The organism is Streptomyces sp. NPDC014864, assembly GCF_043081525.1.
Lineage (GTDB): Bacteria > Actinomycetota > Actinomycetes > Streptomycetales > Streptomycetaceae > Streptomyces.
Genome location: NZ_JBIBWT010000029.1, coordinates 1 through 49,859 on the forward strand (window position 1 = coordinate 1; position 49,859 = coordinate 49,859).

The 49,859-nt window shown below is 73.9% G+C and carries 41 protein-coding genes and 2 tRNA genes; 21 read left to right on the top strand and 22 right to left on the bottom strand.

The genetic code is table 11. From position 1 onward, the window contains the following. Positions 1–90 precede the first annotated feature (90 nt). Positions 91–2,049 carry an ABC transporter ATP-binding protein gene (locus ACF1A5_RS32270; RefSeq protein ID WP_392196455.1) on the bottom strand — a complete coding sequence of 653 codons (1,959 nt, stop codon included), beginning with the start codon at positions 2,047–2,049 and terminating at the stop codon, positions 91–93. A gap of 162 nt (positions 2,050–2,211) precedes the next feature. Between ACF1A5_RS32270 and ACF1A5_RS32275 the strand changes: the two genes are divergently transcribed. The 4 genes from ACF1A5_RS32275 to ACF1A5_RS32290 all read left to right on the top strand — a co-directional run bounded on the left by ACF1A5_RS32275 (position 2,212) and on the right by ACF1A5_RS32290 (position 6,854). Further along, complete coding sequence (locus tag ACF1A5_RS32275) at positions 2,212–3,186, top strand: YbhN family protein (RefSeq protein ID WP_392196419.1); 975 nt, start codon at positions 2,212–2,214, stop codon at positions 3,184–3,186. A 115-nt stretch (positions 3,187–3,301) separates the two neighbouring features. Then, positions 3,302–3,667: a trypco2 family protein gene (locus ACF1A5_RS32280; RefSeq protein WP_392196420.1), complete on the top strand. Its 366-nt coding sequence runs from the start codon at positions 3,302–3,304 to the stop codon at positions 3,665–3,667. Positions 3,668–3,676: 9 nt separating this feature from the next. After that, on the top strand, positions 3,677–6,007 hold the full coding sequence (locus ACF1A5_RS32285; protein ID WP_392196421.1) for a trypsin-like peptidase domain-containing protein: 2,331 nt from the start codon (positions 3,677–3,679) through the stop codon (positions 6,005–6,007). A gap of 82 nt (positions 6,008–6,089) precedes the next feature. After that, positions 6,090–6,854, top strand: coding sequence for a crotonase/enoyl-CoA hydratase family protein (locus ACF1A5_RS32290; RefSeq protein WP_392196422.1), 765 nt, complete (start codon positions 6,090–6,092; stop codon positions 6,852–6,854). Positions 6,855–6,882: 28 nt separating this feature from the next. Here the strand turns inward: ACF1A5_RS32290 and ACF1A5_RS32295 are convergent, their stop codons facing one another. Genes ACF1A5_RS32295 through ACF1A5_RS32305 form a run of 3 tightly spaced genes read right to left on the bottom strand, consistent with a single transcriptional unit; the run spans position 6,883 to position 11,005 of the window. Further along, positions 6,883–8,121, bottom strand: coding sequence for an NAD(P)/FAD-dependent oxidoreductase (locus tag ACF1A5_RS32295; RefSeq protein WP_392196423.1), 1,239 nt, complete (start codon positions 8,119–8,121; stop codon positions 6,883–6,885). After that, a complete protein-coding gene (locus ACF1A5_RS32300; protein ID WP_392196424.1) occupies positions 8,118–9,578 on the bottom strand; it encodes an FAD-dependent oxidoreductase in 1,461 nt (486 codons plus the stop codon). Before ACF1A5_RS32300 ends, ACF1A5_RS32295 begins: the two co-directional genes overlap by 4 nt. After that, positions 9,575–11,005, bottom strand: coding sequence for an FGGY family carbohydrate kinase (locus ACF1A5_RS32305; protein WP_392196425.1), 1,431 nt, complete (start codon positions 11,003–11,005; stop codon positions 9,575–9,577). Before ACF1A5_RS32305 ends, ACF1A5_RS32300 begins: the two co-directional genes overlap by 4 nt. Before the next feature lie 254 nt (positions 11,006–11,259). Between ACF1A5_RS32305 and ACF1A5_RS32310 the strand changes: the two genes are divergently transcribed. The 6 genes from ACF1A5_RS32310 (at position 11,260) to ACF1A5_RS32335 (ending at position 20,073) form a co-directional block, all read left to right on the top strand. Then, the gene (locus tag ACF1A5_RS32310) at positions 11,260–12,267 is read left to right on the top strand and encodes a hypothetical protein (RefSeq protein WP_392196426.1); all 1,008 of its coding nucleotides are present in this window, start codon (positions 11,260–11,262) and stop codon (positions 12,265–12,267) included. A 62-nt stretch (positions 12,268–12,329) separates the two neighbouring features. Beyond that, positions 12,330–13,862 (top strand): amino acid permease, encoded by a 1,533-nt coding sequence (locus ACF1A5_RS32315; RefSeq protein ID WP_392196456.1) that lies wholly within the window; start codon positions 12,330–12,332, stop codon positions 13,860–13,862. 209 nt (positions 13,863–14,071) lie between these two features. Further along, positions 14,072–15,169 (top strand): mechanosensitive ion channel family protein, encoded by a 1,098-nt coding sequence (locus tag ACF1A5_RS32320; RefSeq protein ID WP_392196427.1) that lies wholly within the window; start codon positions 14,072–14,074, stop codon positions 15,167–15,169. A gap of 382 nt (positions 15,170–15,551) precedes the next feature. After that, positions 15,552–17,771, top strand: a complete 2,220-nt coding sequence (locus ACF1A5_RS32325; RefSeq protein ID WP_392196428.1) for an NADP-dependent isocitrate dehydrogenase — start codon at positions 15,552–15,554, stop codon at positions 17,769–17,771. Between the two features lie 220 nt (positions 17,772–17,991). Beyond that, a complete protein-coding gene (locus ACF1A5_RS32330; protein WP_392196429.1) occupies positions 17,992–18,783 on the top strand; it encodes an N-formylglutamate amidohydrolase in 792 nt (263 codons plus the stop codon). Between the two features lie 63 nt (positions 18,784–18,846). Then, positions 18,847–20,073 carry a cytochrome P450 gene (locus ACF1A5_RS32335; RefSeq protein ID WP_392196430.1) on the top strand — a complete coding sequence of 409 codons (1,227 nt, stop codon included), beginning with the start codon at positions 18,847–18,849 and terminating at the stop codon, positions 20,071–20,073. 30 nt (positions 20,074–20,103) lie between these two features. Here the strand turns inward: ACF1A5_RS32335 and ACF1A5_RS32340 are convergent, their stop codons facing one another. The 4 genes from ACF1A5_RS32340 to ACF1A5_RS32355 all read right to left on the bottom strand — a co-directional run bounded on the left by ACF1A5_RS32340 (position 20,104) and on the right by ACF1A5_RS32355 (position 22,955). After that, entirely contained in the window at positions 20,104–20,328 is a 225-nt protein-coding gene (locus ACF1A5_RS32340) for a hypothetical protein (RefSeq protein WP_392196431.1), read from the bottom strand. A 79-nt stretch (positions 20,329–20,407) separates the two neighbouring features. Next, positions 20,408–20,887, bottom strand: coding sequence for a hypothetical protein (locus ACF1A5_RS32345; protein WP_392196432.1), 480 nt, complete (start codon positions 20,885–20,887; stop codon positions 20,408–20,410). After that, a complete protein-coding gene (locus tag ACF1A5_RS32350; RefSeq protein WP_392196433.1) occupies positions 20,884–21,459 on the bottom strand; it encodes an RNA polymerase sigma factor in 576 nt (191 codons plus the stop codon). The genes ACF1A5_RS32345 and ACF1A5_RS32350 overlap by 4 nt, the downstream gene beginning before the upstream one ends. A 59-nt stretch (positions 21,460–21,518) precedes the next feature. Beyond that, complete coding sequence (locus ACF1A5_RS32355) at positions 21,519–22,955, bottom strand: S8/S53 family peptidase (protein WP_392196434.1); 1,437 nt, start codon at positions 22,953–22,955, stop codon at positions 21,519–21,521. Positions 22,956–23,104: 149 nt separating this feature from the next. On the opposite strand from ACF1A5_RS32355, the gene ACF1A5_RS32360 reads away from it, so the two are divergent. Continuing rightward, positions 23,105–25,669, top strand: a complete 2,565-nt coding sequence (locus tag ACF1A5_RS32360) for a CHAT domain-containing protein (protein WP_392196457.1) — start codon at positions 23,105–23,107, stop codon at positions 25,667–25,669. A 145-nt stretch (positions 25,670–25,814) separates the two neighbouring features. On the opposite strand, the gene ACF1A5_RS32365 is transcribed toward ACF1A5_RS32360, so the two are convergent. The 3 genes from ACF1A5_RS32365 to ACF1A5_RS32375 form a co-directional block, all read right to left on the bottom strand. Continuing rightward, positions 25,815–25,888 (bottom strand) — tRNA-Pro (locus ACF1A5_RS32365). A gap of 389 nt (positions 25,889–26,277) precedes the next feature. Further along, a complete protein-coding gene (locus tag ACF1A5_RS32370; RefSeq protein ID WP_392196435.1) occupies positions 26,278–26,577 on the bottom strand; it encodes a hypothetical protein in 300 nt (99 codons plus the stop codon). 22 nt (positions 26,578–26,599) lie between these two features. Further along, a complete protein-coding gene (locus ACF1A5_RS32375) occupies positions 26,600–27,634 on the bottom strand; it encodes a LacI family DNA-binding transcriptional regulator (RefSeq protein ID WP_392196436.1) in 1,035 nt (344 codons plus the stop codon). A 263-nt stretch (positions 27,635–27,897) separates the two neighbouring features. Between ACF1A5_RS32375 and ACF1A5_RS32380 the strand changes: the two genes are divergently transcribed. Next, on the top strand, positions 27,898–28,902 hold the full coding sequence (locus ACF1A5_RS32380; RefSeq protein WP_392196437.1) for a Gfo/Idh/MocA family oxidoreductase: 1,005 nt from the start codon (positions 27,898–27,900) through the stop codon (positions 28,900–28,902). 30 nt (positions 28,903–28,932) lie between these two features. On the opposite strand, the gene ACF1A5_RS32385 is transcribed toward ACF1A5_RS32380, so the two are convergent. From ACF1A5_RS32385 to ACF1A5_RS32410, 6 genes are all read right to left on the bottom strand, one after another. Beyond that, entirely contained in the window at positions 28,933–30,186 is a 1,254-nt protein-coding gene (locus tag ACF1A5_RS32385; RefSeq protein WP_392196438.1) for a serine hydrolase domain-containing protein, read from the bottom strand. Between the two features lie 267 nt (positions 30,187–30,453). Then, on the bottom strand, positions 30,454–31,062 hold the full coding sequence (locus tag ACF1A5_RS32390) for a GPP34 family phosphoprotein (protein ID WP_392196439.1): 609 nt from the start codon (positions 31,060–31,062) through the stop codon (positions 30,454–30,456). Between the two features lie 363 nt (positions 31,063–31,425). Continuing rightward, entirely contained in the window at positions 31,426–32,328 is a 903-nt protein-coding gene (locus tag ACF1A5_RS32395; protein ID WP_392196440.1) for a sugar phosphate isomerase/epimerase family protein, read from the bottom strand. Position 32,329: 1 nt separating this feature from the next. Beyond that, the gene (locus ACF1A5_RS32400; protein WP_392196441.1) at positions 32,330–33,247 is read right to left on the bottom strand and encodes an ATP-binding cassette domain-containing protein; all 918 of its coding nucleotides are present in this window, start codon (positions 33,245–33,247) and stop codon (positions 32,330–32,332) included. Positions 33,248–33,252: 5 nt separating this feature from the next. Beyond that, positions 33,253–34,329: an ABC transporter permease gene (locus ACF1A5_RS32405; protein WP_392196458.1), complete on the bottom strand. Its 1,077-nt coding sequence runs from the start codon at positions 34,327–34,329 to the stop codon at positions 33,253–33,255. Next, positions 34,329–35,342 carry a sugar ABC transporter substrate-binding protein gene (locus ACF1A5_RS32410; protein WP_392196442.1) on the bottom strand — a complete coding sequence of 338 codons (1,014 nt, stop codon included), beginning with the start codon at positions 35,340–35,342 and terminating at the stop codon, positions 34,329–34,331. The genes ACF1A5_RS32405 and ACF1A5_RS32410 overlap by 1 nt, the downstream gene beginning before the upstream one ends. Positions 35,343–35,657: 315 nt before the next feature. Between ACF1A5_RS32410 and iolC the strand changes: the two genes are divergently transcribed. From iolC to ACF1A5_RS32440, 6 genes are all read left to right on the top strand, one after another. After that, a complete protein-coding gene (gene iolC / locus ACF1A5_RS32415) occupies positions 35,658–36,620 on the top strand; it encodes a 5-dehydro-2-deoxygluconokinase (RefSeq protein ID WP_392196443.1) in 963 nt (320 codons plus the stop codon). Between the two features lie 13 nt (positions 36,621–36,633). Then, positions 36,634–37,512, top strand: coding sequence for a deoxyribose-phosphate aldolase (locus ACF1A5_RS32420; protein WP_392196444.1), 879 nt, complete (start codon positions 36,634–36,636; stop codon positions 37,510–37,512). Between the two features lie 29 nt (positions 37,513–37,541). Continuing rightward, positions 37,542–38,492, top strand: a complete 951-nt coding sequence (gene iolB, locus ACF1A5_RS32425) for a 5-deoxy-glucuronate isomerase (protein ID WP_392196445.1) — start codon at positions 37,542–37,544, stop codon at positions 38,490–38,492. Between the two features lie 8 nt (positions 38,493–38,500). Beyond that, on the top strand, positions 38,501–40,402 hold the full coding sequence (iolD, locus tag ACF1A5_RS32430; RefSeq protein ID WP_392196446.1) for a 3D-(3,5/4)-trihydroxycyclohexane-1,2-dione acylhydrolase (decyclizing): 1,902 nt from the start codon (positions 38,501–38,503) through the stop codon (positions 40,400–40,402). A gap of 141 nt (positions 40,403–40,543) precedes the next feature. Beyond that, positions 40,544–41,836, top strand: coding sequence for an alkaline phosphatase family protein (locus ACF1A5_RS32435; protein WP_392196447.1), 1,293 nt, complete (start codon positions 40,544–40,546; stop codon positions 41,834–41,836). Then, positions 41,833–42,954, top strand: a complete 1,122-nt coding sequence (locus ACF1A5_RS32440) for an alkaline phosphatase family protein (protein WP_392196448.1) — start codon at positions 41,833–41,835, stop codon at positions 42,952–42,954. The genes ACF1A5_RS32435 and ACF1A5_RS32440 overlap by 4 nt, the downstream gene beginning before the upstream one ends. A 91-nt stretch (positions 42,955–43,045) precedes the next feature. Here the strand turns inward: ACF1A5_RS32440 and ACF1A5_RS32445 are convergent, their stop codons facing one another. Further along, a complete protein-coding gene (locus tag ACF1A5_RS32445) occupies positions 43,046–43,255 on the bottom strand; it encodes a CU044_2847 family protein (RefSeq protein ID WP_392196459.1) in 210 nt (69 codons plus the stop codon). A gap of 6 nt (positions 43,256–43,261) precedes the next feature. Next, positions 43,262–44,365 carry a hypothetical protein gene (locus ACF1A5_RS32450; RefSeq protein ID WP_392196449.1) on the bottom strand — a complete coding sequence of 368 codons (1,104 nt, stop codon included), beginning with the start codon at positions 44,363–44,365 and terminating at the stop codon, positions 43,262–43,264. Positions 44,366–44,824: 459 nt separating this feature from the next. Between ACF1A5_RS32450 and ftsH the strand changes: the two genes are divergently transcribed. Beyond that, positions 44,825–46,672 carry an ATP-dependent zinc metalloprotease FtsH gene (gene ftsH, locus ACF1A5_RS32455; RefSeq protein ID WP_392196450.1) on the top strand — a complete coding sequence of 616 codons (1,848 nt, stop codon included), beginning with the start codon at positions 44,825–44,827 and terminating at the stop codon, positions 46,670–46,672. A 55-nt stretch (positions 46,673–46,727) separates the two neighbouring features. Here the strand turns inward: ftsH and ACF1A5_RS32460 are convergent. Continuing rightward, positions 46,728–46,801: transfer RNA gene (locus ACF1A5_RS32460), tRNA-Pro, on the bottom strand. 127 nt (positions 46,802–46,928) lie between these two features. Between ACF1A5_RS32460 and ACF1A5_RS32465 the strand changes: the two genes are divergently transcribed. Beyond that, the gene (locus ACF1A5_RS32465; protein ID WP_392196451.1) at positions 46,929–47,483 is read left to right on the top strand and encodes a DUF309 domain-containing protein; all 555 of its coding nucleotides are present in this window, start codon (positions 46,929–46,931) and stop codon (positions 47,481–47,483) included. 67 nt (positions 47,484–47,550) lie between these two features. Beyond that, entirely contained in the window at positions 47,551–48,324 is a 774-nt protein-coding gene (gene cobF, locus ACF1A5_RS32470) for a precorrin-6A synthase (deacetylating) (protein WP_392196452.1), read from the top strand. A gap of 4 nt (positions 48,325–48,328) precedes the next feature. Here the strand turns inward: cobF and ACF1A5_RS32475 are convergent, their stop codons facing one another. Continuing rightward, positions 48,329–49,075, bottom strand: a complete 747-nt coding sequence (locus ACF1A5_RS32475) for a cobalt-precorrin-6A reductase (RefSeq protein WP_392196453.1) — start codon at positions 49,073–49,075, stop codon at positions 48,329–48,331. Positions 49,076–49,138: 63 nt separating this feature from the next. Continuing rightward, positions 49,139–49,597, bottom strand: a complete 459-nt coding sequence (locus ACF1A5_RS32480; protein ID WP_392196454.1) for an RpiB/LacA/LacB family sugar-phosphate isomerase — start codon at positions 49,595–49,597, stop codon at positions 49,139–49,141. Positions 49,598–49,859 lie beyond the last annotated feature (262 nt).

Here is a 49,859-nt window from a genome sequence, read left to right on the forward strand (position 1 = left end):
GCTGCACACCTACAATCACCACCGCGGACACACCGCGCTCAAGGGCCAACCACCCGCCAGCCGCGTCCCCAACCTCACAGGGCAATACACCTAGGTCAGCGCCTTCCGCGCCACCGCCGCGCCCTGGGCCACCGCCTCCCCGGCCACGGCGACATCCGCCTCCCCGGCCACGCTGACGCCCGCCGCCCCGTCCGGGTGCTGCTCGAACTGCGTGCGGTACAGCTCCGCGTACCGGCCGGCCGCCGCCAGGAGTTCCTCGTGCGTGCCACGCTCGACGATCCGTCCGGCCTCGACCACCAGGATCAGGTCCGCGGCCCGCACGGTGGACAGCCGGTGCGCGATGACCACCGCGGTGCGGTCGGCCAGCGCCTCGGCGAGGGCCTCCTGCACCGCCGCCTCCGAGGTGTTGTCCAGGTGCGCGGTCGCCTCGTCGAGGATCACCACCCGCTGCCGGGCGAGCAGCAGCCGGGCGATGGTCATCCGCTGCCGTTCACCGCCGGACAGCCGGTAGCCCCGCTCGCCGACGACGGTGTCCAGGCCGTCCGGCAGGGAGTGGACGAGGTCGTCGAGGCGGGAGCGGCGCAGGGCGTCCCACAGTTCCCCGTCGGTCGCCGAGGGGCGGGCCAGCAGCAGGTTGGCGCGCACGGAGTCGTGAAAGAGGTGGCCGTCCTGGGTGACCATGCCGAGGGTCGCCCGCAGGGAGGCCGCGCTCAGGTCGCGCACGTCGACGCCGCCGATGCGCACGGCGCCCTCGTCGACGTCGTAGAGCCGGGGCAGCAGTTGCGCGATCGTCGACTTGCCGGCGCCGGAGGAGCCCACGAGGGCGACCGTCTGCCCGGGTTCGGCGCGGAAGGACAGGCCGTGCAGGACCTCGGCTCCGCTGCGGCCGTCCAGGCTCGCCACCTCCTCCAGGGAGGCCAGTGAGACCTTGTCGGCGGACGGGTAGCCGAAGCGGACGTCGTCGAACTCGACCGCCACCGGGCCGTCCGGCACCGTGCGGGCGTCCGGCCGCTCCTCGATGAGCGGCTTCAGGTCGAGCACCTCGAAGACCCGCTCGAAGCTCACCAGGGCGCTCATCACCTCCACGCGCGCTCCGGCGAGCGCGGTCAGCGGCGCGTACAGCCGGGTCAGCAGCAGCGCCAGGGACACCACGGCGCCCGGCTCCAGGGTGCCGCGCAGCGCGAACCAGCCGCCGAGGCCGTAGACGAGGGCCAGCGCCAGGGAGGACACCAGGGTGAGCGCGGTGATGAACGCCGACTGGGCGGTGGCCGTGCGGATGCCGATGTCCCGCACCCTGCGGGCGCGGGCGGCGAACTCCGCCGACTCCTCCTCGGGACGGCCGAAGAGCTTGACCAGGGTGGCGCCGGGGGCGGAGAAACGCTCGGTCATCCGGGTGCCCATCGCCGCGTTGAGGGTGGCCGCCTCCCGCTGCATCCGCGCCATCCGGCTGCCCATCCGCCGGGCCGGCACCACGAACACCGGCAGCAGCACCAGCGCGAGCAGGGTGATCTGCCAGGACAGGGTGAGCATGACGGCGAGGGTGAGCAGCAGCGTGACCACGTTGCTCACCACGCCGGACAGGGTGTTGCTGAACGCGCGCTGGGCGCCGATGACGTCGTTGTTGAGCCGGGAGACGAGCGCTCCCGTACGAGTGCGTGTGAAGAACGCGACCGGCATGCGCTGCACGTGATCGAAGACAGCCGTCCGCAGATCGAGGATGAGCCCCTCCCCGAGCGTCGCCGACAGGCGTCTGCCGAGGATGCCGAGCGCGGCCTCCGCCACCGCGATCAGCGCGATGAGCAGCGCCAGGCGTACGACCGTACCGCGGTCGCCCCCCGACACGATCGCGTCGACGACGCGGCCGGCGAGCACGGGGGTCGCCACGGCGAGCAGCGCGGTCACCACCCCGAGGAGGACGAAGTGGGCGATCCGGCGGCGGTGCGGGCGGGCGAACGCGCCGATACGGCGCAGCGTCGCGCGGGCGAGGGGGCGACGTTCCTGCTGGGCGGTCATGACGCTGTGCAGCTGCGTCCATGCGGTGGTTTCCATGCTCATGGGAGAGAACCTAGGACCTCAAGCTTCGTTGAGGTCAATGTGTGTGCCGCGAAGGACCACCCGATGCCCCCGCTTTCCCATCCGCTGTCCGCCGGTAAACCGCCGTCCGCGCCCCCGCCACCCGCCGTTGGCGCGACCCGGAGAACCTCTGCGGACGTGACAGCGCTCCAGCTCCCCGAACTCCCGCCGGGACGCGCGCCCCGGCGCCTCCCCGTCCGCCAGGTCCTGTGCCTGGTCCCGCTCCTGCTCGTGCTGCTGGTCGCGGTGCGGCACCGCTCCGTCCTCGCCGAGGGCTTCGTCCACCTGAGGAGCGCCGAGTGGCCGTGGCTGCTGGCCGCGGCCGGTGCCACCTGCCTGACCTGGGTCGCCGCCGCGTTCACCCGGCAGGGCGCCGTCGTCGAACGGCTGCCCAGACGTCGGCTGCTCGCCACCCAGTTCGCCGCGGGAGCCGCCAACCACCTGCTGCCCACCGGCCTGGGCGCGAGCGCGGTGAACCTGCGCTTCCTGGCGGTGTGCGGGGTGCCGCTCGCCCGCTCCTCCGCCGCGCTGGCCCTGTACCTGCTCGCGGAGACCATCGGCCGGCTGACCCTGCTGGCCGTCCTGTTCGCGGTCTTCCCGGACGCGTTGCGGCTCGGCTCGCTGCTGCCGACGGGCGCGAGGGGTCCGCTGCTGCTCACCGCGGGCGCGGTCCTGCCGGCCGTGTCCGGCGCGCTGGTCTGCGTACGGCGGCTGCGCGGGGCGGTGTCCGGGTTCCTGCGCACCGCGCTGGGCGAGGCCCGCTCGGTGCACGCCCGGCCGGCCCGCGCGCTGGCCCTGTGGGGCGGCTCGTTCGCCTTTCCGGCGTTGCAGGCGGCCGGACTGGCCCTGGTGGGGCGGGCGTTGGGGCTGCCGGTACCGCCCGCGCACATGGCGCTGGCGTACCTGGCGGCGACGGTGGCCGTCGCGCTGGTACCCACGCCGGGCGGCCTCGGCTCGGTCGATGCCGCCCTGGTCGTGGCCCTGGTGGCCGCGGGCGGACCGGCCGCGCTCGCCACGGCGGTCGTCCTGGCCTTCCGCCTCATCACCGTCTGGCTGCCGCTGCTGCCGGGGGCCCTGACACTCGGGGCACTGGTGCGACTGAAAGTCATTTGACCGACTCATCCGGCTGGTCCGACTCATCCGGAATGGCGGGTTTCGCCCTCTGGTGGCCTTGTCCCGTTTCCCCACAATGGGGCGCAGGGGCAGGGCAGTTCACGAGGGGGGCGGCATGGAACCGGAGGGCACGGAACTGTCGGAGGCGATAGCGGCGGTGCGCGCGGGGCTCGTCGCCGCGCGGAGCACGGGCGCAGGCAGCGACGTCAGGTTCGTCCCGGACGAGGTGGTGCTCGACTTCACCGTCGAGTTGCGCCGCAGCAGGAAGCGCGGGGGCGCGGTGAAGGCCTACGTGCTGTCCGGCGAGGCCGGGGGCGAGTCGGCGGGCACCGTCGCCCAGCACGTCACCATCCGGTTCCGGGTGACGGACGAGGCGGGGCGGGAACTGCCGGTGGCCGATCGCCTGCCCCCCGGCCGGCCGGGGCGGCCTGGCGGGGGTGAGGCCGCGGAGGACGCGGCCCGTGGGCGGAACGAGGCCTAGGGGGACGTCGTGACGTTCGACGCGACCTGCGTCGTGGAGGTCTGGAGCGAGACGGGTGAGGGCGGGGGGTCCTACGGTTCGGGGTACGAGATCGCCGCGGGGCTGGTGCTCACCGCGGGGCACGTCCTGGCGGACTACGACAGAGGCGGTGTGCCGTCCTCGGTCGCGGTCCGATACATCTGGGGGGCCGCCGACTGGGTCACGGCTCGCGTGATCTGGTACGACGACGACCTGGACACCGCGTTGCTGGCCGTGGCCGGAGACCTCCCGCCGAGCGGCCCGGTCCGCTTCGGGGAACTCACCGGCGCCGATCCGCAACACCCCGTCCGGTGCGGGATGCTGGGCTTCCCCCAGGTGCAGGCGACACCGCGCGGCCGGGACCCGATGGGCGTGGCCGGGACCGTCGACGCCTCCACCCTGAAGTTCAGCCGCCGGTACCAGATCGACCTGATGTCGCTGGAACGCCCCCAGGACTGGAGAGGTATGTCCGGCGCGGCCGTGTTCTGCGGACCGCTCCTCATCGCCGTCGTGCGCAGCGTTCCGGACGGCTTCCACGCCTCGCGGGTCAACGCCGTACCGGTCTGCCTGCTGCTGCGGGACCCGTGTTTCCGGGATGCGCTGCGCACCGCCGCAGGGACGGTGCCCGAACTCGAGTCGGTCGAGCTCGCAGCGCTGGTGGAGGCCCCGCCGTGTCCCGCGCCGCACTCTCTCACGAGGGCGAACGACAACGCGCCGTCGGTCTCCTACCTCCTCCACCCGCGTACCCGCACGGTGCCGTTCCGGGGGCGTGAGGCAGCCCGCGAACGGCTCACCGGCTGGGCCACTTCGGACTACGCCGTCGACGTCATGATGGTCACGGGCCCGATGGGCGCCGGAAAGACGCGGCTCGCGGTCGAGCTCGGGCGGCACTTGGACGACAGGTGGGTGACGGCGTTCCTGCGGACCGAACCCCCGGACGCCTCGCCGGCACCGGCCCTGCACCCGCTCACCACCAGCGCCCGCCGTCTCCTGCTCGTCGTCGACTACGCGGAGACGCGCCCATCCTGGCTGAAGCTGGTCCTGGAGGAACTGGCGGGCTACCGCCGCCGGGTCCGGGTCCGGGTCCTCCTGCTCTCCCGGAACGGGGCCGTTTGGCGGGAGGAGGTGGTCGGTCGGTGCCGCGACAGAGGTCTCCTGTCGAACGAGGACAACGTGCTCGCCCTCGGGGAACTGGAGCCGGGCGGCGCCGAGCCGGAGGGCGGTCTCCTGAGGGAGGCGACCCACGCCTTTGCGAAACGCCTGTACGGCCGCAGCGCGTTCGACGGCCTGACCGACCCGTCCCTGGATGCGTTGCCGCCCGCCGGGGACCGGAACCCGTTCTCCCTCGGTCTGACGGCGTGCGCGGCCGCGATCAGCGCGTTCGAGAGAAGCGACGAGCAGCGTGCGACCCGGCCGTACGAAGTGGTCCTGGACCGTGAGGCCCGCTACTGGATGCGTGGCGCGCAGGTGTTCGGGCTGCCGGGCACTCCCGAGACCCGCCGGCTCGTCCGGTCGCTCGTCGTCACGCAGGCGCTGGTCGGCGGTCAGGACGTCCGGGAGGCCGCGGCCGCGGTCGCGGCGGGGCGGCAGGCGCACTACCGGTACTGGGGGACGGACCAGGCGGACCCCGAGCGGCTGAGCCTGCTGCACCATCTGCTGAAGAGCCTGTACCCCTCCCACGACGCCGAGTGGGGCCGCCTCGGCCCCCACGCGCTGTCAGCCCATCTGATCGGAACCGCCGAAGACAAGGACGGGGGCCTGACCCAGTCGGTCCTCACCGCCACGGAGCTGAGCCTCCATCAGCGCAGGCACGGTCTGGAGACGCTGCTGCTGGGCGCCTCCCGCCGACCCGATCTGGCCGATGTCGCGAGGGACGCAGTGGCGAGCGCACCTCACGTTCTGGGCTTCGCCGCCGCGTTGGCGGCCCGCGCGGCCGAAGATCCGTTCGCGTGGCTGGGGGAGGTCCGGGACGCGATTCGCGAGGCGGGGCCGTCCCTGTCGCCGGAGGAGCGGGCCACTTCGCGGCAGGTGGCGGACCATCTGGACGACCTGCTGTGGAACTGGCCACCGCCGGACGAACCGGAGCCGCCGGATGTCTCGGATGGCCCCGGCGGCCCGGACGACTCGCTCTCGCCCGGAGGGAGGCCGGCCGGCCCGGACCCAGGCGGTGCTTTGCCGCCCGCTGCTCGTCAGGAACTCGACGAGTTCGAGGACGACGCCCTCGACGGCTCTTGGCCCGACCCCGACCCCGAGCCCCGCCTCGACCCCGATCCCACCAGGCCGAAGGACGACCCCGGGCTCCACGACCTGGGCGGTTTCTGAGCCCGCACGCGGGGGCCGGCGCAGGGAGTCACGGCGGCACGGGAGTAGCGTGCTCCCCCCACCCGACGAAAGGGACTCCCCCATGCCGGTGCGCATCGAGCGTCAGGGCCCTGTCACCACGGTCGTCCTCTCCCGGCCCGGCGCCCGTAACGCCGTGGACGGACCGACCGCCGCCGCACTCGCCGACGCCTTCAGGGCGTTCGAGGCCGACGCCGAGGCCCGGGTGGCGGTGCTGTGGGGCGAGGGGGGCACGTTCTGCGCGGGGGCGGACCTGAAGGCGATCGGGACCGAGCGGGGCAACCGGGTCGCGGAGGACGGGGACGGACCGATGGGGCCGACGCGGATGCGGCTGTCGAAGCCGGTGATCGCGGCGGTGGCGGGGCACGCCGTGGCCGGGGGGCTGGAGCTGGCGCTCTGGTGCGATCTGCGGGTCGCGGAGGAGGACGCCGTGTTCGGCGTGTTCTGCCGCCGCTGGGGCGTGCCCCTGATCGACGGCGGCACGGTACGGCTGCCCCGCCTGATCGGCACGAGCCGCGCCCTGGACATGATCCTCACCGGACGGCCGGTCCCGGCCCGCGAGGCCCACGAGATGGGACTGGCCAACCGCGTCGTGCCCACCGGGCGCGCCCGCGCCGAGGCCGAGGAACTGGCCGCCGCCATCGCCCGGTTCCCGCAGGACTGCCTGCGCTCCGACCGCGCCTCGGTGCTGGAGCAGGAGGGCCGGGACGAGTCCGGGGCGCTGCAGGGCGAGCTGCGCCACGGCAGGGGCGTACTGGACCGGAGCCTGGAGGGGGCCGCCCGGTTCGCCGCGGGGGCGGGGCGGCACGGCTCGTTCACCGACCACTGAGACCAGGCGGCCGGCCCGCGCGCCGTCCTCAGCCGGCCGTGACCCGCACCGGCCCGCCCCCGGGATCGACCCGGTGGGTCCAGTGCGCGGACAGCGTGAGGTCCGGGGCCCAGGCGCGGTGCCGGGCGTTTGGGAGCAGGGCCGGGCGGGCCCGGTGCAGGAGGCGGCCGTCCTGGGTGACGAGCAGCACCGGACGGGTCGGCGGGAGGGCACCGCGCAGCACGTACCCGCCGTGACGGTCGCCGGGGGCGACCCGGTGCGGGGCGATCCAGCGCAGGGGTCCCTCCGCCACCAGCGGGACGGAGTCCGGCCAGCGGCCGTCGGCGAGCCAGGCGCGCACGGCGCCGGCCGCGTGCGCGCCCTCGCGGGCCGCCGTCGCCGCGCTCTCCGCGGGGTGCAGCACGCTGCCCACGGCGAACACCCCGGGGCGCGAGGTGCGCAGGCCCCCGTCGACGGCGGGGCCGCCGGTGCCGGGGTCGGGCAACAGGGTCCCGGTGCGGGCGAGTTCGTGGTCGGGCACGAAGTCACCGGTGAACACGACGGTGTCGCAGGGCAGGACGGCGGTACGGCCGTCCCGGTGGCGCACCCGGACGCCGGACAGCCGTCCGTGGCCGAGGAGTTCGGCGACCGTGCCGCCGGTCAGCAGCGGGATGCGGTGGCGCAGCCGGGCGTCCAGGGCGCGGGCCGGTGACGTGGCGGCGCGGGGCAGCTCGGTGACCATGGCCACGACGTCGGCTCCCGAGGCGCGTACGGTGTCGGCGGCCGCGTACGAGACGTCCTCGGCGCCGACCACCACCGCCCGGGTGCCGACACGCTGCCCGTACAGGTGTACGGCCTGCTGGAGTTCCCCGGTCGTGTACACCCCGGCGGGGCGGGTGCCGGGCACCAGGCGGGCCGCGCGGGGGCGTTCCCGGGCGCCGGTGGCCAGCACGACCGCCCCGGCCTCGACCGTCTCCGGGCCGCCCGGCCCGGCGGTCGTCAGCGTCAGCGGTCCCGCCCAGTCGAGGGCGGCCACCCCGGTGCGTACGACCGCCCCGGCCCGCACCGCGGCCCGGATGAGCAGGCGCGCGTACGCCGGGCCGGTCAGCGGGTGCAGCCAGGTGCCGAAGCCGCCGTGCGCGCAGCTCCGCGGCGCTCCCCCGGCCCGCTGGTCCCGGTCCAGCACCTCCACGCGGCCCGCGCCGGACGCGGCCAGGCGGGCGGCGGCGGCGAGTCCGGCGGGGCCGGCGCCGACGACCAGGACCTCGACGCGCCGAACGCCGTTCATCTCTCCGCCTCTTCGCTCATACCGCCCATACCGCCCATACCGCTCACACCCGAGTCTCCCGTCAGCCGCTCGAACAGGGCCCGTACCGCCGCTCCGCAGTACGCCCCCTGGCAGCGGCCGGCCCGGGCCCGGGTGCGGCGGCGCAGTCCGTCGAGGCCGCGCGGCGGGATCGTACTGGCGAGCGCGTCGCGGATCTCGCCGCGGGAGACGCGCTCGCAGTGGCAGACGAGCACGCCGTACTCCGGGTCGGCGGCGACGCGTTCGGCCCGTTGGCAGGGGCGCGGGACGGACGCCCCGAGGTTCGGCATCCGTACCGGCTCCAGGTCCCGGGCCGGGCCGGGGTCGAGTCCGGCCCCGGTCAGCAGCCCGGCGACGTGCGCGGCGATGGCGAGGGAGGCGGTCAGGCCGGTGGAGCGGATGCCGCCGACGGTGACGTACGCCTGGCCGGGACGCGCGGCGATGCGGTAGTCGTCGTGCTCGGTGGCGGCGCGCAGCCCGGCGTAGACGGCGGTGACCTCCTCCTGGACAAGCGCGGGCAGGATGCGCCGGCCCTGGTCGCGCAACGCGGCCAGGCCCTCCGCGGTCGAGCCGGTGGCCCGCCTGTCGTCGAGGTCCTCGGCGGTGGGGCCGAGCAGCACGTTGCCGTGGACGGTGGGGGCGACCAGGACGCCCTTGCCGAGGGCGGTGGGGACGGGCAGCAGGATGTGCCGGACCAACGGCCGGGCCAGCCGGTCGAACACGATGAGCTGGCCGCGGCGCGGGGTGACGGTGAAGTCGCGGTGGCCGAGCTCCGCGTCGAGCGTGTCGGCGTGGAGTCCGGCCGCGTTGACGAGGAAACGGGCACGCAGGGTGCCCCGGACGGTGGCGAGCAGGTGCACCCCGTCCCGGCGCCGCGCGCGCTGCACACGGCAGCCGAGGTGCAGGTGCACTCCGTTGCGGACCGCCTGGGTGGCGTAGGCCAGGGTCGTCGTCCACGGGCAGACGATCGCCTCGCCGGGCACGTGCAGGGCGCCGAGCGCGCCGGGGCCGAGGTGCGGCTCGCGGGCGTACAGCTCCTCGGGTCCGAGGAGGCGGGTGTCGCGGCGGTGGTTGCGCGCGGCCTTCTCCGCGAGGCGGGGCAGCGCCGCGAGCTGGTCCGCGGTCCAGGCGACGAGCAGTGCGCCGACCGGTTCGACGGGGATGCCGGACTCGGCGGCGTAGGCGGCGAGCAGCCGGGAGCCCTCGCGGACCAGGCGGGCCTCCAGGGAACCGGGTACCGCGTCGAACCCGGTGTGCAGGATTGCGGTGTTGGCCTTGGAGGTGCCCTCGCCGACGTCGCCGCGGGCCTCGACGAGGGCGACGCGCAGGCCCGGGTGGCGGGCCAGTTCGCGGGCGATCGCGCAGCCGACGACCCCGGCTCCGACGACGGCGACGTCGTACGGGGTGGCGGGCAGCGCTCCCCGGGTGGTGACCGTCATGGCCCGAGCAGGGCGGCCACGGCCGTGCGGAAGGCGCCGCGGCGCTCGGCGGCCTCGCCGGGGGTGACGCGGGGCTCGTACACGGCGGCCGGTTTCCCCTCCGGCAGGGCGGCCTCGACGCTCAGGCCGGGGTCGGCGCCGAGCCGGGCGAGCGTGGCGGCGCCGAGGGCGGTCGCGTCGGGCAGCGCGGACACCTCGACCGGCCGTTGCAGCAGGTCGGCCTGGGTCTGCAGGAGCAGCGCCGAGCGGGTCAGCCCGCCGTCGACGCGCAGGAGGTCCAGCGGGGAGCCGAGGTCGGCGGCCGCCGCGTCGGCGAGTTCGGCGACCTGGGCGGCCAGTCCCTCGCACAGCGCCCGCACCAGATGCCCCGGGGTGGTGTCCAGGCCCAGCCCGGTCAGGGAGCCGCGCGCGTCGCCGCGCCACCAGGGGGCGGCGAGCCCGGCCAGCGCCGGGACGAAGGTGACGCCGCCGCTGTCGGGCACGGCACCACCGACCGGGTCGAGGTCCGCGGCGCCGGTGATGACACCGAGGTCGGTGAGCCAGCGCACCGCGGAGGCGGCGGTGAGGACCTGCCCGTCCAGGCAGTAGCTGGTGTGTCCGGCGAGCCGCCAGGCGACACAGCTGACCAGGCCCGAAGTGCCGCGCCGGGGCGCGTCGCCGGTGTGCGCGAGCAGGAACGCGCCGGTGCCGTAGGTGCACTTGGCACCGCCCGGCCGGGTGACGCGCTGGGCGAGCAGGGCGGCCTGCTGGTCGACGGCGAGGCCGGTGAGCGGGATCGGCGGCCCGAACGCCGTGGTGGTGCCGACGGGTGCGGCGCAGTCGACGATCTCGGGCAGCCGCTCCGCGGACAGCCCGTGGATCTCCAGGGCCCGCGGCGACCACGCGGTGCGGTCGAGGTCGAGCAGTTGGGTACGGCCGGCCGTGGCGGCGTCGGTGACGAAGGCGCCGGTGAGCCGGTGGACCAGCCAGGTGTCGGAGGTGGTGACCACGCCGTCGCGGGTGAGGTGCCGGCGGATCCAGGCCATCTTGGGCGCCGCGAAGTAGGGATCGAGGGGCAGGCCGGTCAGCGCCCGTAACTCCTCGTCGTGGGCGGCGAGTCGGGTGCACAGGCTCTCGGCGCGCCGATCCTGCCAGACGAGGGCGTCGGTCAGCGGGCGGCCGGTGTCCGGGTCCCAGGCGAGCACCGTCTCGCCCTGGTTGGCCAGTCCCGTCGCCACGACGGGCTCGCCCGCCTCGTCCAGCGCGCGGCGCCCGGCGTCGAGCACCGAGGCGTACAGCTCGGCGGGGTCCACCTCCACCAGGCCGCCGGGCAGATGGCGGGGCCGTACGGCGGCGAAACCGGCGCCGAGGACGCCGCGTTCGGGGCAGACGACGAGGGCCTTGGTGCCGGACGTGCCCTGGTCCACGGCGAGCACCGGACCCGTCATGCCACCCCCTTCGCCGATCACTGCGCGACAGCCTGCCGTCGCCCGCGGCAGCCCGTCAAGCGGCCCTTTTCCGCTACCAACTCTTCGATTCCGTAACGGAGTTCACCTCCGCCGCTCAACACGGACGAGATGCGGAACGCACGCCTCTATAGTGACCGCCGACCGGCACCTGCTCCGCGACCGCCGCCCTGGGGAGGGCTGTTGTTACTCCACCCTGCCGTCCTGACCCGACCGAGGACCGGAGCGGACGGCTGATGGCCAGGGACGGAGCGCGCCCCGTCTACGACCCCGCCGGCCACGACGCGGACCTGCGCACGGCCCTGCAGGATCTGCGGACCGGGCGCTGGATGGCGATGCGGGACCTGCTCGCGCGGACCACCGCCTGGGGGCAGTGGACGCAGCGCACCCAGGTCCTGGCGGCGGCGGCCGCGGGCACGGACGTGGTGCGTGCCTGGCGGGCGGAGGAGCCGGAGAGCGTGCCGGCCGCGGTGATGCACGCCCGGGTCGCGGTGGAGCGGGCGCTGCGGGCGCGGCGGGAGGGTCACCGCCGTACCCACGAGTTGTGGATCGAGGCCTGGGACGCCGGCCACACGGCCACCCGGATCGCCGCCCAGGACCCGGTGCCGTGGGTGTGCCTGCTGGCGCTGGCCCAGTTGGACCGCGAGGTGCGCTGGGAGGAGCACCGGGTGACGCCGCCGGAGCCGGCGCTGCCTCCGGGGCCGTGGGGGCTGCTCGCCGAGGCGGAGAAGCGGGACCCGCACAACCGTGAGGCCCACCACCGGATGCTGCAGTTCCTCTACGTGCGCGCGTCCTCCGGCCGGCTGGCGGAGGCGGCCGGTTACGCCCAGTGGGCCGCCTCGTCCGCGCCGCCCGGCGCGGCGTCGCACATGCTGCCGCTGTACGTGCGGGTCGAGCGCTACCGGCGGGGCGCCGGGCCCGGTGCCGCGCTGGACCTGCACTGGGTGGCGGAGGACGCCACCCGCGAGGCCGGCCATGCGCTGGACGCCTGGTTCGCGCACACGGCCCCCGCCGAGCGCTCCCCGCAGGACCTCAACCACCTGGCCCACGCCCTGTGGGGTGCCCTGCGGTTCCGGGACGCGGCCCGGGTGTTCGACGCCCTCGGCCCGTACTGGACGCCCCTGCCGTGGGCCTACCGCACCCCTGATCCGAGCGACCGGGCGCGGGCGGTGGATGTCTTCCGCCAGGCCCGGGCCCGCTGCCGGGCGGCCGCGGACGAGCACGACCGCCACGGCGACCCCTAGACGCCCGCCATGTCCCCCGTCCCGGAGGTTTCCGCATGTCCCGCATGTTCCGCATGTCCCGCATGTCCCGCACCTCTGAACCGTCCCCGCCGCCCGGGCTGCCGCAGCACGACGAGGAGCAGCGGCTGCGCGAGCTGGGCTACCGCCCGGTGCTGGCGCGCCGCATGGGCGGCTTCGGCAACTTCGCGATCAGCTTCTCGGTGATCTCGGTCCTGTCCGGCTGCATGACCCTGTACGGCTTCGGCCTGGGCACCGGCGGCCCCGCCGTGATGCTGTGGGGCTGGGTGGGCGTCGGCCTGTTCGTGCTGTGCGTCGGGCTCGCGCTGGCGGAGGTCACCAGCGCGTACCCGACGTCCGGCGCCCTGTACTACATGGCCGACCGGCTCGGCGGCCGCCGCTGGGGCTGGTACACGGGCTGGCTGAACCTGCTCGGCCTGCTGGGCGCGATCGCCGGCATCGACTACGGCGCCGCCCTGTTCACCGGCGCGTTCGCCAACCTCCGCTGGGGCTTCGTACCCACGCCCGGGAGGACGATGCTGATCTTCGTCTCGATCCTGCTGCTGCACGCCGTGCTGAACCTGTTCGGCGTGCGGCTGGTCAGCGTGCTCAACTCGGTCTCGGTGTGGTGGCACCTGGCCGGCGTGGCGCTGATCGTGGGCGCGCTGGCGATCGTGCCGGACCACCACCGTTCGCCCGCCTTCGTGTTCACCGGGTTCGTCAACGACACGGGCTGGGCCAGCCCCCTGTACGTGGCGGCGATCGGCCTGCTGCTCGCGCAGTACACCTTCTCCGGCTACGACGCCTCCGCCCATCTGTCCGAGGAGACCTCCCACGCCTCGGTGTCCGCGGCGCGCGGCATCGTCCGCTCCATCTGGGTGTCGTGGATCGCGGGTTTCGTGCTGCTGGCGGGCCTGACCTTCGCCATCCAGGACTACGACGCCACCCGGAACAGCGCGACGGGGGTGCCGCCCGCCCAGATCCTGCTCGACGGCCTGGGCACGGACGGCGCGAGCGTGCTGCTCCTGGTCGTGATCGTCGCCCAGTTGTTCTGCGGCAACGCCGAGGTGGCCGCCGCCAGCCGCATGGTGTTCGCGTTCAGCCGGGACAGGGCCCTGCCGGGCTCGGCGCTCTGGCGGCGGGTCAGCGGCCGTACCCAGACCCCGGTCGCCGCGGTGTGGCTGTCGGTGACCGTCGCCGGTGTGCTGGCGCTGCCGTCGCTGTACTCGGCGACGGCGTACGGCGCGGTCACCGCCATCAACGTCATCGGCATCACCCCCGCGTACGCCATCCCGGTGCTGCTGCGGCTGCGCGCGGGCGACCGCTTCCGGCCCGGACCGTGGCACCTGGGCCGGTGGAGCAGGCCGGTCGGCTGGACCGCGGTGGCATGGGTGGCGTTGGTCACCGTGCTGTTCTGCCTGCCGCAGTCCTCGCCGGTGACCGTCGACACGATGAACTACGCGTCCGTCGCCCTCGCCGTCGTACTGGTCCTCGCCAGTGTGTGGTGGTACGTCGCCCGCCGTTCGTACGGAACGCCCGCCGCGGCCGCCTACGGCAGCGACCGGGACCAGGCCGAACTGGCCGAGGGAATCGTCTGACCGGCCCTCACCCCGTGCCGGTCCCGGTACGAACTGCCGTGCCGGATACGGCAGGATGAACGATCGCGCCGGCCGTCGGCCCTCCTCGCGGGGGCCTGGCGGCCACGCGTTCGCACATCCCGCAATCGAGCAGGTGACAACGTGACGCAATCTCACATCCGGCCGTCGGCGGCCCCGTGCGCCGCAGATCGTCCCACCGGAGGTGACCGGTGAACCGCACGCTGACCCTGGACGACCTCATCCTGGCCGGCATCGCCCTGGCCGCGGGTCTGGTGGCGGCGTTCCTGTCGCGCGCCGTGCTGCGCTGGCTCGGCAAGCACGCCAAGCGCACCCGGTGGAGCGGCGACGACGTCATCGTGGACGCGCTGCGCACGGTGGTGCCGTGGGCGGCGATCGCGGGCGGCGCGGCGTCCGCCGCCGCCGTGCTGCCGCTGACGCGGACGGTCCAGCACCACACCAACCAGATCCTCACCGTGCTGCTCATCTTCGTGGTGACGCTCTCGGCGGCCCGCGTGGTCGCCGGCCTGGTGCGGACGGTCACCGTGTCCCGCTCCGGCGTCGCCGGGTCGGCCACGATCTTCGTCAACATCACCCGGATCCTGGTCCTGGCGATCGGATTCCTGGTGGTCCTGCAGACCCTGGGCATCTCCATCGCGCCGCTGCTCACCGCCCTGGGCGTGGGCGGTCTGGCGGTCGCGCTCGCCCTTCAGGACACCCTCGCGAACCTCTTCGCGGGTGTCCACATCCTCGCCTCCAAGACCGTCCAGCCCGGCGACTACATCCGGCTGAGCACGGGCGAGGAGGGCTACGTCGAGGACATCAACTGGCGCCAGACGACGGTCCGCCAGCTCTCCAACAACCTGGTGGTCATCCCCAACGGGCAGCTGGCCAAGACGAACATGACCAACTTCACCCGGCCCGAGCAGCAGCTGACGGTCCTGGTGCAGGTGGGGGTCGGCTACGAGAGCGACCTGGAGCAGGTGGAGCGGGTGACCACGGAGGTGGTCGCCGAGGTGATGACCGAGATCACCGGTGCCGTGCCCGAGCACGAGCCGGCCGTCCGGTTCCACACCTTCGGCGACTCCCGCATCGGCTTCACGGTCATCCTGGGCGTCGGCGAGTTCAGCGACCAGTACCGGATCAAGCACGAGTTCATCAAGCGCCTGCACCGGCGCTACCGCGAGGAGGGCATCCGCATCCCGGCTCCCACGCGGACGGTGGCGCTGCAGCAGGGCGCGGCCCAGGCCGTCATCCCGCAGCAGCGCAGCGGCGAGGACGCGGCGACGGGGTCGCCCGTCGTCGGCTGACGCGTCGGGGCCGGTGCGCCCGTGCGCCCGGGAGGCCTGGGACGCCCGGTGCGCCGGGCAGGCCCGGTGCGCCCGACAGGCCCGGGTGCGCCCGGTGCGGTGCCGGCGGCCCCGGCCACCGCGCCGGGGCCGCCGGCCGCAGCACGGCGCGGCTCGGGCCGCGACTGCGACTGCGACTGCGACTGCGACTGCGACCGACGGTCCCCGCGCGACGAGGGGTCGGGGCGTCCTGGTGGCGGCCGTTTCCGCCGGCGTGCGGGGCGGCGCGGGTGATCCACCGGGGGCCCCGGGGCCGGGTCCGGCGCGGACCCCTGTCGAGCCGGGGTCGGTCACGAGATATCTTGATGTCGAGCAATGTTGCAGACGTGGAGCGGAGCACCCGGTGACTGACTCGACCATCATCTACACACACACTGACGAGGCCCCGGCCCTGGCGACGTATTCCTTCCTGCCGGTGGTCCAGGCGTACGCCTCGCAGGCCGGTGTCGCCGTCGAGACCCGTGACATCTCGCTGGCCGGGCGCATCATCGCGCTGTTCCCGGAGTACCTGAACGAGGACCAGCGGATCCCCGACGCGCTGTCCGAGCTGGGCGAGCTCGCCAAGACGCCCGAGGCCAACATCATCAAGCTGCCGAACATCTCGGCCTCGATCCCGCAGCTGAAGGCCGCGATCGCCGAGCTGCAGGGCCAGGGCTACGCGCTGCCGGGCTACCCGGACGACCCGAAGAGCGACGAGGAGCGCGAGATCCGCGCCCGCTACGACAAGGTCAAGGGCTCCGCGGTGAACCCGGTCCTGCGTGAGGGCAACTCCGACCGCCGCGCCCCCGCGTCGGTCAAGAACTACGCCAAGACCCACCCGCACCGCATGGGCGCGTGGACCACCGAGTCCAAGACCAATGTGGCGACCATGGGCCAGAACGACTTCCGCTCCACCGAGAAGTCCGTCGTCATCGCCGAGGACGGCGCCCTGCGCATCGAGCTGGTCGGCGACGACGGCTCCACCACCGTCCTGCGCGAGTCCGTGCCCGTCCGCGCGGGCGAGGTCGTCGACGCCTCCGTCATGCGCGTCGCCGCGCTGCGCGAGTTCCTCACCGAGCAGGTCGCCCGCGCCAAGCAGGAGGGCGTGCTCTTCTCCGTGCACCTGAAGGCCACGATGATGAAGGTCTCCGACCCGATCGTCTTCGGCCACGTGGTGCGCGCCTTCTTCCCGAAGACCTTCGCGCAGTACGGCGAGGTGCTCGCCAAGGCCGGCCTCACCCCGAACGACGGCCTGGGCGGCATCTACAAGGGCCTGGAGAACCTGCCCGAGGGCGCCGCGATCAAGGCCTCCTTCGACGCCGAGCTGGCCGAGGGCCCGGAGCTGGCCATGGTCGACTCCGACAAGGGCATCACCAACCTGCACGTCCCCTCCGACGTGATCGTCGACGCCTCCATGCCGGCCATGATCCGCACCTCCGGCCACATGTGGGGCCCGGACGGCCAGGAGCACGACACCCTCGCGGTGCTGCCGGACTCCAGCTACGCGGGCGTCTACCAGGCCGTGATCGACGACTGCCGCGCCCACGGCGCCTACGACCCGTCCACCATGGGCTCGGTCCCGAACGTCGGCCTCATGGCGCAGAAGGCCGAGGAGTACGGCAGCCACGACAAGACCTTCGAGATCCCGGTCACCGGCACGGTCCGCCTGGTCGACCAGGCCGGCGACGCCGTGATCGAGCAGACCGTCTCGGCCGGCGACATCTTCCGCGCCTGCCAGACCAAGGACGACCCGATCCGCGACTGGGTCAAGCTCGCCGTCACCCGCGCCCGCGCCACCGGCGACCCGGCGGTCTTCTGGCTGGACGAGACCCGCGCCCACGACGCCAACCTGATCGCCAAGGTCCACGCGTACCTGCCGGAGCACGACACCGAGGGCCTGGACATCCGCGTCCTGTCCCCGGTGGAGGCCACCAAGCTGTCCGTGGAGCGCATCCGCCGCGGCGAGAACACCATCTCCGTCACCGGCAATGTGCTGCGCGACTACCTGACCGACCTGTTCCCGATCCTGGAGCTGGGCACCAGCGCCAAGATGCTGTCGGTCGTCCCGCTGATGGCGGGCGGCGGCCTGTTCGAGACGGGCGCCGGCGGCTCCGCGCCGAAGCACGTCCAGCAGCTGGTCAAGGAGAACTACCTGCGCTGGGACTCCCTGGGCGAGTTCTTCGCCCTGGTGCCGTCCTTCGAGCAGTACGCCGAGGCCACCGGCAACAGCCGCGCCAAGGTCCTCGCCGACACCCTCGACAAGGCCACGGCGACCTTCCTCAACGAGGACAAGTCCCCGACCCGTCGCGTCGGCGGCATCGACAACCGCGGCAGCCACTTCTACCTGTCCCTGTACTGGGCGCAGGAGCTGGCCGCGCAGACCGACGACGCCGACCTGGCCAAGGCGTTCGCCCCGCTCGCCGAGACCCTCGCCGCCAACGAGCAGCGGATCGTCGACGAGCTGATCGCCGTCCAGGGCGAGCCGGCCGACATCGGCGGCTACTACCAGCCCGACCCGGCCAAGGCCGCCGCGGTCATGCGCCCCTCGGCCACCTGGAACGAGGCGCTGGCGTCCCTGAGCTGACGCACCCCGCCCACCGGGCCCGACGGCCCGAGCGGCACGCCTCCGCCCCGACCGGCACCTCGCCGGCCGGGGCGGAGCTGTTCGGTGACGGCGGTGTGTCGCGGTGGGTACCGCTGGAAGCGGGGCGCGGGGCCCGTCCTTGTCAGTGGTGTGCGTCAAGATCAAGGCGCCATGGAAACGAGATCCCCGTGGAGACACGGGGAGTGACAGGAGCAGCCCCGTGTCCGGTGCCACACCGTCCTTCGCCCTGCTGCGCGGTGCCGCCGAGTCGCCGGTCGTCCTGCACGTTCCGCACTCGGCGCGGGAGATCCCCGCCGCGGTGCGCGCCGGCATCGCGCTGGACGACGGGGCGCTGGCGCGGGAGCTCGACCACATCACCGACGCGCACACCGCCGAACTCGCCGAAGCCGCCGCGGACCTGTCCGCCGTGACCCCCTGGCGGTTCGTGAACCGGCTGTCGCGGCTGGTCGTCGACCCGGAGCGGTTCCCCGACGAGCGGGAGGAGATGCTCGCGGCCGGCATGGGCGCGGTGTACACACGGACCACGCACGGCGCCGTCCTGCGCCCCGGCGACACCGACGTCGAGCCGCTGGTGGAGCGCTACTTCCGCCCGTACGCGCGGGCGATGACGCAGGCGGTGGCCGGCCGGCTGGCCGCCACCGGGCGCGCCGTCGTGATCGACGTCCACTCCTACCCCACGGCCGCCCTGCCCTACGAGCTGCACGGTGCGGGTCCCCGGCCGCCGATCTGCCTGGGCACCGACACCTTCCACACGCCGCCCGGGCTGACGGAGCTGGCCCGCAAGGCCTTCGCGCGGTGCGGGGAGACGGGGCTGGACAGCCCGTTCGCCGGTGCCTACGTCCCGCTGGAATTCCACGGCGGCGACGCCCGGGTCGGCGCGCTGATGGTGGAGATCCGGCGGGACATGTACATGACGGAGCCGGGCGGTCCGGCGGGACCGGGGCTGTCCCGGCTGGCGGCGGCACTGGCCGAGCTGGTCGACGGCGTCTGAGGCCGCCTTCCGGCTGGAGCACTCCGGCGCGACAACCGGACCGGGCGAGGGGAGGGTGACTCTATGACGCAGGAGATCACTGCCCCGGCCGACCGGGCGGAACCGCCCCCCGTGAGGGACTGGCCCGCGCTGGACCTGGAGGGCACGGAGTTCGATCCGGTCCTCGCCGGCCTGATGCGCGAGGGCCCGATCACCCGCATCCGCCTGCCGCACGGCGAGGGCTGGGCGTGGCTCGCCACCCGCTACGACGACGTCAAGCTGATCACGAACGACCCGCGGTTCAGCCGGGCCGAGGTCACCGGGCGTCAGGTGACCCGGCTCGCCCCGCACTTCGCGCCGCGTCCGGGTTCGCTCGCCTGGGCCGACCAGCCCGACCACAACCGGCTGCGCAAGCCGGTCTCCGCGGCTTTCACGGTCGGCGCGATGAAGCGGCTGCGGCCCCGGGCACAGGAGATGCTCGACGGGCTGGTCGACGGGATCCTGCGGGTCGGGCCGCCGGCGGATCTGGTCGAGCGGGTGCTCGAACCGTTCCCGCTGGCGGTGGTCAGCGAGTTGATGGGCGTTCCGGCCGCCGAGCGGGAGCGGGTCCACACCTGGACCCGGCAGATCATCTCCATGTGCGGCGGGGCCGAGGCCGCCGACCACGCCAAGCAGGGCATGTACGCGTGGATCGCCGACACCATCCGCGCCCGCCGCGACAGCCGCGCCGAGGACGTCCTGTCCCTGCTCGGCGCCGCCGTGGGCCGGGGCGACATCAGCCTGGAGGAGGCCGTCGGGCTCGCCGGACCGCTGCAGATCGGCGGGGAGGCCGTCACCCACAACTGCGGCCAGATGCTGTACCTGCTGCTGACCCGGCCGGAGCTGATGGCGCGGATGCGGGAGCGGCCCGGGGCCCGCGGACCGGTGCTGGACGAGCTGCTGCGCCACATCCCGCACCGCAGCACCGTGGGCCTGGCCCGGGTGGCGCTGGAGGACGTGGAGCTGCACGGGGTGCGCATCGGCGCCGGCGACCCGGTCTACGTCTCCTACCTGGCCGCCAACCGCGACCCGGACGTCTTCCCGGACCCGGACCGCATCGACCCCGACCGCGACCCCAACCCGCACCTGTCCTTCGGCAACGGGCCGCACTACTGCACGGGCGCCGTGCTCGCCCGGCTGCAGACCGAACTGCTGGTCGACACCCTGCTCGACCGGCTGCCGGGGCTGCGGCTCGCGGTGCCCCCGGCCCAGGTCGCCTGGCGCCGGAGGACGATGATCCGCGGTCCGCGGACGCTGCCGGTCACCTGGTAGGGCGGCCGGGCGCGCACGGCGGCGCCGGACTCAGGCGTTCGCCGCGGCCGCGTCGGCCAGGCCCGACGGCCGCTCCTGCCGCCCGACGGCCGGCAGCCGCGCCGGCGCCCACGGGCCGGGCCCGAACGCGGCGAGCGGCAGGAACATCCAGGCGTACAGGGCGGCCGGCTCACCGTTGTTCTCGAGCGGCGGCAGGCCCGCCTGCTGGTGCGCGCGAAGTAGGCGGGCATCGCGGAACTCGCCGCCGCGATCCACGGCCGGCCGAGCGGCCGCGGGTGAGCGAGTGCCGGGCGGGGGGACGCCACCGACAGCGATCGGCGGCGTCCCCGGCCCGTCACGCCCGCAGCCACTCCGTGACCACCACGTCCCCGCCGGTCCGCAACCGCAGCGCGAACGGGCCGGCGGGCGGGGCCTCGCCCGTGAAGCGGCCCAGTTCGTCGGCCGTGAGCGGGACGCCGGCATGGGGCCCGCTCAGCACCTCGACGCGGGCCGGCCGGGGCGGCATCAGCTGCCCGAGCAGCCCGTCCTCGGTGACCTCGACGTCGACGGTCAGCTCACCGGCGCGGAAGGTCAGCATCCGCGGCACGTCCGTGGCGCCCCTGACCGGGAGGGCGTCGACCAGCGAGTCGAAGGTCAGCTCGGCGATCCGGGTGTCGAGGTCGTGCAACGCGTACGCCTCGACGGCCAGTTGGCGCAGTGCGCTGGGCACCGGGTCCAGGATGGCGGTGGCCGCCCGCAGTTCCTCCTCCAGGAGTCCGACGTCGAACTCCTCCTCGTCCGGGTCGTTCCCGTCGAGGCCGTCGTCGTCGCTCACAGTGCCCCCCGTGCGTCGAGTCGTGCGCGCAGGCGCCGCAGGCAGCGCTGGCGCAGGGGTCCGATGCTGCCCACGGCGATGCCCAGCGCCGCGGAAACCTCCTGGTAGCTGGGCGGTGGCGAGGCCATCAGGACGCGCAGCAACTGCTTGCAGCGCTCGCCGAGCGCCTCGAACTCCTGCCACAGCCGGCGGACCCGCTCGCTCTGCGCGGCGGCCTCCTCGGAGTCGAGCAGCGACTGCTCCGGCGTACGGTCCTCGCTGACCCGGTCGAGCAGTTGCGGGTCGTCCGTCACCGTCAGCCGGCTCAGGCCGCGGATGGTCTTCAGGCACTCGTGCCGCGCGGTGCTCGCGAGCCAGGAGCCCGCCTTGTGCGGCTCCCGGATCCGCCCGAGGTGCTGGGCGAAGCGGAACCAGACGGTCTGGTACACCTCGTGCCCGTCGGCGTCGGAGAGCCGGTGCGCGCGCACGACGGACCACACCAGCGGGCTCAGCCCTTCCACCAGCGCTTTCCAGGCCGCCGCGTCACCGTCGACGGCGGACTGGACGAGCGCGCCGACATCTGCACGGTCCACGGCCCCACCCCTCGTGTACGGCAAGACATCGTACGCCGTGGTGGGGACGGCTTCGGCCCTCATGCCGGCGGAGCGAGCCGCACGACGGGAACCGGGCGCCACGTGGGCGGGCGCAGCGCCGGTACGTGCGCCCCGCGCACCTCCGCGTACTCGGTGTTCGTCTCCAGAAGTTGGCGCCGTGCCGCGCGCGGGTCGCGCTCCTTGTGCGCCGTCATGTGCGCCGCGACCATACCGGCGGCGACGGGCGTCGCGAAGGAGGTCCCGCTCCAGTGCGCGAACCCCTCGAACATCACCTGGTCCGCCTTGCCCGAGGTGGTCTCGCGCCCCTCGCTCAGCACGCCGGTGTGGCGCGGGTACTGGCAGGTGCAGGCGTAGGTGAAGCCGAACCGGCAGGCGTCGTAGGTGGAGTGCTGGTAGACGTACGGCACCGGCGCCCGGAAGCCGGTGAGGGCGCTGGTGAGCCGCTCGCCGGGGGCGTAGACCTTCACCCAGGCCCCGTGGTTGCTGAAGCAGGCGCCGTGCTCGCCGTCGCCGCGCAGCGCGCCCACGGAGAGCACGGAGTCGGCGAAGTCGGGCAGGTCCGCGTAGGCGGCGGGCCAGAAAGGGGTGGCGCTGGCGTTGTTGCCGGCCGCAGCGACCAGCAGGGTGCCCTGGTCCCGCAGTTCCTCCATGAAGCTCTGCACACCGAGCAGGCCGTCGGTGCGGCCGTTGGAGGTGCCTGCGGACAGGCTGATGAGGTCGGGCCAGCCGTGCTCGTCGACGGCCTCGAAGAGCTTGTGCCCGAAGTCGGACTCCAGGACGGCGCCGGCGTCGTTGAGGGTGCCGCGCACCGTGATGTCCGTGCTCGGGGCGACGGCGGCGACCAGCCCGGCGATGAACGTGCCGTGCCCGACGTACTGCTGGAGGATCCCCTGGTCGTCGCACTCCCGCACCTGGGCGTCGCCCTGGACGTGGGCGAGCAGCGGCAGCGACCGGTAGTCGTGCATGAGGCCGGTGTCGATGACGAGGACGCCGACGGCGCCGTCCGGGTCGTAGGCGGTCCCGGCGGGCGCGGGATTGGTGCCCTGGGTGAGCGCGGCGGGCACGGGCTCGTCGCCGGGGCAGGCGTTGACCGCGACGGACACCACGTGGTTGCGGCTCACCAGCCGCCGTCCGGCGCGCCCTTCGTGGGTCCGCAGCGCCCGCAGCGCGTGCGCCACGGCCCGGTCGCCGCCGCGGTCGCCGTGGCCGGGGTCGCCGACCTGGATACGGGTGACGCCGGTGCGGTTGGTCTCCGGGCCCGCCCGGCGCACATGGTCGGCGGTCAGACCGGTCGCCTCGGTGAAGTGCGTCCGTACGGTGTCCTCGACCAGCCGTGCCTCCTCGCCGTCGCGGGCGAGGACGACCCCTTTCTCGTAGAAGAACTCCGCCGAGTCGTCCGGTCCCATCGCCAGCGGGACGCCGGGCATGGAGCGCTGGATCTGGTCGAACTGTTCGTGGAATCGCTGTGGTGCCATGGCGTGTCCTCCCGTTGTGGCCGCGGTCGTCAGTGTGATCCGCCCGGCCCGTACCTGATACAGAGCCCAACCCGTGGGAGCCGGTTCCGCGGACCACTACCATCCGTGGGGTGAGAGCGGGAAACGACTCGGTTCTCGAACTGCTGCCGATGGTGTTCGCCGCACCGGGCGAGGCGCTGACGCGCGCTCAGGAGGTGCTCGGGGGCGGTCCGCCGCCGTTGCACGCCTCGGTGGCGCACCAGGTGATCGGCATCTGGCAGCGGGACTTCGGCGACCTGCGCCTGGCGCTGCGTCATCTGCGGCGGGCCCGGGACCTGGCGGCCCGCGCGGAGTCGGCGGACCGGGAGGCCGATGTGCTGGCCACCCTCGGGGTCGCGTTGGTGCACGCGGGGCGCACCCGGCACGGCCTGGCGGCGTTCGAGCGCGGGGTCGCGCGCGGGACGGGCCACACCCGGGCCCGGGTGCTGTACCGGCGGGCGTACGTCTGGTGGGTGCTGGGCCGCCATCGTGAGGCGCTGGACGACGTACGCCGGGCGATTCCCGTGCTGCGGCAGGCGGACGACGTGATCTGGACGGCCCGGGCGCTCACCCTGCGGGCCACCGTGCACCTGGCGCTCGGGGCGGTGGAACGGGCCGACGCGGACTTCGCGGCGGCCGAGGCGCTGTGGGACACCACCGGACAGGAGCACGACAAAGCGGACGCCGTGGAGAGCCGCGGCCTCGCGGCCTTCCGCCGCGGTGACATCCCGGCGGCGCTACGGCTGCTGGACGAGGCCGAGGAGCGGTACGCCGAGCTCGGCACGCCGACGTTCATGCTCAGCATCCGCCGCTGCGAGGTGCTGATGGCCGCCGGGCTCGCCCCGGAGGCGCTGACCGAGGCGGACACCGCGATCGCGGCCCTCGACCGGATCGGGGGGCAGTCCACGCGCAAGGCGGAGCTGTTGCTGGCCGCCGCCCGCGCGGCCCGCCTGGCGGACGACCCGCACACGGCGATCGCCCGCGCGGCGGTGGCCGTACGGCTGTTCGCGGGGCAGCGGCGCGCCTGGTGGGAGACGCACGCCCGGCTGGTGCTGATCGAGGCCCGGGTCGCCATCGGGCGGCGCTCGGGCCGGCTGGTGGCGGACGCGGCGGCGGTGGCCGGGCGGCTTGCGTCCTTCGGCTCCCCGGCGGCCGCCGAGGCGTCGCTGCTGGCGGGCCGGATCGCGCTGGCGCTGAACTGGACGGCGGACGCCGAGCGGCATCTGGCGTCCGCGGCGCGCAGCCGGAACGTCGGGCCGCCGCTGGCGCGGATGACGGGCTGGGCGGCGCAGGCGCTGCGGGCCCGGGCGGCCGGCTCCGGCCGGGGAGTGCTGGAGGCCTGCCGGCGCGGGCTCGACGTGCTCGACGACCACCGGATGACCCTCGGCGCCTCGGAGTTGCGGGCCCGGGCCACCGCCCAGGGCGCCGAACTGGCCGCGCTGGCCCAGCAGGCCAGTCTGGCCTCCGGCGAACCGCGGCGGCTGCTGGTGTGGAGCGAGCGCTGGCGGGCGACCGTGCTGTCGGCGCCGCCGACCCGGCCGCCCGCCGATCCGGCGCTGGTCAGCGCGTTGACCGCGTTCCGTGAGATCGCCGCCCGTGCGGAGGCGGCCCGCCGGGAAGGGCATCCGGTCCCGGCCCTGGAGCGGGAGCGGCGGCGGCTGGAGCGGGAGATCCGGTCCCGGACCCTGCGCCTGCGCGGCGGGGCGCCCGGCGGCGGCGACCGAATGGACCCCGGCGCGCTGCTGGAGCGGCTCGGCGACGGGCGGCTGGTCGAACTCGCCGTGCTCGACGGGCGGGTGCACGTGCTGCTGTGCGGCGAGGGGCGGGTGCGGCGGTTCGAGGCCGGACGGCTCGCGGACGCGGTGACGGAGGCCGAGCATGTGCAGGCCGGGCTGCGGCGCCTGGCCCACCCCGGGGGCGCGGCCCGGCTGCCGCTGGTCGAGGCGGCGGGCCGCCGTCTGGAGGAGCTGCTGCTGGGACCGGCCACCCGGCACCTGGGCTGCGGCCCGGTGGTGGTCGTGCCGCCGGGGTCGCTGCACCGGGTGCCGTGGGCACTGCTGCCGTCGCTGCGGGAGCGGGTGCTGAGCGTGTCGCCGTCGGCGAGCAGCTGGCTGCGCGCCCGCGACACCGTGCCGCCGCCGGGCGGCCGTCAGGTGCTGGTGCGCGGTCCGGGCCTGGCGACGGGGGGCGCGGAGGTGCCGGAACTGGCCGGCCGGTACGGTACGCCGACGCTCCTGGAGGACGGCGAGGCGCACGCGGTGCGGGTCCTCCGCGAGCTCGACGGGGCCGCGCTCGCGCACATCGCGGCGCACGGCACCTTCCGTGCGGACAGCCCCCTGTTCTCGTCGCTGGCGATGGCCGACGGCCCGCTGATCGTGCACGACTTCGAACGCCTGGACCGCAGCCCGTACCGGATCATCCTGTCCTGCTGCGACACCGCACGCTTCGCCTCGGTCGGCGCCGACGAACTCCTGGGCCTGGTCACCGCGTTGCTGCCGCTGGGCACGGCCGGGGTGGTGGCGTGCAGCGCGCCCGTGAACGACGCGGCGGTGGTGCCGCTGATGCTCGCGCTGCACAAGGGGATCGGGGCCGGGCTGTCCCTCGCAGAGGCCCTGCGCGACGCCCGCTCCGCCCTGCCGGGCGACGCGGTGCACCAGGCCACGGGGTGGGCGTTCTCGGCGTTCGGGGCGGCCTGAGCCCGGAAGGCACCGCGGCCGCCGAGGGCCGGGCCGGCTGCACTGGTGGCGTGGTCAGCGGGAACGGCCGAGGGGCCTGTCCCACGGCCGTGGGACAGGCCCCTCGCCTGCGACGTCCGCCTCCGCCCTCGGGGCAGGGCTCCGGTCGGGACGACAGGATTTGAACCTGCGACCCCTTGACCCCCAGTCAAGTGCGCTACCAAGCTGCGCCACGTCCCGGTGCGCTCGTGCGGTGCTCCGCGTGAACGCCCAGGTGAACCCTACCGTACGGGGGCGGGTGTCCCCGCTTCGCCCGGTGCGGCGCGTCCTGGCGGGAGCTCACCGGCCCACCGGTCACCGGTCACCGGTCACCGGTCACCGGTCAATCGTTCAGCCGCGCCGCGGATTGGCGCCGGAGGGCCCGCCGCCGGTCGTTCCCCTCCAACGGCCGACGGCGGGCGAAGGAGTGCCGGCCGGAGGGAGCCGGCCGCGGCGGGACGACCCAACCCGGCGGCGTGCTCCCCCGGTTCACCCGACACTCGCGGCGCCTCGGGTACCCCGTTCTCCCCGCGTCGCACCGCCGTCACCGCATCGCGTTCCCCGCATCACGGTGGCGGTGACGGTGGCGGTCAGCCGGTGGTGAGCAGTTCCCGGCGCGCACCGCCCTGCGTGGGCCGCTTCGCCGAGCGCAGGGCGGCGAGGCCGATGAGGACCGTCGAGGAGACACCGGCGAGCGCGAAGACGGTGAAGCCCCAGTCGCCGTGACCGGCGTCGAGCAACTGGCCGCCGAGCCACGGGCCGAACACGGCGCCGAAGCGGCCCATGCCGGAGGTCCGGCCGACGGCGGTGGCGCGGTTGCCGGGGGCGGAGCGGATGGAGACCGTGCGGCCGGCGGCCGGGTGGTCGCCGGTCGCCTTTGCCCGGGTCACCCGTGCGCACTCCGCCCGCACGTCAGCCGGCGGGCGACCGCGGCGGCATGTTGTACGGCGTCACGACCTGGATCGCGGACGGCAGCGTCGGCCCCGCGGGGGGCAGGGCGCCGTGTGCGCGCATCACGAGACGGCAGGCCTCGCGCATGTCCTGGCGCAGGTCGTGGTGGAGGACGGCGGACAGGCGGCGCTCGCGCAGCAGGCGCGTGTTGTCGTGGTCGAGGTCGTGCGCGACGAACACCGCGCAGGTACGGCCGAGGTCGTCGAAGGCCCGCAGGGTGGCGACGTTGCCGCCGCCGATCGAGTAGACCGCGCGGATCTCCGGGTCCCGTTCCAGGGCGGCCCGCACGAGGTCGTACTGCGTGGCGTCCAGGCCCTGCCCCTCGGCGATCTCCACCAGCGCGCGCCGCGGATGGCGGGCGCGCATGGCGCCGCGGAACCCCATCTCGCGCTCCTCCTCGTTGCGGAAGAAGCCGCTGCTTAGGCTGGTGAGGATGTTGCCGGGCCGGTCGCCGAGCCACTGGCCCATCAGATACGCGGCCGTCGCGCCCGCAGCCCGGTTGTCGCTGCCCACGTAGGCGAGCCGGGCGCTCGCGGGCAGATCGGTGACCAGGGTGACCACCGGGATCCCGGCCGCGACCAGCCGGCCGACGGCGGCGGTGACCTCCGGGACGTCCGGCGCCTTGAGGATCACGCCCTGCGAGCCGCGCCGGGCGATCCGGTCCAGGGTGCCGACCTGCTCCCGCACCGGGCCGGTCTCCCGGAAGTGGAACCGGGAGCGCACCACGGCGGGGTGCAGGGACGGCAGTTCGGCCTCCAGGGCGGCCCGTACGGCGGTGGTGAAGCGCTCCGGTGCCTGCATCACGATGTCGACCATGAACGTGCGGCCGACGAGCCGGACCTGGGTGCGCTGCCGGTCCAGGTCGGCGATGGCCCGGCGCACCTCCCGCGCGGTGCTCTCCCGCACCCCGCCCCGGCCGTTGAGCACACGGTCGACGGTGGCCTCGCTCAGACCGGCCTGACGCGCGATCTCGCGGATCGGGAACGGGTGGCCCACGGCAGGCTCCTCGAGAGGTTGTTTGAGGGGTTTTTGACGGTCGCGTGCTGGTTGTTCGAGGGGTTTGTACGGACAAGAATGACAGGCCCGCGTCCCCCCCGACCGACCGGGACCGGAACGTCCTCGGCGGCCACGACCGACCCTCCCCGGCCTCCGCCGCCTCTCTCCCCTGCCCACACCCCGCCCCGCCACCCCCCACCGCCCCGCCCCGCCCCGCCCCACCGCACCGCACCGCACCGCACCGCACCAAGGAGCTGGACCTGATGCGCATCGGAATCCTCGGCCTCGGCCGTATCGGCGCCTTCCACGCCGAGACCCTCTCCGGACTCGACGCGGTCGAGTCGCTCGTCGTCGCCGACCCGCTGGCGAGCGCCGCCAAGGCCGCCGCCGAGCGGTTCGGGGCCGAGGTCGCCGACTCGCCCGAGGCCGTGCTGGCCGCCGGGGTGGACGGCATCGTCGTGGCCGCCGCCACGGACGCCCACCCCGCCCTGATCGTCGCCGCAGTCGAGGCCGGCGTGCCCGTCTTCTGCGAGAAGCCCGTGGCCCGCACCATGCGGGAGGGCGTGGAGGTACTGAAGGCCGTCGAGGGCCGCGGTGTCCCGGTCCAGATCGGATTCAACCGTCGCTTCGACGCCGGTTTCGCCGCCGCGCGCGCGGCCGTGCTGCGCGGCGAGCTGGGCGCGCTGCACACCGTACGGTCGGCCACCCTGGACCCGGCGCCGCCGCCCGCCGGGTACATCGCCGCCTCCGGCGGCATCTTCCACGACTGCTCGGTGCACGACTTCGACATCATCCGCTGGGTGACCGGCGGCGAGGTGACCGAGGTGTACGCCGTCGGCGGCAACCGGGGCGCCGGATACATCCGGGACGCGGGCGACGCCGACACCACCGGCGCGGTCCTGACCCTCGACGACGGCACGATCGCCGTGGTCTCCAACAGCCGCCACAACGGACGCGGTTACGACGTCCGGATGGAACTGCACGGCTTCGACGACTCGATCGCGGTCGGCCTCGACGACAAGCTGCCGCTGCGCTCCGTCGAACCGGGGGTCACCTTCCCGGCCGGCACTCCGCACGACTTCTTCATGGACCGCTTCACCGAGGCCTACCGCGCCGAACTCACCGCGTTCACCGAGGTCGTGGCCGGGCGCCTGCCCTCGCCGTGCACGGTCGCGGACGCGCTGGAGGCCAGCTGGATCGCGGAGGCCTGCACGCGGTCGCTGCACGAGCACCGCCCGGTGCGCGTCGGGGAGGTACGCGCCGCCTGACGCCGGACGGGCCGCGCACGACCGGGGGGCTCACCTCGCGGCGGGCTGCGCCGGCAGGTTGAAGACGTGCCCCGGGGAGACGATCTTCGTGATCGCCTCGCCGAAGAGGGTGCTCGGCTCGTTGCCCCGGTAGTCGATGTCGGTGTTCAGCAGGACGACGAGGGTCGCCCGCGCGGAGGGCAGGTAGACGGTCAGCGACTCGTAGCCCGGCAGGGAGCCGTTGTGGCCGATCCAGCCCTGGACGTCGAAGATGCCGAGGCCGTAGCCGGCACCGGGGATCGGGGTCGGCGGCGTGGTGAGCCGCTGCTTCTGCGTGGCGGGGCTGATGAGCGTACGGCCGTCGGGCAGCACACCGGTGGCCACCGTGGGTGCCCAGATGCGCAGGTCGTCGAGGTTCGAGATCATCGCGCCGGCCGCCCAGCCCCAGGACGGGTTCCAGCCGGCGGCGTCGGCGACCTTCCCGTCGGCGGTCTGGTCGGTGTAGCCCTGCGCGTGCGGCCGCGGGAACTCCGCGCCGGCCGGGAAGAGGGTGTGGTCCAGGCCCGCCGGGTCGAGGACGTGGGCGCGGATGAAGTCCGCCAGCGGCAGACCGCCGGCCTGCTCGACGACCAGACCGAGCAGGATGAGGTTGGTGTTGCTGTAGTCGAACTTCTGCCCGGGCGGGAAGAGCACCGGGTGCTTGAAGGCGTAGGCGAGCAGTTCCTGCGGCGTGAACGGCCGCTGCGGGTCGGAGGTGAGGGCCTTGAAGAAGTCCTCGTCGTCCGAGTAGTTGTAGAGCCCGCTGCGCATCCCGGCCAGTTGGCGCAGGGTGATGGTGTCACCGTTCGGCACGCCGTGGACGTACTTGCCGATCGGGTCGTCCAGACCGACCTTGCCCCGGTCGACCAGTTCCAGCAGGGCCGTGACGGTGAACGTCTTGGTCTCGCTGCCGATCCGCATGTACAGGTCCGGTGTCATCGGCCGCCCGGTGCTCTTGTCGGCGACGCCGAACGACTTCACGTACTGCCCCTGGCCGGGTGTCCAGAGCCCCACGGTGGCGCCGGGCACGTCCGCCTGCCGCATGACCTGCCGCACGGCCTGGTCGATCTGGCGGGCCACGCCGGGCGTGAGGGGGCGTAAGCCGGTGCCGGTGGGGGACGGTCCCGGTGGGGTGGGGGCGGTGACGGGGCCGTGGACGGGCGCGGGGGCCGCGGTGGCGGGTCCGCCGGTGAACGGCAGGACGAGCGTCCCCGCGACGACCGCGGCCGTGGTCCCCCTGCGCAGTCGTGTGCACGCGTGCCTCATCGACGAACTCCCAGCACATGCGAACGCAACCCGCTCCCGTCGTGGACGGGGGGCGGGACGGACGACGGGCGTCCCTCCGCGGCGGACGCCCCTGTGGAACCGCCGGAACGCGGGCCCGCATCTGCTGTCACACAGACCTCACGACCCGACTCATTCAGCATAGGAGCACCCCCGCCCCACCGCCTGCCGACGCCCGTCGGCGTCGTCAGCGCCGGTCAGCGGCCGTCGGCGCCCGTGGGCGCTCGCCCACCGAGGGACGTGCCGCGGCTACGCGCCACGCCAGACGTTCGCGAAGGCCGCGTCCTCGATGGCCCGGCGCTGGCGCACCGCCTCCAGCTCCATCAGGGCGTCGTGGACGGCGGCGAGCACGGTGAGGACCGTGTCGTCGGACACCTCCGCCACGGCCGTGCGGTCCGGCTCCTCGCGGATCCCCACCGCGGCGGCGAGGGCGCCGAGCACCGGCTCCTCCGCGGTCCAGCGAGCCACCGCCCGCCGCCGCTCGCCGGTGTCGGCGAGCACCGCGCGCACCCCGCCGAAGGGCATCCAGCGGCTGCGCTGCCAGGTCAGCAGGCCTTCCTGTTCCAGCGCCGTCAGGTACGCCGTCGACAGCCCGCGGCCCCGTCGCCAGAGCCAGTCCTCCAGCGTCTCGTACGGCGTCTCGCGCGCCAGCGAGGCGGCGGCCTCGTCCAGCATCCGGTCGCCCAGGCGCGGCCTCAGCCGCGGCACGACGCGTTCGCCGTCCAGTGCGAGCACCTCGGCCCGCACGAGGTCGACGGCCTCGGCTCCGGCGAGCGCGAGCGAGAGTTCGCCCTGCCGCACGGGCCGCTTCTCGCCGGCGTCCAAGGCGACGATCATCAGGTCCCGCGGTGTGCTCATGAGGGCTCCCCGTGGTAGTGGCGCCGAAGCGGACCGCCGCGCCCGGCACCGGGGAAACGGTGCGGGCGGGGACGGAAGCGCTCCCTGATCCTCATCGTACGACCGCCGCCGTACGGGCCCGGTGAGGCCGCTCCCGGGCGGTGCGGCGGCGCCGGCCGGCTCCGCGCGGGCTGCTTGCCCGGGCCGGGCGCGGGGTGGCCAACGGGCATTCGCCGAGGAGGAGTTGATGTGCTGTGCTCGCGGCCCCCGCTGCGGGGGGCCGGATGACCCCGCCGGCCCCGCGTGCCGGGCCCCGGGCTCGTACCGGCGGCCCGCGCCCGCTCCGTGCCTGGCTGCCGCGGGACGCCCGTGCGGGGCGGCCGGTCAGGCGCCGCAGGAGCGCAGGAACCTGCGGGTGCGTACGGCGATCGGCAGCGGCCTGTCCGGCTCGCAGGGGTACATGTCCTGCTCGACGATGGCGAACAGCTCCACCCCGAGCTTCTGCGCGGCGGCCAGGACGGGCTCCAACTGCGGTACGCCTGAAGGGGGTTCGCACATCACCCCGCGCTGGACCGCCGGCCCGAACGGCACTCCGTTCGCCACCACGTCGGCGAGGATCCCCGGGTCGACCTGCTTGAGGTGCAGATAGCCGATGCGCTCGCCGTAGGTCTCGATCAGCTTGACGCTGTCGCCGCCGCAGTAGGCGTAGTGGCCGGTGTCCAGGCAGAGGCCGACCAGGCCGGCGTCGGTGGAGTCCAGGAAGCGCTCGACGTGCGTCTCGGTGTCGATGTGGGTGTCGGCGTGCGGGTGGACGACGATGTCGAGGCCGTAGGTCTCCTTGACCTCGTGGCCGAGCCGTTCCATGCCCGTGGTCAGGTGCGCCCACTGCTCGGCCGTCAGCTCCGGCGGCTCCAGGATCTCGGCGGTCTTGTCGTCGCGCCAGAAGGACGGGATGACGACGAGGTGCCTGGCGCCCATGGCCTGGGTGAGGGCCGCGACCTGGCCGACGTGCTCCCAGGTGGACTCCCAGACGGCCGGACCGCGGTGCAGGCCGGTGAAGACGGTGCCCGCCGAGACCTTCAGGTTCCGCCGGTGCACCTCGTCGGTCAGGCGGACCGGATCGGTCGGCAGATAGCCGTACGGGCCGAGCTCGATCCAGGAGTAGCCGGCCTCGGCGACCTCGTCGAGGAAGCGTTCCCAGGGCACCTGGCGGGGGTCGTCGGGGAACCAGACGCCCCAGGAGTCGGGGGCCGAGCCGACCCGGATGCGGTCCAGCGCGGGGGTCATGTCAGGTCTTCCCTTCGCCAGGGGCCGGTGCGGGTGCGGGTGCGGCGAGGTCCCGCTCCTCGGGGAGCTCGTCGACGTCGACGCCCCGGACCTGGGCCAGTTCGTGCTTGAGGGCGGCGAGTTCGGCGCCGCCGGCCATGTGGTTGGTCAGCTCCTCCAGGCCGATCTCGCTGCGTTCGGCGCTGAGTTCGAGGGTGCCCAGGCGCAGCACGCTGAAGTGGTCGCCGACCATGTAGGCGTGGTGCGGGTTGTGGGTGATGAACACGACGCCGAGGCCGCGGTCGCGGGCGGCGGCGATGTACTTCAGCACCACCCCGGACTGCTTGACGCCGAGGGCGGCGGTCGGCTCGTCGAGGATGAGGACGCGGGCGCCGAAGTGGACGGCGCGGGCGATGGCCACGCACTGGCGCTGACCGCCGGAGAGGGTGCCGATCGGTTGCTCCAGGTCGTTCAGGACGATGCCCATGTCGCGCAGTTCCTCGTCCGCGGTCCGTTTCATCCGGGCGATGTCGAGGCGGCGGACCGGCCAGGGGCCCTTCGTCAGCTCCGAGCCGAGGAAGAAGTTGCGCCACACCGGCATCAGCGGCACGGTCGCCAGGTCCTGGTAGACGGCGGCGATACCGCGGTCGAGGGCCTCGCGCGGGGTGGAGAAGCGCACCGGCTCGCCGTCCACGAGGAACTCGCCCTCGCTGTGCCGGTGCAGCCCGGAGATGATCTTGATGAGGGTGGACTTGCCGGCGCCGTTGTCGCCGAGCACGCAGGTCACCCTGCCGGGACGGACGGCGAGGTCGACGCCGTGCAGGGCGCGGATGTTGCCGTAGGACTTGCCGGCGCCGCGCAGCTCGACGACGGGCCGGTCCCGGTCGGGCGCGGTGCCGGCGAGGCCGGTGTCGTGGGTTGCCGCTTCGTCGCTGGTCATGTCGGTCACCTCCGGGTCGCCGTGCGCTGGACCCACAGATTGATGAGGACGGCGCCGAGCAGCATCACGCCGAGGAACGCCTTGAACCAGTCGGGGTTCCAGCCCGCGTAGACGATGCCCTGGTTCACCATGCCGAACATGAAGGCGCCGAAGACCGGCCCGATCGCGGAGCCGGAACCGCCGGTGAGCAGGCAGCCGCCGATCACCGCCGCGGCGATGTAGATGAGCTCCTGGCCGACGCCCTCGCCGGACTGCACGGTGTTGAACGCGAAGAGCTGGTGCATGCCGACGAACCAGGCCCCGAGGCCGACCAGCATGAACAGCGAGATCTTGGTGAAGGTCACCGGGACGCCGACCGCGCGGGCGCTGTCCTTGTTGCCGCCGACCGCGAAGATCCAGTTCCCGTACTTCGTGCGCAGCAGCACCCAGGTGGCCAGCGCGGCGAAGACCAGCCACCACACCACGGTGATCTTCACCTGCACCCCGCCGACGTCGAACGACGACGCGAAGAGCGCCCTGGCCTGGTCGAAGCCGTCCATGGTGCTGATGTCGTCGGTGGCGACGTTGCCGGTGATCGTCTTGGTGACCGCGAGGTTCACACCTTGCAGGATGAGGAAGGTGCCGAGGGTGACGAGGAAGCTCGGCAGCCCGGTCCTCACCAGCATCCAGCCGTTGAACGCGCCGACGCCGAGCGACACCGCCAGGGCGACGACCACGCCGGTCCACACGTTCAGGGTGAGCTGGTAGCTGAGCATGCTCGCGGTGAGCGCCGAGGTGATCACGGCGACGCCGGCCGAGAGGTCGAACTCGCCGCCGATCATCAGCAGGGCGACCGGCAGCGCCATGATCCCGATGGTGGACGACTGATAGAGGATCGTCGCCATCGAGCTGCCCTGGCGGACCGAGGGCGCCGCGGCCAGGAAGAAGACGAACACCGCGACGGCGCCGAGGAAGACGCCGACCTCGGGCCGGGCGAGCAGCCGGAGTGCCAGGGGGCGCCGGCCCGTGCGGCCGTCGGTCTGCTCGGCGCCGGGAGCCGGCGGTGTGCCCACCGCCGGCTCGGCCTGCTGGGTCATACGGATCACCGGGTGCCCTTCGCGGCGAACTGGGCGACCTTGTCGACGTTGGACTTGTCCACGAAGGCCGGACCGGTGAGCACCGGCTGCACACCGCCGCCGCTGTAGTTGCCGTTGTTCTTGTAGAGCCACAGGGAGTCGACCGCCAGGTAGCCCTGGAGGTAGGGCTGCTGGTCGACGGCGAACTGGATGTCGCCCTTCTGGATGGCCTTCGTCAGCTGGGGGTTGAGGTCGAAGGTGGCGATCTTCGCCTTGCCGCCCGCCTCGGCCACCGACTGCACCGCGGTCAGCGCGAAGGGCGCGCCGAGGGTGACCACGTAGTCGATGCCGCTGTCCTGCTTCAGCTTGGCCGTGATCGTCGACTGCACGGACGGCATGTCGGTGCCGTTGACGTAGAGGGTCTGGACGGTGCCCTTGAACGTCTTCTTGACGCCGTCGCAGCGCTGGGTCAGGCCGATGTTGCCCTGCTCCTGGATCACGCAGACGGCCTTCTTCGCGCCCACCTCGTTCAGTCTGGTCCCGAACGCCTCGCCCGCCACGGACTCGTCCTGCCCGAAGAACTCCGTCAGGCCGAGCTTCTTCCAGTCGCTGACGCCTGAGTTGAGGCCGACCACGGGTATCCCGGCGCTGGTGGCCTTGCCGATGACGCCCTTCATCGCGTCGGGCTTGGCCAGGGTGACCGCGATGCCGTCGACCTTCTGGTCGATCGCGTTCTGCACCATGTTGGCCTGGATGCCGGCGCTGGGGTCGGCGGAATAGACGAGCTTGACGTTGTCCTTGGCGGCGGCGGCCTCGGCGCCCTTGCGCACGATGTCCCAGAAGGTGTCGCCGGGCGCCTGGTGGGTGACCAGCGCGACCGTCATCCGGGGCGTGGTGGCCTTGCCCGCGGAGGCGGCGCCCCCGCCCTCCTCGGCCTTCTTGCCCCCGGAGCCGCTGGAGCAGCCGGCGAGGGTCAGGGCCGCCGCCGCGGCGACGGCCGCGACGGGAAGAAGTCGGCGGGAGCGAGAAGAGCGGTCCATCTTTCCTGCACCTCACTGTGCGACGGGGGAAAGCAAGAGATCGGGAGGATCCGGGCCCGGAGCCGTCCGGACCCGGGTCGTGCGCCGTGAAGACGGTGGTGCGCTGGGACGGGATCCAATCCCCTGCCGCGTCCACTGTCAATACTTTGTCAAGACATCATTTCACGCACAGGTCCGAATGTAAGTACAAACTATTGACACTGTGGCCCCCGGAGGCCTACATCTGGGAGTCGGCGGGCCCCCGGCATCCGCGACTCCACCGTCGCGGCGGGCCCCGGGATCCGCACCCCCGGAACAGTTCGAGGAGCATCGCGCATGGCCGAGTCACCCGATACCTTCGACCTGATCACGATGGGCCGCATCGGAGTCGATCTCTACCCGCTCCAGACGGGCGTACCCCTGGCACGGGTGGAGACCTTCGGCAAGTTCCTCGGCGGTTCGGCCGCCAACGTCGCCGTCGCCGCCGCCCGGCTCGGCCGCTCCACCGCCCTGATCACCCGCACGGGCGACGACCCCTTCGGCACCTACCTGCACGAGGCACTGCGGGAGTTCGGGGTCGACGACCGCTGGGTCACGCCGGTCGGCGACCTTCCCACCCCCGTCACGTTCTGCGAGATCTTCCCGCCGGACGACTTCCCGCTGTACTTCTACCGTCGGCCCAAGGCCCCCGACCTGGAGATCCACCCCGGGGAGCTGGACCTGTCCGCCGTCCGCGCGACCCGTGTCTTCTGGATCACCGGCACCGGGCTGAGCGAGGAGCCGAGCCGCTCCGCCACGCTCGCCGCGCTCCGGGCCCGCGACCGGGCGGGCGTCACCGTCTTCGACCTCGACTGGCGGCCGATGTTCTGGACCGACCCCGGCCAGGCCCGCCCGCACTACGCCGAGGCGCTGCGGCACGCCACCGTGGCGGTCGGCAACCTCGACGAGTGCGAGATCGCCACCGGCCTGCGGGAGCCCTGGGCCTGCGCCGAGGCGCTGCTCGCGGCCGGCGTGGAGCTGGCCGTCGTCAAGCAGGGCCCGAAGGGGGTCCTCGCGGTGCACCGCGACGGCACCCGGGCCGAGGTGCCGCCGGTGCCCGTGGAGGTCGTCAACGGGCTCGGCGCCGGTGACGCCTTCGGCGGCGCGCTCTGCCACGGGCTGCTGTCCGGCTGGGACCTGACGGCGGTCCTGCGCTACGCCAACGCGGCCGGCGCCCTCGTGGCCTCCCGCCTCGCCTGCTCCTCCGCGATGCCCACCGGGGCGGAGGTCGACGACCTCCTCGCGCGAGCCACTGCCTGAACGGAGCTTCGCCTTGACCCTCAGCATCCCCGACCTGACGGCGGTCAGGGCCCGGCACCCCGAGGCCGTCGCCGAGGCGGCGGCGCGCCGGGTGCGCCGCCCGCTGATCGGCGCCGGCGACCGGCTGATGATCGTGGCCGCCGACCATCCCGCGCGCGGCGCGCTCGGCGTCGGCGGCCGGGGACTCGCCATGGCCAACCGCGCCGACCTGCTGCGGCGCCTGTGCGTGGCGCTGTCGCGGCCCGGCGTCGACGGGGTGCTCGCCACCGCGGACATCCTGGAGGACCTGCTGCTGCTCGGCGCGCTGGACGGCAAGGTCGTCATGGGCTCCATGAACCGCGGGGGTCTGGCAGGCTCGTCCTTCGAGATGGACGACCGCTTCACCGGCCACCGCGCCCGCGACCTCGCCCGGCTCCGCTTCGACGCGGGCAAGCTGCTGCTGCGCATCGACTACGACGACCCCGGCTCGCTCGCCACGCTGGAGTCCGGCGCCCGCGCCATAGACGAGATGGCCGAGCTGCACCTGCCGGTCTTCGTCGAGCCCTTCCTCTCCCGCCGTGCGGACGGCCGGGTGCGCAACGACCTGTCCGCCGAGGCCGTCACCCGCTCCATCGCCATCGCCTCGGGCCTGGGCGGCACCTCCGCCTACACCTGGCTGAAGCTGCCCGTCACCGAGGACGCGGACGACATGGCCGAGGTACTGGCGACCTCCACGCTGCCCGCCGTGCTGCTCGGCGGGGAGGTCGGCGACGACCAGGAGGCCGCCTACGAGCGGTGGCGCAAGGCGCTCAGACTCCCCACCGTCCAGGGCATGGTCGTGGGCCGCTCGCTGCTGTACCCCGCCGAGGGCAGTGTGGAGCAGGCGGTCGACACGGCGGTGGGCCTGTTGTGACGGGCCGACGTGACAAGGAGGCATCCCCGATGACCGGCACCAGCGCCTACCACCTGCCCGCGGGCCGGGCCCGCACCGGCCCCTACGCCGTGGACGTCGGCCCCGAGTCGGCCGGCTGGGGCTACTCCGCCCTGCGCGTGCTGGAGCTGCCGCCGGGCGGCTCGCACACCTTCGGCACCCGCGACAGCGAGTGGATCGTGCTGCCGCTGAACGGGGGCTGCACGGTGGCCACTTCCGACGAGTTCGGCCACGACACCTTCGAACTCACCGGCCGCTCGGGCGTGTTCGACGCCGTCAGTGACTTCGCCTACGTGCCGCGCGACGCCCGTACGACCGTCTCGTCCGCCGGCGGCGGGCGGTTCGCGCTCGCCGGCGCGCGCTGCGCCCGCCGTCTGCCCGCCCGCCACGGGCCCGCCTCCGGCGTCCCGGTGGAGCTGCGCGGCACGGGCGAGTGCAGCCGCCAGGTGAACAACTTCGGCGCGGCCGGGGTTTTCGAGTGCGACAAGCTGATCGCGGTCGAGGTGATCACGCCGGGCGGCAACTGGTCGTCCTTCCCGCCCCACAAGCACGACGAGCACCACCCCGGCGAGGAATCCGTCCTGGAGGAGATCTACTACTTCGAGTTCGCCGCCCACGAGGACACGCCCGGCCTCGGCTACCAGCGGGTCTCCCCCTCCGGGCGGGGCCGGGGCACCGACGTGCTGGCCGAGGTGCGCGACGGCGACGTGGTGCTGATCCCGGACGGCTGGCACGGGCCGTCGATGGCGGTGCCCGGCCACCACATGTACTACCTCAACGTCATGGCGGGCCCGGAGGCCGAACGCGCCTGGCTGATCCGCGACCACCCCGACCACGCGTGGATCCGCGACACCTGGCCCGGCCGCCCCGTCGACCCCCGCCTGCCGCTCTACGACGCGCCCGCCGCGTGCCCGCCGTCCTCCGCGCCCGCCGCCACCCCTTCCGCTCCGTCGTCCCAGTGAGGTAACCGATGTCCCCGACGAGCCGGCCGCCCCGGCCGAGCCACGCAACGCACCGCCTGACCGTCGCCCAGGCACTGGTCCGCTTCCTCGCCGCCCAGTACACCGAACGGGACGGCGTGCGGCACCGGCTGATCGCCGGCACCTGGGGCATCTTCGGCCACGGCAACGTGGCGGGCGTCGGCCAGGCGCTGCTGGAGGCCGGCGAGGAGGTGATGCCGTACCACCAGGGCCGCAACGAGCAGGCGATGGTGCACGCGGCGGTCGGGTACGCCCGGCAGCGGGGCCGCCTGTCCACGCAGGCCGTCACCACCTCCATCGGGCCCGGCGCCACCAACCTCGTCACCGGAGCCGCGCTCGCGACGATCAACCGGCTGCCGGTGCTGCTGCTGCCCGGCGACTACTTCGCCACCCGCGCCGCCGACCCGCTGCTCCAGCAGCTGGAGCACCCGGTGGCGGCGGACGTGTCGGTCAACGACGCCCTGCGCCCGGTCTCCCGCTGGTTCGACCGCGTCACCCGCCCCGAGGCGCTGATCCCCTCCGCGCTGGCCGCCGTACGGGTCCTCACCGACCCCGCCGAGACTGGCGCGGTCACCCTCGCGCTGCCGCAGGACGTGCAGGCCGAGGCGTACGACTGGCCGGCGGAGTTCTTCGCCGAACGCGTGTGGCGGATCCGGCGCCCCGCCCCCGACCCGGTCGAACTCGCCGAGGCGGCCCGCGCGATCCGGGCCGCGTCCCGGCCGCTGATCGTCGCGGGCGGCGGTGTCCACCACAGCGGGGCCGAGGACGCGCTGAAGGCCCTGGTGGACGCCACCGGCGTGCCGGTCGCCTCCACCCAGGCGGGCAAAGGATCGCTGCGCCACGACCACCCCGCCGACCTCGGCGGCATCGGCCACACCGGGACGGCGGTCGCCGACGCGGCCGCCCGCGGCGCGGACCTGGTCATCGGGGTCGGCACCCGCTACACGGACTTCACCACGGCCTCCGGCACGCTCTTCGAGCGGCCGGACGTCCGCTTCGTCAACCTCAACATCGCCCCGTCCGACGCGCACAAGATGGCCGCCGCGACCCTCGTCTGCGACGCGCGGGCCGGCCTGGAGGCGCTTGCCGCACAGCTCGCCGGACACCGCGTCGACGCCGGCTACGAGGCCGAGTACCGGGCGGGCAGGGAGCGCTGGGAGCGGGTGGTCGAGGCCGCCTTCCGCGCCGGCGACGACAGCGCCGTACCGACCCAGACCCAGGTCCTCGGCGCGCTGGACGCGGTCGTCGGCGACGAGGACGTGGTGATCAACGCGGCCGGCTCGCTCCCCGGCGACCTGCACAAGCTGTGGCGGGCCCGCTCGCCGCGCCAGTACCACGTGGAGTACGGCTACTCCTGCATGGGCTACGAGATCCCGGCCGGCATCGGCGTCCAGCAGGCGGCGCCGGAGGCGGTGGTGTGGTCACTGGTCGGCGACGGCACCTATCTGATGATGCCGACCGAGATCGTCACGGCCGTCCAGGAGCGGCTGCCCGTCAACCTGGTCCTGGTGCAGAACCACGGGTACGCCTCCATCGGCGGCCTGTCGGAGTCGGTGGGCGGCGAGCGCTTCGGCACCGCCTACCGCCACCGGGCCGCCGACGGCACCTTCACCGGCGCCCCGCTCCCGGTCGACCTGGCCGCGAACGCCGCCAGCCTCGGCATGGACGTCCTGCGCGCCAAGACGGTGGGCGAACTGCGCGAGGCACTCACCGCGGCCCGCGCCAGCGACCGTCCGACCTGCGTGTACGTGGAGACCGACCCGGCGTCGACCGCTCCACCGGCCGAGGCCTGGTGGGACGTGCCGGTGGCCGAGGTGGCCGCCCGCGAGGCCGCCGTCGCGGCCCGCGCGCGCTACGACAGCGAGGTCGCCGCACGGCGCCGTCCCCTGTGAACCGCCACCGTGCATTTCCGGCCACGGACCGTGACCCCCGGCGAAGACCCTGTGGGGCCATGGGGAACACCGCGTGAACGTCCGCGGAAGCATCAGCCGGATGGTAATCCTCCGGTTCTCACGGCGGATATCAAGGACCGCGTGAGCATCTCCCGCAGGAAACTGATCGTCGGGGCCGCGAGCGCGGCCGCGGCCATGACCGCCCCTCTCGCCACGGAGGGTCTGGCCGAAGCAGGTCAGACCCCGCTCTCCACCCCGGGGACGTCCTCGCTTCCGGCGCCCAAGGACTCCGGGATCGACCACATCGTCGTGGTGATGATGGAGAACCGTTCCTTCGACCACTACCTGGGCTGGCTCCCGGGCGCCGACGGCAAGCAGTCGGGGCTGAAGTACACCGACCGCGACGGCGTCGCCCACGCCACCCACCACCTGGACACCGCCCAGGGCTGCCAGTACAACGACCCGGACCACAGCTACGAGGGCGGCCGGATCGAGTACAACGACGGCCGCTGCGACGGCTGGCTGCGGGCCGGCACCAACGACGAGTTCTCCATCGGCTACTACCTGCCCGAGGACCTCGACTTCTACGGCAGGGCCGCCCCCGCCTGGACGGTCTGCGACCGCTACTTCTCGGCGATCATGGCCGAGACGTACCCCAACCGCTTCTACCAGCACGCCGCGCAGACCGACCGCATCCACAACTCCACGGACACCTCCACGCTGCCCACCATCTGGGACCGCCTCGCCGACGCGGGCCTGAAGGGCAAGTACTACTACCACGACGTGCCGTTCACCGCGCTGTGGGGCACCAAGCTCCTCGGGATCTCGCACCCGTACGCGGACTTCCTCACCGACTGCGCCGCCGGCACCCTGCCCCAGGTCTCCTTCGTCGACCCCAAGTTCCTCGACGAGGGCAGCGGCACCTCCGCCGACGACCACCCGCACGGCGACATCCGCGCGGGGCAGTACTTCCTCAACGAGGTCTACCACGCCGTCACCAAGAGCCCCGCCTGGTCGCGGACCCTGCTGGTGATCAACTACGACGAGTGGGGCGGCTTCTTCGACCACGTGGCGCCCTCCACCGCCCCCGACGCCCACCCCGACTGGGGCCTGCGCGGCTTCCGCACGCCCTGCCTGGTGGTCTCCCCGCGCGCCAGGCGCGGGTACGTCGCGCACGGCGTCTACGACCACACCTCGGTCCTGAAGGCCATGGAGTGGCGCTGGAACCTGCCCTCCCTCACGCCTCGCGACGCCGCGGCCGACAACATCGCCGAGGTGCTCGACTTCACCGGCCCGCCCAGCCTCGACGCCCCGCAGTGGTCGGTGCCCCCTGTCGTCGGACAGCCCTGCGGACCGGCCGTGGCACCCGACTACGAGGAGTGGCGCAAGCTGCGCGACAAGGCCCAGTCCCTCGGATGGAAGCTCCCCTCATGAAGCACCGCATCAGTCGCGGCACCCGCCGCCTCATGATCCTGGTCGCCGCGTTCACCGCCCTCCTCGCCGCCGGCGGCGGCACGCTGGCGGCGCTGCGGGCCGAGGCCGCGCCCGCCGCGAACCCCGGTCACGTCTTCGTGATCAACCTGGAGAACAAGGGCTACGACGAGACCTGGGGCCCCGACTCCAAGGCGCCGTACCTCAGCAAGACCCTGCGCTCCCAGGGCGTGCTGCTGTCGCAGTACTACGGCGTCGGCCACAACAGCCTGACCAACTACGTCGCGCAGATATCCGGGCAGGGCCCCAACCCGGACACCCAGGCCGACTGCCAGACCTTCGCGCCGTTCGTCCAGACCGGCACCGCCGACCCGGGCCAGGCCGTCGGCCGGGGCTGCGTGTACCCCTCCGGCGTGAAGACGCTGGCGGACCAGATGGACTCCTCCGGGCACAGCTGGAAGGGCTACATGGAGGACATGGGCACCCCGTGCCGCCACCCCGCGGTCGGCGCGGTGGACGACACGCAGAAGGCGAAGGTGGGCGACCAGTACGCCACCCGCCACAACCCGTTCATGTACTTCCACTCGGTCATCGACCAGCAGGACGACTGCGCCCGGCACGTCGTCGACCAGTCCCAGCTCGGCACGGACCTGCAGAGCACCGACACGACGCCCGACCTGAGCTACATCACGCCCAACCTGTGCGACGACGGCCACGACTCCCCCTGCGTGGACGGCCGTCCGGGCGGGCTGGCCTCCGCCGACGAGTGGCTGAAGAAGTGGGTCCCGGCCATCACCTCGTCCCCGGCCTTCAAGAAGGACGGCATGCTGGTGATCGCCTTCGACGAGTCGGACGGCCCCGACAAGGACTCCAGCGCCTGCTGCGGCGAGGGTCCCTCGCCCAACTCCCCGCTGCCCGGCATCACCGGCCTCGGCGGCGGCCGTACGGGCGCGCTGGTGCTCTCCCCCTTCACCAAGGGCGGCACCTGGAGCAGCACGCCGTACAACCACTACTCGCTGCTCGCCTCCGTCGAGGACCGGTTCAACCTCCCGTACCTGGGATACGCCGGGCAGAAGGGCCTCAGCCGGTTCGGGACGGACGTGTTCAACGCGGCGAACTGACGGCACGCCCGGCCGGTCCCCCGGCCGGGGAAGAAGCCAAACGCGCGGTGCGCTGCGGCCGGTGACGGCCCGTCGGCGCACCGCCCGCCGTTCAGGACTTGTTCCAGGTCAGGCTGACGTGCAGCTGTGCGGAGGCGCCCGCCGCCGTGATGACCGCTCCCGCCTGGGCGCTGAGCTCGACCCCGAACTCCACGACGACCGCGTCCGGTCGCTGCGCGAAGTCATCTGGTCGTCCGCAGCACCAGGCTCCCCGGGGCCGGGTGACCGCGCGCGGGAACCGGAGGACCGCCGGGTCCGGCAGGCCTGTTCACTCGCGGGAGGCGGGGTCGGCGTAGCGCAGCAGCACCCCCACGCCCTCGCTCAGCCCCAGCTCCCGCTCGGGCACCAGGACCAGTTCGGCCCTCGTGCCGACGAGGGCACGGACCAGCGCCGCGTCGGCCCGTTCCTCGCGGGTCTCCCTTATGCCGTAGGAGCGCAGTTCCTGTTCGGTGAGTGCCACTTGACCGGGTTCCGGACCGACCCACAGACGGAACGGCGACTCCGGGTGGTTGTTGAGGAGAAGGGCCTTGACCCGGCCGCGTTGCAGCGCGGACACGGCCGCGGCGAGGCCTTCCGCGGACGCTCCGCCGCGGGCTCGCTCCGCGAGGAAGGCCTCCAGGAGCGCCCGGTCGTGCGCGGCCATGCGCCCTTCGAACAGGCCCTCCAGGGGCCGCTCCAGCAGGGCGCGGCCCGGCTGGGACTCACCGGCTGCGTCGACGGTGGTGACCTGCCCGCGCAGGCCGGCCGGAAGCCGGTTGACGAGGATGCCGCGGGCCCAGAGATCTCCAGCGACGACCATCGTCTCCACGTCGATGCGCCGGGCGTGACCTTCCAGTTCCCGGCCGACCTCTCCGGCGGCGCCCGTCCAGTCGGCCACGGGGATCTCCTCGTCCAGGCGGTGGCCCGGCGTGACCTTGGTCAGCGGCCACGTGCCCGCTTCGGCCTCGATGCGCAGGGTGCCGGTGGCGTCCGTGGAGTGGCGGCCGCCGTAGTGCACGTGAACCGCGAGGTACGGGATTCCGGGCGTGTGCTGGACGATCAGCGGCATGGTGTCCGGCAGGGGTCCGAAGTGCGCCGTGCTGCGGTCGGGCGGGACGGGCAGCTCGTCCAGCAGGGCCAGGCGCCCGTGCGCGGTGAACACGGCCTGACCGTGGGTACCGGGGACGTCCGCGTCGCTGCCCACCGTGCCCGCCACCGCGGTGAGGGAATCCCGGTCCGCCCCCTCGGACAGCAGATCGTCCCGAAGACGCCGCCAGCGCAGTCGTACGGCGGATTCGGGGTCCTCGACGGCGGCGTCGCGCGAGGTGTCCAGATAGACGGACGCGAAGGGACCGGGCTCCTTGTACAGAGGTTCGAGGAACGACAGTCTCATGGTCACTCCCGAGTGCGCTGTCGGCGCCACGAGCCGTACACCCGGGACGCCGCCGTGTCGAGACACGTTCGCTCGCGTGCCGCGGCTCGTCCAACTCCAGGATGCGCCCGGGCGGCCCGTTCCGGCTTCCCGAAACCGTGGACGGCCGGGACGAGGAGGACGGCCGCGCAGGCGCAGACGATGCCCGGCTCCGCGCCGAGCGACAGCCGGTACCGGGCCGCGGCCGGACGGACCCCATTAGGGCCGTTCGACCCCTGACCCACAGGAATCGCCGGGGCGAGGCTGGTGGACAGGGATCCGTGCCGATCGAAGGGCGTGGGACTGGTGATCACACGGGTGCGGATGCCGCACCGGCACCTGACGCCGCCCGCCAAGTCCGGGCCGCCGCACGGACCGCCGACCCCGCCGTCCCGGCAACCACAGCCGACCGGCGGACGGTGGATCTTGTGGTGGATCCTGATGACGGTCGCCGTCTTCCTGCTGCTCTCCCGCGCGCCGACCGGGCCGCACGCGACCGCGCTGTCCTACAGCGACTTCGTCGGCAAGGTCGGCACCAGCCAGGTGCGGACGGTCGAGATCAACGACAAGGGCGCCGTCAGCGGCACCCTGAAGAACGGCACCCGGTTCACCACCCAGATCCCCACCGCGCTGGACACCGGGGCCCGGCTCCAGCAGCAGCTGGACTCTCACCACGTGCGGATCACCGCCCGCCAGAGCAGCAGCGGCTCGGCATGGCCGTCCATACTCGTCACGTTCCTGCCGTTCCTGCTTCTGATCGGCTTCTTCCTCTGGATGGGACGCCGGGCCGCAGGGTCGATGGCCGGCGGGCTGAGCGCCATCGGACGCTCCCGCGCGAAGATCATCGGGGCGGAGCGGCCCACCACGGGCTTCGACGACATCGCCGGGTACGACGGGGTCAAGCAGGAGATCAGCGAGGTCGTCGACTTCCTGCGCCACCCCGCCCGCTACACCGCGGCAGGCGCCAAGGGGCCCCGTGGTGTGATCATGGTGGGGCCGCCCGGTACCGGCAAGACCCTCTTCGCCCGGGCGGTCGCCGGCGAGGCGGACGTGCCGTTCCTCTCCGTGACCGGGTCCGCGTTCGTGGAGATGTTCGTCGGGGTCGGCGCCTCCCGGGTGCGCGACCTGTTCGGCGAAGCCCGCAAACGCGCCCCGTCGATCATCTTCATCGACGAGATCGACGCGCTCGGCTCGCGGCGCGCCGGCGGGGCCCGGCTGGGCGGCAACGACGAGCGAGAGCAGACCCTCAACCAGCTGCTGTCCGAGATGGACGGCTTCGACCAGTCCAGCGGCATCGTCGTCCTCGCCGCCACCAACCGGCCCGACGCCCTCGATCCGGCCCTGCTGCGCCCCGGGCGGTTCGACCGCCAGGTCACCGTGCCGCTGCCCAACCAGGCCGAGCGGGCCGCGATCCTCGCCGTGCACACCCGTGACAAGATCTTGGCTCCGAAAGTCGACCTGGACGCCGTGGCACGTGCCACGCCCGGGTTCTCCGGAGCGGATCTCGCCAACCTGGTCAACGAGGGCGCCATCAACGCCGTACGCAGCGACCGCACCCGGATCGAGCCGCAGGACCTGGATGCCGCCCGCGATCGTGTGCTGCTGGGCCGCCGCGAGTCCTCCAACGCGCTGCTGCCCGAGGAGCGCCGCTCGGTGGCCGTCCACGAATCCGGCCACGCCCTGGTCGCGGCGCTGTGCGAGCACGCCGACCCGGTGGCGAAGGTCACCATCCTGCCGGCCGGCCTCACCCTCGGCGTCACCGAGCAACTCCCCGAAGCGGAACGCCATTTGTACAGTGAGAGTTACCTGACCGATCTTCTGGCGGTGCGCCTGGGCGGGCGCGCGGCCGAACTGGTGGTCTTCGGCGAGGGGTCGACGGGAGCCGCCAACGACCTGGCCGGAGCCACCCAGATCGCCACTCGTATGGTCCGCGAGTTCGGCCTGTCCTCCGAACTGGGACCCATCGGCTATGCCGCCGCCCCTCCGCGCTTCCTCGGTGAGACCGCCGAGGAGGCGGGCCGGCCGCCGTACTCGGAGCAGACCCAGCGCATCGTCGACGAGGAAGTCGCCCGCCTGCTGCGCCGGGCCGAACAGCGCGCGATCACGCTGCTCCGCGGCCACCGGACCGCGCTGGAGCACCTGGCCGAACGGCTGGTCGCCCAGGAGACCGTCGACGGCTCCGTCGTGCTCGAAGTCCTGCGCCAGGAGAGCGGCCGGGCGGAGGAGGAGGTGCCGATGATTGCCGGTGCCGTCAACACGTCATCACCTTCGGGGGGTTCCCAGAAATGACCGAGAGGCCGTACCGGATGGCTCCGACACGACCTCTGACCTGTGACTTCACAAGTCGGGACGACAGGATTTGAACCTGCGACCCCTTGACCCCCAGTCAAGTGCGCTACCAAGCTGCGCCACGTCCCGCTGCGCTCACGCGGAGTGACCCACGTGATCGCGCGAATGTCACCTTACCGCACGCCGGGGGCTGTACCGAAGGGGGCGCGGTCGCGGGGCGGGGCGACGGGACGGGGCGACGGGGCACAATCGGCGTATGGGCAGCACATCCTCATCCTCCGGACGGCCGGCCGGCGCGCGCGACCGGGACGCCGAGGGCCGGGCGCGCAACGCCCGGCCCAGGGACGGGCTCGGGCGGCCGCTGCCGCACGGCGCCGACGGCGTGCCACGGCAGCCCGAGGGCGTGCCGCGCACGCCGCGGCAGACCGTCGCCGAGGCCCAGGCGCTGCTGGACGAGGGGAAGCCCTTCCACGCGCACGAGGTCTTCGAGGACGCCTGGAAGTCGGGGCCGCGGGCCGAGCGCGGCCTGTGGCGCGGGCTGGCGCAGCTCGCGGTGGGGCTCACCCACGCGGCCCGCGGCAACGCGACCGGTGGGGCCCGGCTGCTGCGGCGCGGGGCGGACGCGGTGCGGGAGTGGTCGGCGGACACCGGGCGGCCGGACCCCTACGGCATGGATCTGACCGGGCTGGCGGCCTGGGCGCGGGAGCTCGCGGCGGACGTGGAGCGAGGGGCGGAGGACGTGGAGCCAGGGGCCGGGCCCGTGGTGGACGCGGCGCGGCGGGCGCCCCGGCTCCGCGGGGCGGCGGGGTAGGAAGGCCGCTCCCGGAGCGGGTGGAACCGGTGTCCGCGCCGCGAGTGCCGTACGGCAGACTCGGGGCGTGCGAAAGATTCATGTCATCGGTATCGGCGCGGGCGACCCCGAACAGCTCACCCTGCAGGCGGTCAGGGCGCTGCGCGGCACGGACGTGTTCTTCGTCCTCGACAAGGGGGAGACGAAGTCGGACCTCGTGCGCCTGCGCCGGGACATCCTCGACGCGCACCTGCCGGAGGGGACGTACCGCCTGGTCGAGGCGCGCGACCCGGAGCGGGACCGGACCGCGGGCGGCGCCGCCTACTCCCCCGCCGTCGGGGACTGGCGCAGCGCCCGCGCCGACATCTACGAGCGGCTGATCACCGAGGAGCTCGGCGAGCAGGACAGCGGCGCGTTCCTGGTGTGGGGCGATCCGTCGCTCTACGACAGCACGCTCGGCATCCTGGAGGAGGTGCTGGAGCGGGGCAGGGTGGACTTCGCCTACGACGTCGTGCCCGGCATCAGCAGCGTCTCCTCGCTGGTGGCCCGGCACCGCACCGGGCTCAACCGGGTCGCTCGCCCCGTGCAGATCACCACCGGGCGGCGGCTCGCCGAGGGCTTTCCGGAGGGGGTGGACGACGTGGTGGTGATGCTGGACGCGCACCAGACCTTCCGGCAGTACGCCGACCAGGACATCGACATCTACTGGGGCGCCTACCTGGGCACCCCGGACGAGCTCCTCGACTCCGGCCCGATCGCCGAGGCCGCGCCGCGCATCGAGCGGCTGCGGGCCGAGGCGCGCGAGCGCAAGGGCTGGATCATGGACACCTACCTGCTGCGCCGCAACCCGCGGCAGGAATAGCCCCTCACGGCGTGCGGAGGTCCAGCCGGTCCAGGGCGGCCGCCACCCCGGGCACCGCGCCCACCCCCTCCGGCAGCGGCGGCCGCCGTACGACGACGACCGGCAGCCCCAGCTCCCGAGCCGCCGTCAGTTTCGCGGCCGTCGCCGCTCCCCCGCTGTCCTTGGTCACCAGCACGTCGATGCGGTGGGTGCGCAGCAGTTCCGTCTCGTCGGCCACGGTGAACGGCCCCCGGGCCGACAGCACCCGCACGTCCGGCGGCAGCGGCGGTTCGGGCGGCTCCACGGACCGTACGACGAAGTGCAGGCCGGTGAGCCCGGCGAAGGCGGCGAGACCCGTCCGGCCCGTGGTCAGGAACACCCGGCGTCCGAGGCGGGGCAGCAGCCCGGCCGCGGCGTCGAGCGAGGCGACCGGATGCCAGCGGTCGCCGGGGGCCGGCCGCCAGCCGGGGCGGCGCAGGACCACCAGGGGCACGCCGGTCGCGGTCGCGGCCCGCGCCGCGTTCCGCGTGATCGACTCGGCGAAGGGGTGCGTGGCGTCGACGACGGCGTCCACCCGATGCGCGCGCAGCCACGCGGCCAGGCCCTGGGCCCCGCCGAAACCGCCGACACGCACCTCCCCCGCCAGTGCGCCCGGCCGCGACACGCGGCCCGCCAGGGAGGTGGTCACCCGCGTGCCGGAGCGCGCCGCGAGCGCGGCGGCCAGTTCGCGGGCCTCGGTGGTGCCGCCGAGGACCAGCACGTGCGGGGACATGGCGTCGAGCGTACGAGGCGGCCCGCGCCGTCCCCAAGGCCGGGTGCCCGCAGGGGGCCGCCGTCAGGCGGGGGCCGCGCGGTCCCGCTCCAGCCGTCCGACGCGGGCCACGTTCCGGCGGTCCTCGGCGTCCTCGCTCGGCGCGGCGGCGAACCAGGCGTCGAGGATCTCGCCGAGCAGCGGCTCGGACGTCAGGCGCAGACTGAGCGCCAGGACGTTCGCGTCGTTCCAGCGGCGCGCGCCGTCCGCGGTGTACGCGTCGGCGCACAGGGCGGCCCGTACCCCCGGCACCTTGTTCGCGGCGATGGACGCGCCCGTGCCGGTCCAGCAGCACACGACGGCCTGGTCACTCGTTCCGTCGGCGACGTCACGGGCGGCGGCCGCGGAGCACGACGCCCACTGCGGGTCGTCCCCGGGGCGCAGCGCGCCGTGCGTCACCACCTCGTGCCCGCGCTCGCGCAGCCGGTCGACCAGGGCGCGGGCCACGGGTTCGTCCATGTCCGAGGAGACGGAGATCCGCATGGTGGGGAGCGTACCCAGCGGGGGCCCGGGGGTCCAAGGCGGTCCGCGGGCGGGGCGGTCCGCCCGCCGGTCTCCCGCCCAGGGCCGTCCGTGCGGGTGGGGCGGGCTCCGGGTGACGGGGCTCTCCGAGCCGCCCCGCGTACCCGGCGAGATCCGAAAGAAAGGTCCTAGTAGTGCTTCGTTAGGTTCTGCTTCTGCTTCTGCGGCTGTTTCTGGGAAGGGTCCGGCCGCAGGTGGTGCAGGTGCCGGTCCAGCACCTCAG

Bases quoted from the DNA above. Each gene is read 5' to 3' on its own strand.
- ACF1A5_RS32270 (WP_392196455.1), bottom strand. From the start codon at position 2,049: ATGGAAACCACCGCATGGACGCAGCTGCACAGCGTCATGACCGCCCAG.
- ACF1A5_RS32280 (WP_392196420.1), top strand. From the start codon at position 3,302: ATGGAACCGGAGGGCACGGAACTGTCGGAGGCGATAGCGGCGGTGCGC.
- ACF1A5_RS32290 (WP_392196422.1), top strand. From the start codon at position 6,090: ATGCCGGTGCGCATCGAGCGTCAGGGCCCTGTCACCACGGTCGTCCTC.
- ACF1A5_RS32295 (WP_392196423.1), bottom strand. From the start codon at position 8,121: ATGAACGGCGTTCGGCGCGTCGAGGTCCTGGTCGTCGGCGCCGGCCCC.
- ACF1A5_RS32300 (WP_392196424.1), bottom strand. From the start codon at position 9,578: ATGACGGTCACCACCCGGGGAGCGCTGCCCGCCACCCCGTACGACGTC.
- ACF1A5_RS32305 (WP_392196425.1), bottom strand. From the start codon at position 11,005: ATGACGGGTCCGGTGCTCGCCGTGGACCAGGGCACGTCCGGCACCAAG.
- ACF1A5_RS32310 (WP_392196426.1), top strand. From the start codon at position 11,260: ATGGCCAGGGACGGAGCGCGCCCCGTCTACGACCCCGCCGGCCACGAC.
- ACF1A5_RS32315 (WP_392196456.1), top strand. From the start codon at position 12,330: ATGTCCCGCACCTCTGAACCGTCCCCGCCGCCCGGGCTGCCGCAGCAC.
- ACF1A5_RS32335 (WP_392196430.1), top strand. From the start codon at position 18,847: ATGACGCAGGAGATCACTGCCCCGGCCGACCGGGCGGAACCGCCCCCC.
- ACF1A5_RS32355 (WP_392196434.1), bottom strand. From the start codon at position 22,955: ATGGCACCACAGCGATTCCACGAACAGTTCGACCAGATCCAGCGCTCC.
- ACF1A5_RS32360 (WP_392196457.1), top strand. From the start codon at position 23,105: ATGGTGTTCGCCGCACCGGGCGAGGCGCTGACGCGCGCTCAGGAGGTG.
- ACF1A5_RS32380 (WP_392196437.1), top strand. From the start codon at position 27,898: ATGCGCATCGGAATCCTCGGCCTCGGCCGTATCGGCGCCTTCCACGCC.
- ACF1A5_RS32385 (WP_392196438.1), bottom strand. From the start codon at position 30,186: ATGAGGCACGCGTGCACACGACTGCGCAGGGGGACCACGGCCGCGGTC.
- ACF1A5_RS32390 (WP_392196439.1), bottom strand. From the start codon at position 31,062: ATGAGCACACCGCGGGACCTGATGATCGTCGCCTTGGACGCCGGCGAG.
- ACF1A5_RS32395 (WP_392196440.1), bottom strand. From the start codon at position 32,328: ATGACCCCCGCGCTGGACCGCATCCGGGTCGGCTCGGCCCCCGACTCC.
- ACF1A5_RS32400 (WP_392196441.1), bottom strand. From the start codon at position 33,247: ATGACCAGCGACGAAGCGGCAACCCACGACACCGGCCTCGCCGGCACC.
- ACF1A5_RS32410 (WP_392196442.1), bottom strand. From the start codon at position 35,342: ATGGACCGCTCTTCTCGCTCCCGCCGACTTCTTCCCGTCGCGGCCGTC.
- iolC (WP_392196443.1), top strand. From the start codon at position 35,658: ATGGCCGAGTCACCCGATACCTTCGACCTGATCACGATGGGCCGCATC.
- iolB (WP_392196445.1), top strand. From the start codon at position 37,542: ATGACCGGCACCAGCGCCTACCACCTGCCCGCGGGCCGGGCCCGCACC.
- iolD (WP_392196446.1), top strand. From the start codon at position 38,501: ATGTCCCCGACGAGCCGGCCGCCCCGGCCGAGCCACGCAACGCACCGC.
- ACF1A5_RS32440 (WP_392196448.1), top strand. From the start codon at position 41,833: ATGAAGCACCGCATCAGTCGCGGCACCCGCCGCCTCATGATCCTGGTC.
- ACF1A5_RS32450 (WP_392196449.1), bottom strand. From the start codon at position 44,365: ATGAGACTGTCGTTCCTCGAACCTCTGTACAAGGAGCCCGGTCCCTTC.
- ftsH (WP_392196450.1), top strand. From the start codon at position 44,825: ATGACGGTCGCCGTCTTCCTGCTGCTCTCCCGCGCGCCGACCGGGCCG.
- ACF1A5_RS32465 (WP_392196451.1), top strand. From the start codon at position 46,929: ATGGGCAGCACATCCTCATCCTCCGGACGGCCGGCCGGCGCGCGCGAC.
- ACF1A5_RS32475 (WP_392196453.1), bottom strand. From the start codon at position 49,075: ATGTCCCCGCACGTGCTGGTCCTCGGCGGCACCACCGAGGCCCGCGAA.
- ACF1A5_RS32480 (WP_392196454.1), bottom strand. From the start codon at position 49,597: ATGCGGATCTCCGTCTCCTCGGACATGGACGAACCCGTGGCCCGCGCC.